A 53,360-nucleotide genomic window follows, 5' to 3' on the forward strand; every position below is an offset into this window, starting at 1 on the left:
CAGAAGAACGTCGGCGGCCCGCACCTTTCGCGAAAGGTGCGGGCCGCCGTCGTCCAACCCTGCGGGCGTGGGGCCCGCCGAAGTTCAGGTGCGGTTGAGCTCGCGGGAGATGGCCTCGGCTGCTTCCCGAAGGATGGGCACGGCCTTGTCCGCGAAGTTTCCGTCCACCCTCGACACCGGGCCGGACACGGAAATCGCGGTAGGCGTCGGAGCGTTGGGGACCGCCATGGCGAAGCAGCGGACGCCGAGTTCCTGTTCCTCCTCGTCGATGGAGTAGCCCCGCTCACGGATGAGCTTGAGGTCGGCCAGGAGTTCCTCCACGTCGCCGATGCTCTTGGGGGTGGGGGTGGGCATGCCGGCGCGGGCCACGATGCCCCGCACGGTGTCGTCGTCGAGCTGGGCCAGGATTGCCTTGCCCACGCCGGTGGCGTGGGTGTGGGCGCGGCGTCCCACCTCCGTGAACATACGCATCGAGTGCAGCGAGGGGACCTGGGCCACATAGATCACCATGTCCGAGTCCAGCACGGCCATGTTGGAGGTCTCGCCCAGCTGGTCCACCAGGGCCTTGAGCTGGGGACGGGCCAGGGCACCGAGCTGCTTGTTGGCCCCCTCGCCCAACCGGATGAGCCGGGGGCCCAGCGCGTAGCGCCGGTTGGGCAGCTGGCGGATGTAGCCCAGCGATACCAGGGTGCGCAGCAGGCGGTGGATGGTGGGCAGCGGCAGGTCCGTGGAGGACGAGAGCTCGCTGAGCGTCACGTCGCCGCCGGCATCGGTGATGAGCTCCAGCAGTTCGAAGACGCGCTCTACCGACTGCACGCCGCCCGAGGCTTTTTCTGCCATTCCGTTGTCTCCTGTGGCTCGGAATCCGACAACTCTTATCCGCATCGTGAAAAGAGTTGCTTAGAACACCCAACATACAGCACGGCAGTACCAGCCGCGACGCGGTTCGCCAGTCGCATTCCGGGGGCTTGTATTTCCATAAAGTAGATAATAATATCCATAATACGAAAACATTCGGATTAGAGCAGAAGCCGGAAAAGGCCTAAACAGGAGGACATTCAATGGCGAACCCCAGCCCCGGAAATTCGATCACCCTGCGCGTGGAAGCACCGTCAAGCTTCAGCGCCACCAGCGAGCTGGCCGCAGCCGTCGGAGCAGCCGGCGCAGCCATCACCGCCCTCGACGTCACCGAGTCCCACCACGAGACCCTCGTCGTCGATGTCACCTGCAACACCACCGACGACGCCCACGCAGCACGGGTCAAGGACGCCCTCAACGCGCTCGACGGCGTCACGGTCCAGCACGTCTCGGACCGCACCTTCCTGATGCACCTCGGTGGCAAGCTGGAGGTGGTCCCCAAGGTCCCGCTGCGCAACCGCGACGACCTCTCCCGCGCCTACACCCCCGGCGTCGCCCGCGTCTGCCTGGCAATCGCCGAGGATCCCGCCGCCGCCCGCAACCTGACCGTCAAGCGCAACACCGTTGCCGTCGTCACCGACGGGTCCGCCGTGCTGGGCCTGGGCAACATCGGACCCGCCGCCGCCCTACCGGTCATGGAGGGCAAGGCCGCCCTGTTCAAGCAGTTCGCCAACGTGGACGCCTGGCCCGTCTGCCTGGATACCCAGGACACCGAGGAAATCATCCGGACCGTCAAGCTGCTGGCACCCGTCTTCGGCGGCGTGAACCTGGAGGACATCGCGGCGCCCCGGTGCTTCGAGATCGAGGCCCGCCTGCGCGAGGAACTGGACATTCCGGTCTTCCACGATGACCAGCACGGCACCGCCATCGTGACCCTGGCCGCCCTGGTCAACGCCCTGCGCGTGGTGGACAAGAAGATCGCCGACGTGAAGATCGTGGTGTCCGGTGTGGGCGCTGCCGGCTCAGCCATCATCCAGTTGCTCAAGGCCCAGGGCGCCCGGCACATCGTCGCTGCCGGCCGGTCCGGTGCCATCCACAAGGGCGAGACCTACAACGATTCGCACCGCACCTGGATCGCAGACAACACCAACCAGGAAGGCTTCGCCGGCACCCTGCACCAGGCCCTGGTGGGCGCCGATGTCTTCATCGGCGTCTCCGCCCCGAACATCCTGGAAGAGGAGCACATTGCCTCCATGGCCAAGGACGCCATCGTCTTCGCCATGGCCAACCCCACCCCCGAGGTGGACCCGGCCGTAGCATCCCGGCACGCCGCCGTCGTTGCCACCGGCCGCAGCGACTTCCCCAACCAGATCAACAACGTCCTGGCCTTCCCCGGCCTCTTCCGCGGGCTCCTGGATGTCGGCGCGAGCGACATCACCCCGGAAATGCTCGTGGCTGCCGCCGAGGCAATCGCAAACCGCGTGAATGATAATGAGCTCAATGCGAGCTACATCATCCCGAGCATTTTCGACCCCCACGTGACCGCCGACGTCGCAGCCGCAGTCGCGGCCGCAGCCCAGGCCTCAAACGTTGCCATGGCGGCCGATCCTGCCCAGGACCCGGCACCCGCACTGGCTTCCGTCTGACCGCCCGACTTCCAGCTTTAGGAAAGGACCAGAAATGGCCATCACCGTCACAGATCCCCGGCCGATCGACCGCGCGGAGGAGATCCTCACGCCCAAGGCACTGGCCTTCGTGGAGGAGCTCCACAACCGCTTCGCCGGCACCCGCAACGAACTCCTGACAGCGCGTGCCGTCAAGCGGCAGCGCGTTGCCGAGACCGGCAAGCTGGACTTCCTGCCGGAGACCAAGGACGTGCGCGACGGCGACTGGAAGGTTGCGCCCGCACCGGCGGCCCTGCAGGACCGCCGGGTGGAGATGACCGGCCCCGCGTCGCCGGCCAAGATGGCCATCAACGCCCTGAACTCCGGCGCCAAGGTGTGGCTGGCGGACCTCGAGGACGCCAGCACGCCCACCTGGGCCAATGTCATCGACGCCATCCTGAATCTCCGCGACGCGGCCCAGGGCACGTTGAGCTTCACCTCCGAGGAAGGCAAGGAGTACCGCCTCCGCACCGACGCGCCGCTCGCCGTCGTGGTGGCCCGCCCCCGCGGCTGGCACATGCAGGAAAAGCACCTGCTGGTCAACGGCGAACCGGCCGTCGGCGCGCTGGTGGACTTCGGGCTGCACTTCTTCCACATCGCCAAGCAATTGGTGCTCAACGGCCAGGGCCCCTACTACTACCTGCCGAAGATGGAGAGCCACCTCGAGGCACGACTGTGGAACGACGTCTTTGTCTTCGCGCAGGACTTCCTGGGCCTGAACCAGGGCACCATCCGCGCCACCGTCCTGATCGAAACCATCCCGGCCGCCTTCGAAATGGACGAGATCCTCTACGAACTGCGCGACCACGCCTCCGGACTGAACGCCGGCCGCTGGGACTACCTGTTCAGCATCATCAAGTACTTCCGCGACGCCGGCGAGGAATTCGTCCTGCCGGACCGCGCCTCCGTGGTGATGACCGCCCCGTTCATGCGCGCATACACCGAACTCCTGGTCAAGACCTGCCACAAGCGCGGCGCCTTCGCCATGGGCGGCATGGCAGCAGTCATCCCCAACCGCCGCCACCCCGAGGTCACGGCCGCGGCGTTCGAGAAGGTCCGGGCGGACAAGACCCGCGAGGCCAACGATGGGTTCGACGGCTCCTGGGTTGCCCACCCGGACCTGGTCCCCACCTGCCGCGAAGTCTTCGACTCCGTGCTCGGCGACAAGCCCAACCAGGTGGACAAGCAGCGCCCGGAAGTTTCCGTCACGGCCGAACAGCTGCTGAATGTCTCCTCCGCCGAGGGCCAGGTCACCGAGGCCGGCCTGCGCCTGAACCTGTACGTGGCGGTCGCCTACACGGCCGTGTGGCTGTCCGGGAACGGCGCCGTGGCCATCCACAACCTGATGGAGGACGCCGCCACAGCGGAGATCTCCCGTTCCCAGGTGTGGCAGCAGATCCGCAATAAGTCGATCCTGGCAGACACCGGCAACACGGTCACCAAGGAACTGGTGGAAAAGGTCCTGGGGGAAGAGACCGAAAGGCTCCGCACCGAGTTCGGTGACGAGGCGTTCCGCCGTTACTACCAGCCGGCCAGCGAATTGATCGCTGACATCTGCCTCTCCGACGACTACACGGACTTCCTCACCACCCCCGCCTACGAGCTGGTGGACTGAGATGGCCGCACCCAACACATCACTCTCGGCCGGGGACCTCGCGCACATTGACGCGCAGCTGGCCCCCACCGACCAGCTCCTGGACCGCAACTACCCCGGCGACGACGGCTCCCGCCAGCCCGTGCACACGGTGTACGTCCCCGCGGACCGCTTCACGCCGTCGTTCGCAGCTGACTGGGGCACCCAGGCAGCGGCGACGGCCGAAGCCCACGGCGGATTCGAAAAGCTGGGCCGGCTCCTGGGCCAGGACGAAAGCCTCGCCCAGGCCGTGGCCGGCCGGGTTGAAACCAAACTGGGCACCGAGCCGATCGAGGACCTGCGCCTGGACTTCGAGGACGGCTTCGGGGACCGGGGCGACGACGCCGAGGATGCCGCTGCGGTGGCCGCGGCGTCCGCGGTGGCCCAGGCCGTCGCGGCCGGGTCCGCTCCCCCGTTCATCGGGATCCGCTTCAAATGCTTCGAGGCAGCCACCCGCGCCCGCGGCCTGCGCACCCTCGACCTCTTCGTCTCCGGCCTCGCCGCGGCGGGTGAACTGCCGGACGGCCTGGTCCTGACCCTGCCCAAGGTCACCACCGTGGCGCAGGTGCAGGCCATGGACTACGCGGTCTCACGGCTCGAGGAAGTCCACGGCCTGCCTGCCGGCCGGCTCCGCTTCGAGGTGCAGGTGGAGACGCCGCAGCTGATCCTCGGTCCGGAAGGAACCTCTCCGGTGGCGCAGTTGCCGCATGCCGTGCCCGGCCGGATCAGCGGACTGCACTACGGCACCTACGATTACTCGGCATCCCTGCAGATCTCCGCGGAGTACCAGTCCATGGAGCACCCCGTGGCCGACTTCGCCAAGGAAGTCATGCAGCTTGCCGTGGCAGGCACGGGCATCCGCCTCTCGGACGGCTCCACCAACATCATCCCGGTGGGTGACAACGTGGAGAACGCCTGGCAGCTGCACGGCCGGTTGGTCCGCCGGTCGCTGGAACGCGGCTACTACCAGGGCTGGGACCTGCACCCGGCCCAGCTGCCCAGCCGGTTCGCTGCCACCTACGCGTTCTACCGCGAGGGCCTGCCGGCCGCCGCCGCCCGCCTGCGCAACTACGTGGAACGGACCGAGGGCGGCGTCATGGACGAGCCCGCCACCGCCCGCGCACTGGCCGCCTTCGTCCTCCGCGGCGTCCAGTGCGGCGCCGTGGGTGCCGAGGAAGTCCAGGCGCTTGCCGGCGTCGGAATTCCGCAGCTCACCGCGCTGGCGCACCCGCGGCTGGCCACCACTTCCAACTCCTAAGCCAAAGGAATCCATTCATGGGCAAGTACTACTCCCCCAGCGGCGGACTGCCGCCGCAGACGCACCTGACCACCGAGCGCGCCATCGTTACCGAGGCCTACACGGTGATCCCGAAGGGCGTGATGACGGACATCGTCACGTCCAACCTCCCGGGCTTCTCCAACACACGCTCCTGGATCATCGCCCGCCCCATTTCGGGTTTCGCCACCACGTTCTCCCAGCTGATCGTCGAGATCGCTCCGGGCGGCGGCGCCCCGAAGGCCGAATTCGAGGCAGGCGTGGAAGGCGTCGTCTTCGTGACCCGCGGCAAGCTCAACCTGACCCTCGACGGTGAGCTGCACCAGATGGAGGAAGGCGGCTACGCCTACCTGGCCGCCGGTTCGGAGTGGGGCGTGGAGAACGTTTCGGACGACGTCGTTTCCTACCACTGGATCCGCAAGGCCTACGAACGGCTGGAGGGATACGAGGCCAAGTCCTTCGTCACCAACGAGAAGGACATCGAACCCACGTCCATGCCGGACACCAACGACGTCTGGAAGACCACCCGGTTCACGGACTCCAGCGACCTGGCCCACGACATGCAGGTCAACATCGTCACGTTCCAGCCCGGCGGCGTGATCCCGTTCCCGGAGACGCACGTCATGGAGCACGGCCTGTACGTCCTGGAGGGCAAGGCTATGTACCTGCTGAACAACGACTGGGTGGAGGTGGAGGCCGGCGACTTCATGTGGCTGCGCGCGTTCTGCCCACAGGCCTGCTACGCCGGCGGCCCGGGCGAATTCCGCTACCTGCTCTACAAGGACATGAACCGCCAGGTAAAGCTCACCTAGGAGGTTTCCGGCCTGTCCGGGCAGCAGCAGGGGCCGTTACGGATTTCCGTAGCGGCCCCTGCTTTCGCGTCCAGGACGCGGGACTCAGGCGGCGGGGTTCAGGACCACCTTGATGCAGCCGTCTTCCTTCTTCTGGAACTTCTCGTACAGCGCCGGGGCGCCGTCCAGGTTGGACCGGTGGGTGACCAGGTCCATCACACCCAGCGGATCGGCGTCGTCCTCCACGAGGGGAAGGATGTCATCGGTCCAGCGCCGCACGTTGCACTGGCCCATGCGCACCTGGAGCTGCTTGTCGAACATGGTGAGCAGTGGCATGGGGCTGGCCGTGCCGCCGTACACGCCGCTCAGGGACAAGGTGCCGCCGCGCCGCACCGCGTCAACCGAGGCGTGCAGGGCTGCCAGCCGGTCCACGCCGCCGGTCTCCATTGCTTTCTGGGCCAGCTTGTCCGGCAGGAGGCCCAGCGCCTGGTGGGCGAACCCTGCCACCGGGGAACCGTGGGCTTCCATGCCGACCGCGTCAACCACCGCGTCGGGGCCGCGGCCGCCCGTCATCTCCCGGAGTTCGTCCCCAATGGCCTTGCTGTAATCGAGCGTTTCCACGCCGTGGCGCGCCGCCATCTCCCGCCGTTCGGCGACGGGGTCGATGCCGATCACGCGGAAACCCCGGTGCACGCCGATGCGGCCCGCGAACTGGCCCACGGGCCCGAGGCCGAATACTGCCAGGGTGCCGCCCGCCGGGACGTCTGCATACTCCACGGCCTGCCAGGCGGTCGGGAGAATATCGGAAAGGAACAGGTAGCGCTCGTCGGGGAGTCCACTGCCCACTTTCACCGGCCCGTAATCGGCGTGCGGCACCCGCAGGTATTCGGCCTGGCCGCCGGGGACTGACCCGTACAGCTCGGAGTAGCCGAAGAGTGCGGCGCCGGATCCCTTTTCCTTGACCTGGGTGGTTTCACACTGGGACTGCAGGCCCTGCTTGCACATGTAGCAGGAGCCGCAGGAAATATTGAACGGCACCACCACGCGGTCTCCCTTGCGGAGGTTGGTAACGCCACTGCCCACTTCCTCCACGACGCCCATCGGCTCGTGGCCAATGACATCGCCCTTGTGCATGTAGGGGCCAAGGACCTCATAGAGGTGCAGGTCGGAGCCGCAGATTGCGGTGGAGGTGATCCGAATGATCGCGTCCGTAGGTTCCTGGATGGTGGGATCGGGCACTTCTTCCACGCTTACCGATCGCTTTCCTTGCCACGTCAGTGCTTTCACAGTCTCCCTTTCGCTCTGCTGTCCCCGTGGGGGTGTCCCTGGGGGCGGGGCAGGGCACCTGCCGGCACCCTTCCTTCGACGCTATCTGTTTTGGCCGAAAAAAGTAAGCATGCTGATTAAAAGCTTGTGGCCGCAGCCTGGTGCCCCTAGCGTAGGACCGTCGGGAAAAAAGAAAGAGGAACGCCATGTCGCTCTACCAGCCGGAACCGGTCGAGATCTCCACTCGCATGCGTCCGGGCGAATGGACGGAAGAAAGCCTGGCGGAACTGGTCAGCACCTACCGGATGCGCATCGAGGAGATGGGTGCGCCCGCGGCCGAAGTCGCCACCGATATCGAGCGGAACGACGACGGCTCGGTCAAGGTGATCGTATCCTGGACAAAGCCCGCCATCGCAGGCGAAGAGGATTCGGTGCCGGGCGGACAGCCACTGTAGCCCGAAAGATTCAGGAGCGCGGCTCCAGCGCGAGCAGCCGGCCAATGGCGCTCGCGCCCAGGTTCTGCAGGAGGTGGCGCGGCCCGTCATAGACCTCGACGGCGCCCGCCTCCCGGAGTTCGGCCGCATGGATGCCCCCGCAGGTGAGCCCAATGGCGGGAACACCCAGGGCACCCGCTGCCTTCATGTCCCACACGGCGTCGCCGACGTAGACGGCGTCCGCCGCGTCCACTCCTACAGCTTCCAGGGCTGCCTCCAGGATGTCCGGCGCAGGCTTGCTCTCCTCCGCATCGTTGGCGCTGGTGGCGGCGTCGATGAAGGCGTCGGCGTCCAGTATGGACCGCATCACCTGCAGGTCCCGCTGCCGCGCAGAGGAGGCCAGCGCAACAGCAGCGCCGCCGGCATGGCACCGGCCCAGCAGGTCCCTGGCCCCGTCCAGGGCGCGCAGCGACGGCCAGTGCGAGGCGTAGAGTGCGCCGTGGCTGGCCATGATGTCCTCATCCTCGTCCCGGTCGCGGCCGGAGGGCAGGAGGTGGTCCACCAAACGGGCGCCACCCATGCCGACGAGCCAATGGATGGCCGCCATGGGAACGTCATGGCCGTACTGGCGGAACGCACCCCACCAGGCGACGGTGTGGATGTACGACGAGTCGATCAACGTCCCGTCAACGTCAAACAGGACCCCCCGGCGGGAGCCGCCAGGGGGTGTGGGGGATTCAGCCATCAGCCCACCGCTGCCCGTCGGACACCGGGCGCCTTCTTCAGCCTGGCCGCCTCCTCCTTGGGTGAACTGACGGGCCGCACGCGTTCGCGGATGACGGAGCCGGCCCCATCCAGGCTCTTGTCCCGGATCAGGCCCGTACCGGCAATTTCCCGGGCCATGGCGACGCCTGCCACAGCGGCCCGCTTAGTGGGGAAGGTAACCGAGATAGCCATCAGGTTCCCGCTTCCGTCCATCATCCTGATCCGGTAACCACCGTCGGGGGCATCCACGAGTTCAAAAAATCCGGCCATAACTATCACTCCTCCGTCAATCACGGCATTGTGCTGGGGAGCACTCCATGAGTTGTTAGTAAGTATACTTATCTATCCTGCGAAGGAGAAGTTCCAGCCCGTTCCGCACCGCCTCAGTGCGAATCCGCCTTGTCCTGCGGAAAGGGAGTGTCACTGCGGCGAACCGTATCCTGATGGAGCTCCAGTGCGCTAGTCACAAGGGCAAAGTGGCTAAAGGCCTGGGGTGTATTTCCCAGTTGCCGCCCGGCTTTTACTGCCCACTCCTCGCTCAGCAGCCCCACATCGTTGCGCAGTTCCAGCAGCCGCTCGAATAGTTCCCGAGATTCCTCGCGGCGCCCTGCCCCCAGCAGCGCCTCCACCAGCCAGAACGAGCAGGCCAGGAAGACGCCCTCATCCCCCGGCAGGCCGTCGTCGCTCTCTTCCGGCTTGTAGCGCAGCACGAATCCGTCCTGGGTCAGCTCCCGCTGGATCGCTTCGATGGTGCCCACCACCCGGGGATCGTCGGGGGGAAGGAACCCCACGCGGGGAATCAGCAGCAGGCTGGCATCCAGCTCCGGGCGGCCATAGGACTGGACGAAGGTGTTGCGCTGGGCATCGAACCCGTTAGCCATGATGTCCGCGTGGATCTGGTCCCGAAGGGCCTCCCACCGCTCCACCGGGCCCGGCAGCCCGGATTCACGCACGCCCTTCACCATACGGTCGGCGGCAACCCACGCCATGACCTTGGAGTGGGTGAAATGCCGGCGTGGTCCACGCATCTCCCAGAGCCCGTTGTCCGGCTGGTCCCAGATGGTTTCCAGGTGCTCCATCAGCGCGATCTGCACATCCCACGCTTCGTCCGTATGCTTCAGCAGCGAGTTCCGGGTCAGGGACAGGCAGTCAAGGACCTCGCCCCACACATCCAGCTGGAACTGCTCCGCCGCCGCGTTTCCGATCCGAACCGGGGTGGAGTTCTCGTAGCCCTTCAGCCACGGCAGTTCCATCTCCGGCAACCGCCGCTCGCCGTGGATCCCGTACATGATCTGCAGGTCGGCGGGGTCTCCCGCCACGGCCCGCAGCAGCCAGTCCCGCCAGGCGGCAGCCTCCGCCGTGTAGCCGGCAGCCAGCAGGGCCTGCAGGGTCATGGCCGCATCCCGCAGCCAGCAGTACCGGTAGTCCCAGTTCCGCTGGCCGCCGGGCTGCTCGGGGAGGGACGTGGTGACGGCCGCGACGATGCCCCCTGTGGGCGCGTAGGTCAGTGCCTTGAGCGTCACCAGGGAGCGGACCACCGCGTCCTGGTATTTCCCCTTGACGGTGCACTGCGAGGACCAGCCACGCCAGAATTCGAAAGTGCTGTCCAGGACGTGCTCGGCATCAACGCTGACGGGCCGTCCCACGTGGCTTGGCGCCCAGGTCAGCACGAACGGTACCTTCTCGCCGGCACTGACCGTGAAGTCGCTGACTGTGTGCATATTCTCGCCGTGCAGCGGAGCCGGCGTCACCAGGTAAACGGCATCCGGGCCCGCGATGGCGTGCAGTCCCCGCTTGTCCTTCCGCACCCACGGCACGATATGGCCGTAGTCGAACCTCATGACCAGCTCTCCGTGCATCTTGACGGTGCCGCTGATGCCCTCCACGATGCGGACAATGTCGGCAACGGAGTCCCTGGGCGGCATGAAGTCGGTGACCCGCACTGTTCCGTCCGGGGTATCCCATTCGGTATCCAGCACCAGGCTCCCGTCCCGGTAGCTGCGGCGCGTGCACGTTCCCCCGCCCTCCGGCGCCAGCAGCCAGCGCCCCGCGTCAGGGGTGTCCAACAGGGCGTTGAAGCAGGCAGGGGAATCAAACCGCGGAAGGCAGAGCCAGTCGATCGAGCCTTCCTTGCTGACCAGGGCCCCGGTGTGAAGGTCGCCAACCACCGCATAATCTTCAATTCGCGCCATGACAACACCCTGCCACACGGAGCTCCGAACGGAAGGGGAATATCCGGGTGTAGCGTGAGGGAAATGGCGATCCATATCGGCACCTCCGGCTGGAGCTATGACCACTGGGAGAACGTCCTGTACCCGCCCGGACTGCCCGCCCGGGACAGGCTCCAAAGCTACGTCTCCAGGTTCAGCACGGTTGAGCTGAATGCCAGCTTCTACAGGTGGCCCCGGGACACCACCTTCGCGGGCTGGAACCGGCGGTTGCCGCCCGGTTTCACCATGTCCGTCAAGGCGCCCCGCGGCCTGACCCATGCGCGCAAGCTTTACTCACCGGAGGTCTGGATTGAGCGCATTGCCCGGTGCTGGCATGAACTGGGGGACAAACGGGCGGTGCTCCTGGTCCAGCTGCCGCCGCAGCTGGAGCGCGACGACGCACGGCTGGACTATTTCCTCGCCGCGCTTCCGTCCTGGATCAGGGTGGCCGTGGAGTTCCGGCACCCCAGCTGGGACTCTCCGGAGGTGTTCGCCTTGCTGGAGCGGCACCAGGCCGCCTACTGCATCATGAGCGGCGCCAACCTTCCGTGCATCCTCCGGACTACCGCGCCTTTCGCGTACGTTCGGCTGCACGGGCCGGACCACGAGCATCTGTACGGCGGCTCCTATTCGGATGCGGACATGCACTGGTGGGCGGACCGCATCCGCGAGTGGGACAGCGCCGGCATCGACGTTTTCGCGTACTTCAACAACGACGGCGGCGGGAACGCGGTGCGGAACGCCTGGACCCTGCGCGGGATCCTGGGCGCAGGCTGAAGGCTGCCGCCGCCCTGTGGCAGAGTTAGGGCATGGACACGGCTCCGCAGAACCCAGCCCAGGACAACGCCCCCGCGCCACGGCAGGACAAGATAGGCCAGTACGCGTTGTCGGGAAGCCGATTCTTCCGTTTCGCGCACTGGGTGTCCGACACGGTCAACGATGTCCGGATCACGCTGGCCAAGCGGTGGAAGTTCGTGCCGCAGACTATCGCCTACCAGGGCTATGGCTCCACCACGCGGGTACGGGTGCTGGGGCGAGTGCTGCTGACCCACAAACCACTGCCGGGCAGCAAAGCCGAGCACGAGGCAAAAAACGGTAACCAGAACATCCGGGGGTGGCGCGCCTTCACCGGGGTTCCGCTGCAGTTTACCGACGTCGAGATCACCATCGGGGAGGTGGTCACCCGCGTCACGGCGGACCGGGGCGGACTGATCGATACCGAGGTGGAGGTGCAGCTGTCGCCCGGCTGGCACACCGCAATCCTGCGCGCGGAGGGGACCGACCCGGCAGAGGCTTTGATCCAGGTAATTGCACCGGGTGTGGAATTCGGCATCGTGTCAGACATCGACGACACCGTCATGGTGACCGCACTGCCCCGGCCCTTCCTGGCCCTGTGGAACACCTTCGTGCTCAGCGAACGGGCACGCATGGCCACCCCCGGAATGGCCGTGCTGCTGGACCGGCTGACCATTGAACATCCCGAGGCCCCGGTCATCTACCTCTCCACCGGCCCCTGGAACGCAGCCCCCACGCTGGGACGCTTCCTGACCCGCAACATGTACCCCAAGGGCACGCTGCTGCTGACAGACTGGGGCCTGACCCAGGACCGCTGGTTCCGCAGCGGCCAGGACCACAAGCACCGCAACCTGGAGCGGCTCGCCCAGGAGTTCCCGGACATGCGGTGGCTCCTGATCGGTGACAACGGGCAGCATGATGAGGCTATCTACTCGGCTTTCGCCGCCGAAAACCCGGAAAAGGTCGCGGCAATCGCCATCAGGCAGCTATCCGTCAGCGAATCGGTATTCGCCGGCGGCCACTCCGAGGACGGGGACCACACTACTTCCCGCGTGCCTTGGATCTACTCCCCCGACGGCGCCGGCATCGCCAAGCAGCTCGCCATGCTGGACCTGCTCCGCGGCTGACTGCTCAGGGGTTGGCCAACAGGTCGTCGCTGCCGGGGAGGTCGTCGCTGGGCAGCAGGTCCGGAACCACCGCCTGGGCGATGGCGGCCCCGGCAGCGGCTGCCAGGTCGCGTTCCTCGATGAGTTCCTGGAACCAGAAGTAGGAGGCCTTCGGCGTGCGCTCCAGTGTTTCGAAGTCAACGTGGAGCAGGCCGAACGGCTGCTTGTACCCGGCGGACCATTCGAAGTTGTCCAGGAACGACCACACGTAGTAGCCGCGCAGGTCCACGGACTCGGCGGCCCCGCCGGGGGCCGTGGCCCGCAGCGCGGTTTCAAGGTGGTCGGAGATGTACTTCAGCCGGCGTTCATCCGGGATGAACCGGGTGTTGGTGGACTTGTCCCGGACAATGATGTCCTCGAAGCTGGCCCCGCCTTCGGTGATGATCACCGGCGGCAGGTTGGGGTAACGGTCCGCCATCTCCTTCAGGGCCACCGCCATGTACTCCGGTTTGACCGGCCAGCCGTATGCCGTGATGTCCGCTTCCGGCCAGGTCTCCACGTGGAACGGAGTTGCCCCGCTCCCCGTTGCACTGAGGTCGCTGCCCATGGCTTCCGCCATGCTTGACGGCACGGTGCCGCCGCCGGGTCCAGCCGCCACCTTGGTGGGCATGTAGTAGTTGAGCCCATAGAAGTCCAGGGGCTGGGAGATGATCTCCATGTCCTCGTCCGGGTGGTCGAAGGAACTGAAGAACTTGGCGGCACGGATCAGGTCCGGGTACTTGCCCGTCAGGACCGGGTCCGCGTAGAGCCGGTTCTGGCCAAGGTCCATGACCCCGGCGCTGATCTTGTCCAGCGGATTGATCGAGTTGGGCACCATAGGCGAGTACACGTTGGTCATCCCGATCTCGCCGGGCACTTTCGCGGCGCGCAGGGCCTGCACGGCGAGCCCGTGGCCCAGCAGCTGGTGGTGGACGGTGGGGAACGCGCCCAGGGCCAGTTCCTTGCCGGGCGAGTGCAGGCCGAAGGCGTACCCGTTCGCGCTGACCGTTGCCGGTTCGTTGATGGTGACCCAGCGGGCCACCCTGTCCCCGAACGCCTCCGCCACCAATGCGGCATAATCGCCCAGCCGGTAGGCCGTATCGCGGTTCATCCAGCCGCCCGTTTCGTCCAGTTCCAGGGGCGTGTCCCAGTGGTAGATGGTGGCCATGGGCGAGATCCCGTTGGCCAGGAGCTCATCCAGGAGCCGGTCATAGAAGGCCAGCCCGGCGCGGTTGGCGGGGCCGGTGCCGCCAGGCTGGATGCGGGGCCAGGAGAAGGAGAACCGGTAGGAGTCCACGCCGAGCTGCTTCAGCAGGGCCACGTCCTGCGGCATCCGGTGGTAGTGGTCAGTGGCCACCACCGGGCTGTGGTCCTCCACGATGGCGCCGGGCTTCGCGGCGAACCTGTCCCAGCCGGAAGGTCCGCGGCCGTCTTCGTCCAGCGCTCCCTCGATCTGGAATGCAGCGGTTGCGACGCCAAGCGTGAACCCCGGGGGGATGAGCGCTGCGAGGTCCTTGGCGGTGATGTGCATTGGGGGTCCAGCCTTTTGGTCACGGAAGTTTGGTACGTCCCAGAATGTCACAGCGCAGGACCGCTGACGAGCAGCAACTCCGTGCCGAACACGGGGGCCTACTGCGACCCGAAGAGGAACTCCTTGGCGTGCGCCACCGCCTTGCGGAAGGCGTCATTGCGCAGGGTCACCAGGTGCTCCGAGTCGCCGTCGGACGGTTCAAGGTACCCGGTATAGCCGGGACGCAGGACCCAGATGTCTCCCGCCGGCGGCAGGTAGAACACACCGAAGGAACGCTGCTGCCTTTCGTCCGCCGTCCAGACGGGGACTACCGCCAATGCTGCGCCCGTGGCCGGATTGATCCATTGTGCCCGCGGCAGCGGCTGTTCGTGCGCCTCGGGGTCGAGGAAGGGTGCGGTTCCCGGGCCCCAGCGCTGTTCGAAGCGCTCGTGGAATGCGGGAATGAGGTGTGAATCGTAGCGCCGCCAGTCGCTCATGCAGCTTTCCGCCTCCTTGGATGATGGGACTGCGTTTGGTTGGTTCCCCGGTTTCGGGCGGGGCCGTTGCCGGGCCCACGGCCCGGTTTCAGGCCCACGGCCGCTTTCAGGCCCACGGCCCGCTTTCCCACCGCACCGGGGTAATGCGGATGGCAGGCCCGGGCGTGCGGCCGGGCCTGCGGACTTTCCGGACCGGAACCGAGGTGGCTGCCCGCGCAGCGACCCGCCTGTCGTAGTCGGCACGCCGTCCGGGATCACTGAGCACGTGGAACGCCTGCATGATTCCCAGGAGTTCGTCGCGCTGCGGTTCGTCACGCTGAGCCGGGGCGCCGGTCGTCGCCGGGTCTATAAGTGGCTGTTCGTCCACGTCCCCGCACCCGCCGCCCATGTCGGGATGGTGGCTGCGCATGAGGACCCGGTACGCATGGGAGATCTCCTGCCGGGTGGCATCCCGGCCCACGCCCAGGACGGCGTAGTAGTCGGGGACATCCGTCATCCCAGCCTCCTGTTCCACCGGCGCCCCTGCCGGATCCGGCAGGGGCCCCGGGAAGAACCTATGTGCTGATCTCCTGCATCCCGCCCTGCTGGGTCTGGATCTCGATCCTGCGCGGCTTGGCCTGTTCGGCTACCGGAATCCGCAGGGTGAGGACGCCCTGGTCGTAGCTGGCCTTGATCTTCTCGGTATCCAGGGTGTCACCCAGGATCAACTGCCGGCTGAATACGCCGCGTGGACGTTCCGAGGCCACGAGCTCCACATTGGGCTGCGTGGGGTCCTGGCGCTCGGCCCGGACGGACAGGACGTTCCGTTCCACGTTGAGGTCCAGCGACTCCACCTTCACGCCGGGAAGGTCGAACGCCACCACGAATTCGCCGTCCTCCTGCCAGGCGTCCATGGGCATCGCGGCCGGACGCGCGGCGGTTCCGAAAACCTGCTGCGTGAGCCTGTCCAGCTCACGGAACGGGTCGGTGCGCATCAACATCATTTCCCACTCCTTCAGCTTCCAAGGTGATGGATCTGCGTCTTTCTCCAGTGCCGACTAATCTATGGCAGCGGATATAGATTTTTTATAGCACCCATGGAAAACTGAAGCAAGGCACCGGCCGGAACGAATTTTGGGAGCACTTATGGCAGATCCTGCGGCAGGCCGCCCCGCGCGTCCGCCCGGTTCGCGGGCCCTTTACGCCATTTCGGTGGCCGCGGAACTCACGGGCACCGGGCAGCAGAACATCAGGTTGTATGAAACACGGGGGCTGTTGACGCCCTCCAGGACCGCCGGCGGCACCCGGCAGTATAGTGACGACGATATCGCCGTCCTGCAGCGGATCGGGGAACTCCTTGAGGAGGGGCTCAACCTGGCAGGTATTGCCAAGGTCCTGGAACTGGAGGCAGCGAACGTGGAACTGCACCGGGCGCTGAAGCGCGCCAGGTCCCGGCCGCAATAATGTGACCCTGGGTCCAGGAGGGCCTTATTCCCGGCCGGATTCTTTTTTGGAGAGCTCTCCCGTCACCGGTTCGCCGGGAATCCTCGCGGTCCGCCAGGTATCCAGGGCGATGACTCCGCCCAGGATGAGCAACGACAGCGAGAAGGACGCAAGGGTGTCGGTGGGCCAGTGGTAGCCCAGGTAGAGCCGGCTGGCAATGGCAAGGACGATCCCGATGCCGGCCCCGATGAAGCCGAAGACCGCTGCCCGGGGGTTCCGGCGCCGGGAGAAGATCAAGTAGGCGCCCACCAGCAGGAAGTCGCAGGCCCCCAGGACGTGGCCTGACGGGTAGGAGAAAGTCTGGTCCGCGCCGAACAGCATTTGGTCCACGGGAGGCCGCGAGCGCTGGACGATGTGCAGGATGATCTGGGAGATGATCACCCCTGTCAGCATCGCGGACGCCAGCAGGATGGGGCGCCATGCATGTTTGGCTGCGAATCCCCAAATGAGGATCACCACCAGCACGATGATCGGCAGGGCGATGGGCCCGAAGAACACCGCCAGGAAGATCATGAAGGCGGTGAGTGCTGCCGAGCGGGTGGTCAGCAGCCAGTCGTGCACCGGGTGGTCCGCAACGGTGAGGCCGTCGGCCTGCAGCACGCTGGCCAGTGTGGCAATAAAGAGGGCAAGCCCCACCACGGCGAGGACCACCGACGTGCGGTAGAGACGGCGCCGGTCGGCGGGGTCGATATAGCGCTCTTCCACCACGAACTTTTCATGGAAGGTGTGCCACTTGCCGGATTTGGCCTCCGTGGCTGCGGAACCTGCTGATTTCTGTGCCAATGTGTTGCCCGTCCCTGCGCCCTGGTGTGTGCACGACCGAAGGGCGTGCTGTGTGAATGCCTAGGGTGAAGATTATCCCCATGTAGCGCCGTTCGCTCCATCACTGGGCCGGTAGGACGGCTGGCAGCAGCCACAGCGGTCAATAGGAGCCGGTGGTGAACTGCCAGCTTCGGGAGGCGAGGGGGTTTCCGGCCAGGTCACGGATGCCGGCGGATCCCCCGGACAACGTCACGGTGTATTTGGTCTTGGTCGCCAGCGGTTCCTGGGGATCGAGGATCCACTGGTTGGTAGTGCCGTTCCGGTAGACGGACGCTGGTACCGCGGTGCCGGTGGAGGCATTCCGCAAGGTGAAGGTGGAGGTGCCGGCGCCCTGGATGGCTTCGCTGAAGGTGGCAGTGACGTTGCTGTTCCGGCGGACCAGGAGTGCGTTGCTGCCTGGGCTGTAGCTGGTGACCGTGGGGGCGGGTCCCGTGGTGAACGTCCAGCTGGCGGTGGCCAGTGGCGTACCTGCCGTGTCCCGGATGGCAGAGGCGCCGCCCACCAGGGTTGCGGTGTAGGTGGCGTCGGCGCCCAGGTTAACAGCCGGGTCAAGGGTGGCGGTCCGGGTGGTGGCGTCGTACGTGACGGTGGCGGTGATGCCCGCTCCGGCGGCGTTCCTCAGCACGAAGGTGCGGGTGACACGCCCACGACGGGGGCGCTGAAGGTGGCCGTCACGTTCGTGCCTATGGCTACTGCCGCAGCCTTGGCTGCCGGCGAAACCGGGGTGGCAGTCGGGGCAGGCGCGGGAGCAGGGGCCGTTGCCCCCGTACCAGTGAAAAGCAGGCGGTTCGGAGTCCCGGCGGTGGCCCCCGTGACCACTCCGGGCGTGGAGTTGGATACCAGTGCGGCAGCTACCTCCGCCGGCGTCAGGGCCGGGTTCTGGGACAACAGCACCGCTGCGGCGCCGGCGGTGTGCGGGGACGCCATGGACGTCCCGGACATGGAGGCCGTGGCCGTGGTGGAGGTGTAGTAGTCGGAGGTTATGCCGACGCCGGGAGCGTACAGGTCGACGCAGGACCCGAAGTTGGAGAACGAGGCTTGCTTGTCGGTGGAGTCGCTGGCGGCCACGGTGACGGCTCCGGGGACGCGGGCCGGTGAGCCCGTGCACGCGTCAACTGCCGAGTTTCCTGCCGCCACCACGGTTGCCACGCCATCAGCAAGGACGGCTTGGACGGCGTTGTCCACCGCGCTGCTGGCCGCGCCGCCCAGGCTGAGGTTGGCTACGGCGGGTGTCCCGGCAACATGGTTGGCGGCGATCCAGTCCAGGCCGGCCACCACGTCCGAGTTGTAGCCGGAGCCGCTGCAGTCGAGCACCCTGACAGGAACCAGGGTGGCACCCTTGGCGACCCCGTACGTTGCCCCGGCCACAGTGCCGGCCACGTGGGTTCCGTGGCCGTTGCAGTCGGTGGTGCCGTTGCCGTCTGCCACGGCGGTCCAGCCCGCTGCCACCCGGCCGCCGAAGTCGGTATGCGAGGCAAGGATGCCGGTGTCCACCACGTAGGCCGTCACGCCGGCACCGGCCCCGGTCCACGAGTAGGTGCCGGACAGCGGCAAGGTCCGCTGGTCGGAACGGTCCAGGCCCCAGGGTGCGGGCTGCTCGGTCCCGGACAGCGTGACGGGAGCGTCGGGCTCCACGGACAACACGTTCCCGGACCGGGCAAGGGCCGCGGCCTGGGCGGGGGTGGCGCTGACAACGGCACCGCGCAGGGCGTGTTCAAAAGTGCGGCCGACGGCGAGGCCCTGGCCGCGCAGTCCCGACACCATGGCTGCTACGTCGGCAGAGGGGGCGTACTGCACCAGGTAACGGCCCGTTGTGTTGCCGGCGGGTGGTCCTGGCACAGGAACGGCGGCGGCGGGCAGGGACGAAGCGGAAAGGACGACGGCGGAGAGCAGCGCAATGAGCGTAGGCAGCACGAAGAATCGGGTACGCATGTGGGGGGGTCCTTGCGGTGGCAGTTGGCGGTACCAAAAGGATAGGAGCCGGAAGCGCACGGCTTCCGGCTCCTTGGACGATCCTGTGCCAACCCTTGGCGAGTGCTGCGGACCCTTGCTGGGGACCGCGGTCTAAGCCTGGCGCTCCCTCGCGCCGGCGCCCGCTGCTGCATGGTTCCGCCACGTGTGCTCGGGTTCGTAGCCGAGCAGGCGGCGTGCCTTGTCGATGGAAAGCATCGTTTCGTGCTCGCCCAGTTCCTTGGTCACCTTGACGTCCGGGAAAACCTCGGCGGCGAGGTCGGCGCTGGGCCGGCTCATGACGGTGTCCGCGTTGGCGATGATAAACGCCTCGAACCCCGGCTTGGCATTCTCCAGTGCCTTCGCCACCGCCTGGGCACCGTCCCGTCCGTCGATGTAGCCCCACAGGTTCCACTTGCGGAGCATCGCGTCGGAGTCGAAGGAGGGGAACTTTTCGTAGTCGGCCTCGTCCATGACGTTGGAGAACCGCAGGCCCGTAATGCTCAGGTCCGGGTCCCACCGGGTCATTTCCACAGCCATCCGCTCCTCCAGGGTCTTCACCAGGGAGTAGGTGCTTTCCGGACGCGGCGGGTATTCCTCATCCACGGGGATGTAAGGCGGGTCGATGTCGAACGGCAGCCCCAGCACGGTCTCGCTGGAGGCGTAGACCACCTTCTTGATCCCGGCCCGCCGCGCAGCCTGGAAGACGTTGTAGGTGGACAGCATGTTGTTCTCGAACGTTGCTGCGTCCGGGAGGATGCCCGGGGCGGGAATGGCACCCAGGTGCACCACGGCGTCGAACCCTTCATGCCGGTCATCCACCCCCAGCAGGGCGTCCACGACATGCCCGTAGTTGCGCAGGTCCACCACCAGGAGTTCCGGGCTGCGCTCACCCGCCCGGTCCAGGGTGAGGACCTGGTGGCCGTCGTCCGTAAGCCGGCGCACCACGTGCCGACCCAGTTTTCCGGTTCCGCCTGTAACGGCAATTCTCATCAGTGTTTCCTTCTGTTGGAGTGCGTTCACCGTGCGGTGTTTCGGTCAGGACGGAGGGCGCGGGGCTGCAAGGAACTGTTCGACGGCGGCGATTGCCGCTGCGGTGATCCCGCCCGGATCACCACTGCCGTTGACGGACACCAGGATGCCCCGGCCCGCGTACACCGACACTACTTCATGGGTCTGGCGGTGGTAGAGATCCAGCCTGCGCCGGAAAACGTCGATCGTGTCGTCGGAGCGGCCCTGCTCCGTGGCACGCCGCTGCATCCGTTCCTCCAGTTCCGCGTCCGGCGCCGTCAGTTCGATGACGGCGTCCAGCACGTGGCCGTGGTCCGCGAGCATGTTATCCAGTTCCAACGCCTGCGGCGCGGTGCGCGGATAGCCGTCCAGCAGGAATCCCTGCCTCGCATCGCTTTCCAGGAGCCGGTCCTTCACCAGCGCGTTGGTGAGGTGGTCCGGGACGAAATGGCCGTCGTCGAGGTACCGGGCCGCCTGATTCCCCAAGGCAGTCTTCCGCCTGACGTTGCTCCTGAAGATGTCCCCGGTGGACACAGCAGGGACCTGGAAATGCCGCGCCAGGTGCTCGGCTTGCGTTCCCTTGCCGGAGCCCGGTGGGCCGATGATGAGAAGCCTGCTCATATTCCTGTCCTTCCGCAGCGGGAGCACGGTCTATGGGCCCGTTGGAGGCAGCACCGGATCCCGCTTCATTGTGCCGGTTGGCCCCTGTCCGGCGCCAGTAAACGGCGTGACGGCCCGGGCGGGAATGGGATTCGCCCCACCGGGGAATGTATATACTCTGGTTATCGGTTTAGCAGCAGGCCGTTGGAAAGTTCGTCGATCCAGCGACCATCACCGGCTCCCCCACCCAACTGTGGGGCCCCGATGTGTTGCGGGCTCGTTTTGACCTGAACGAATGGCAACAAGAAACCGTGGCCGGCGAGTCAACAGCAAAAACCGATACATCCATCACCGAACACCTGCATGAACTGGTCCTCAACAGCTCCGACGTTGAGGACTTCCTTAACGAATTGGCACAGGTGTCCGCCCGCAGCCTTTCCGAGCCCGGCGACGAGATGCTGTGCGCCATTACCCTGCTCCGGAAGCGGAAGACAGCGACCATCGCCAGCAGCAGCCCGGAGGCAAAGTCCATCGGACGGCTCGAGCACCGGTTCACTGAGACCCCTAGCCTGACCGCATTCACGGCGCAGGAGACGGTCCACGCTCCGGACCTGGACGACGACGGACGCTGGCCGGACTACTCCCCTGCCGTCGTGGCAAAGGGGGTCCGTTCGGTTGCCGCCCTTCCCTTCAGGCTTGAAGGCGAAACCAAGGCGGCACTGCTGCTGTATTCCCGGCGCGCCCACCGCTTCGAGGGCCGGGTGCTGAAGTTCGCCGAGGATTTCGTCAGCCAAACGTCGCTGGCACTGCGCCTTGCAGTGCGCTTTGCGCATTACAGCGAGACGGCGGCCAACCTCCGCGCCACCCTGGAGTCCCGCACTGTCATCGACATGGCGGTGGGCATCATCATGGCCCAGAACCGGTGCAGCCAGGAGGACGCTTTCGCCATCCTGAAGACCGCGTCGAGCACCCGCAACACCAAGCTCCATGACGTGGCCGCGGCGGTAGTCAACGCCCTGGGCCAGGGGCCTGCGCGCACCCATTACGACGGCTAGGCCCTACGGCCTGCGGCATCCCTGCCCGCCCAGTAGAATGGTGCCAACTTTTCGCCGGGGGGCTCAATTTGGAACAGCAGCGTGTTTGCCTTGTCGTGGAGGATGACGACGATATCCGGGGCCTGATCTCCGTGGTCCTTGCCCGCGCGGGCTTCAAAGTCACCGCCGTGGCCACGGGCGCGGATGGCGTCGCCGCAGCGGCCGATCCCGCCATCGCCCTGGTCACCCTGGACCTTGGCCTTCCGGATATGGACGGGCACGTGGTGGCGCGCGCCATCCGTAACCTCACCACCGCACCCCTGCTGTTCCTCACCGCCCGCTCTGAGGAGGACGACGTCCTTGCCGGCATGGCCTCCGGGGCCGCCGGCTACCTCACAAAGCCCTTCCATCCGCTGGAATTGAAGAAGCTCGCGGGCCAACTGTGCCCGGTGGCGGCCCCCTCCCAGGAGCCGCACATGCCTGGCAAATCGCACTGCTGAGCCGGCCGCCTGGAACGGGGCATAGCCCCTCTGCGGCGTGAGCCCACAGCGGCCACCGCGGGTTTGCCGGTCTTTCCGGAACCGCAGCGGTCATTAGCAATGAAGCGGTCACCGTTGGAAAAGGCTGCATCGAGGCCCAAGCTATGGCACTATATGCGCATGAATGCAGATAAGAATGCTTGCTCCCTGGGTACTGACAGCCAGTACGTGGAGCTGGCCGTGGAGGTGTTCGCCATGCTCGCCGATGCCACCCGGGTGCGCATCATCCTCGCCCTCCGTGATGGGGAGATGGCGGTGGGCGCCCTTGCGGACGTGGTGGGCAAGTCCCCCGCCGCCGTATCCCAGCACCTGGCCAAAATGCGGCTGGCACGGATGGTGTCAACCCGCCAGGACGGAACCCGGGTGATGTACCGGCTGGAAAACGAACACGCCCGGCAGTTGGTGGCCGATGCCATCTTCCAGGCCGAGCATGCCCTCGGCGGGGAACCGGCCCACCACCGGATCGCCAACCACCACGCACGGAGCGCCTCATGAGCCGGCCGCACCAGGAGTCCACCCATACCCCCGGCCACGATCATGACCACCACGTCCATGGGGATCACGGGCACGATCATGACCACGACCATCACCACGGCCACGGGGATCACGACCACGACCACGACCATGACCACGACCACCATCACCACTCCGGCTTCAAGGGCTGGCTGTTCGAACTCTTCGTCCCGCACACGCATGACGCCGCCGATTCCATTGATGACGCCATGGAGGCCAGCAGTGAGGGTATCCGGGCGCTGAAGATCAGCATGTTCGTGCTGCTGGCCACCACCATGCTGCAGTTCCTGGTGGTCCTGTTCAGCAGCTCGGTGGCATTGCTGGCGGACACCATCCACAACTTTTCTGACGCCTTGACCGCGGTGCCCCTGTGGGTGGCCTTCGTCCTGGGGCGCAGGGCCGCCAACCGCCGGTACACCTACGGCTACGGGCGGGCTGAGGACCTGGCCGGCCTGTTCATCGTGGCGGTCGTGGCGCTCTCCGCCGTCGTGGCCGGTTGGCAGTCGGTTGACCGGCTGATCCATCCCGAGCCGCTGCAGAACCTGGGCTGGGTCATTGCCGCGGGCCTGATCGGTTTTGCAGGAAACGAGGCCGTGGCCATTTACCGCATCCGGGTGGGCCGCAGGATCGGTTCCGCCGCGCTGGTGGCAGACGGCGTGCACGCGCGGACCGACGGCTTCACCTCGTTGGCTGTGGTGATCGGCGCCGTGGGCGTCATGCTCGGTTTTCCGCTGGCGGACCCGATCGTCGGGCTTGTCATCTCCGCCGCCATCATGGTGCTGCTCTGGGGCACTGTCCGGAGCATCGGCCGGCGGCTGATGGACGGCATCGAACCGGACCTGGTATCGCGCGCACAGGTGGCACTGGAGGAGACGCCGGGCGTCCTCGCAGTCGGAAACCTGAAGCTGCGGTGGTCCGGCCACCGGCTGCAGGGATCGGCGCGGATCGAAGTCGCTGATACGGGGTTGGCGGAGGCGGAAGAGATCCTCGACCGCGCCGGGCACCGCCTCCGGCACGCACTGCCCAAGCTTGACCACATGCTCCTGGCTCCCGCCACGCGGCGGTAGCGGGCACCTAACGCAGAAGTGGCCCTGCCAGCCGGCGGGCCACTTCTGCGTTGATGGGATTTCCGGCCTAGGCCCGGGCAGCCTTTCCGGGCAGCGCCAGCTTGAAGACCTTGGCCCAGGACGAACCCACCTGCTTCAGGAGCGGGCCGGTGGTGTACTTCAGGCCGTAGCGCTGGCAGATTTCGCGGACCCTCGGCGCCACCTCCGCGTAACGGTTGGAGGGCAGGTCCGGGAAGAGGTGGTGCTCAATCTGGTGCGAGAGGTTGCCCGTCATGAGGTGCATGAACTTGGAGCCCGAGATGTTGGCGGACCCGATCATCTGGCGGACGTACCAGTCGCCGCGGGTTTCGCCGTCCACCATCTCTTCGGTGAAGGTGTCGGTGCCTTCCGGGAAGTGGCCGCAGAAAATGACGGCGTGCGCCCAGACGTTGCGGATCGCGTTGGCTGCGATGGTCCCGAAGAGGGCCTGCTTCGCGGAACCGGTCAGCATGGCAAGGGCAGGGGTGGCGGCGTAGTCCTTGGTGAACTGGGTGACCACCTTCTTGCCCAGGGCCTTGAGGTCCTTGAGCAGGGCCTCCTTGGACTTGGTGCCCTCCCGGTACTCGGTCAGCTCGAGATCATAGATGGCGATGCCCCATTCGAAGACCGGGGCGAGGATGGCGTTGAACAGCGGATTGGCCAGGTTGATGGGCTTCCACGGCTGCTGCTCGTCCATGCGCAGGAGGTTGTATCCGACGTCGTTGTCCTTGCCCACCACGTTGGTCCAGCGGTGGTGCAGGTCGTTGTGGGTGTGCTGCCAGGACCGGGACGGGGTGACGAAGTCCCATTCCCAGGTGGTGGAATGGATGTCCGGGTCCCGCATCCAGTCCCACTGGCCGTGCAGGATGTTGTGGCCCAATTCCATGTTTTCCAGGATCTTGGCCAGGCTCAGCAGCGTGGTGCCCGTGACCCAGGCGGCCTTGTTCTTCCCCACCAGCAGGGCGGCGCGGCCGGAGAGCTCCAGGCCGCGCTGGATCTTGATCATCCGCCGGATGTAGGCGGCGTCCTCCGCCCCGCGCTTGCCCAGGACCTCGTCCCGGATGGCGTCGAGCTCACGGCCCAGCTCAGCAACCTGTTCGTCGGTGAGGTGGGCGGCAGCGGGCGGCCGGACGGTGGGGCTTCCCGATTCGGCCAGTTTTCCGGGGCGGGTCCTGGAGGTGCCGGCGCTGGCACCTGCGGCGGCGGTGGTCTTCGTGGGTGAGATGACAGTCATACGGTACTGCTCCTCAGAGTTCGAGGTTGACGGGTCCGGCGGCTGCCGAAACACACGTTTGGATCAGTTGGCCGGGTTCGCCATGGATTTCCCCAGTGCGGAGGTCGCGGACCTGGCCTGCCAGCAGGGGAGTCAGGCAGCTGTGGCAGATCCCCATGCGGCAGCCGCTGGGCATCAGCACCCCGGCGTCCTCGCCGATGTCCAGGATGGGGGTGTCGCCGTCGGCCTCCACCTCGCGGTCTGAGGCCTCGAAGGTGACCAGGCCGCCATCGTGCCCCACGCCTGCGTTGAAGGTGGTGTTGAAGCGTTCGATCATCAGGTTGCCGGCATCGCCGGCCAGTGCGACGTCGGTCCCGGGGGCACGCGTGGTCAAGGCCGCGCGCTTCCACAGCGCCTCGGCGTCGTCCAGGAAGCTGTCCGGGCCGCAGGCGTAAGCTGCCCGCTCTTTCCAGTCGGGGCAGATCTCGTCCAGCTCGCGGGTGCTGGAGAAGTCCATCCGGCCCTGCTCTCCGGTGTACCAGTGCGCCAGGCGGAAATTGGGGAATTGGTCTGCGAGCTCTGCCAGTTCTTCACGGAACAGGCTGTCACCGGGCGTGCGCGCCGAGTGGACCAGGACGACGTCGGCATCCGGACGCCGCGGCACGAGGGTGCGGATCATGGACATCACCGGAGTTATGCCGCTGCCGGCGGTGACCATGAGGAGGGGCCGGGGGTGCTCCGGAAGGACGAAGTCCCCCTGCGGCGGGGCCAGGAACAGGACGTCACCGGGCTTGGTGGTGCGCACCAGGGTTCCGGAGACGGCACCGACGTCGGTGACGGTGATGGCCGGGTCCTTGCCCGCGGGGGCGCTGAGTGAGTAGGAGCGCCAGTGGCGGACCCCGTTAAGTTCGACGCCGATGCGGGCCCACTGCCCGGCAAGGTGTGCCTTCCAGCCACGGCCGGGACGGAAGAAGATGGTGGCCGACTGCGCGGTTTCCTGGACCACCCGGGTGACCACGCCGCGGAGCTGCCGGGCCGAGTACACGGGGTTGAAAAGCGAGAGAACGTCTTCCGGCGCCAGGGGCGTGGTCAGCACGCTTGCCGCCTGCGCCAGCTGTCGTAACCGGATCATGCGTCAAAGCCTAGGGCGGCGCGAGCCATATTTCTCTCTCTCCGTCATATGACCGTTCAGCAGTCACAGTGTAGTTGGGCGCGCGAAGCCCCCACACCGCACTTAAAGAGTAACGGTTCGGTCTCGCAAAAGGTTCCCTGGGTCTTATCGGCACCATCAAAGGCCGGGACTCCGCCGCATTCCCGGCTGGGATGATGGCTGCGTGGGTATTCCGGGCGAGACTGTCAATATTTTCAAGACCATCGTGCTGTTCGTACTGGCTGCTGCGGCTGAAATAGGCGGGGCCTGGCTGGTGTGGCAGGCAGTGCGCGAAGGCAAGGACTGGTGGTGGGCCGGGCTTGGCGTGATCGCGCTGGGCGCCTACGGTTTCGTGGCCACGCTCCAGCCCGATGCCCATTTCGGCCGGATTCTGGCGGCGTATGGCGGCGTATTCGTTGCCGGTTCCTTGGCCTGGGGCATGGCCTTTGACGGCTTCCGCCCGGACCGGTGGGACGTCGCCGGGTCCCTGGTCTGCCTCCTGGGGGTTGCCGTGATCATGTTTGCTCCCCGCAGCGGCGGATAGCCAGGGGTACGCGGGCAGCGGCAGTGGCTAAAATCTAGCCACGACGAAAGGCGGGACCTGTGGACCGGGTGGACTACTGCGTTATCGGCGGCGGAATCGTGGGACTGGCAACCGCCTACCAGCTGCTGCGGAAGCAACCGGGAGCTTCGCTGGTCCTGCTTGAAGCCGCGGAGTCCCTGGCCTCACACCAGACCGGACACAACAGCGGCGTCATCCACTCCGGCATCTACTATGCCCCGGACAGCCTCAAGGCACGGTTCAGCAAGGTGGGCTCGCAGCAAACCAAGGAATTCTGCCGGGAGCACGGCATCAGGTACGCCGAGCCGGGCAAGCTGCTGGTGGCAACGTCCGCCGTGGAGCTGGACAGGCTGGACCGCCTGGAGGAACGCGCGGCTGTCCATGGGCTGGAACGCGAGCGCCTTGGCCGGGGCGAACTCAACCGGCGCGAACCCAACGTTTCAGGCCTGGGCGCCCTGTTCATCCCCAGCACCGGGATCGTGGACTACCAGGAGGTGGCGCAGAAACTGGCAGAACTCATTTCCGCTGCCGGCGGCCGGGTGGTCACCGGGGCCAGGGTGGGCTCAATCGTGGAGCATTCGGACCGCGTGGACGTGGGCACAGCCCAGGACCTCTACTCCTGCCGCCGCCTGGTGGCCTGCGCTGGCCTGCAGTCGGACCGCCTCGCCGAACTGGCCGGAATGAAGATCGATGTGCAGATCATCCCCTTCCGCGGAGAATATTTTGAACTGCCGGACGCCAAGTCGGACTACGTTACGCACCTCATCTACCCGGTGCCGGACCCGGACCTGCCTTTCCTGGGGGTGCACCTGACTCCCACCATCCACGGCAGCATCACGGTGGGACCCAACGCTGTGCTGGGCCTGTCCCGGGAGGGCTATCCCAAGTTCTCGGTGGACCTCAGGGACGTGGGCCGCTATGTGCGCTTTCCGGGGTTGTGGCATGTGGCGCGGTCCAATGCCGCCACCGCTGTGCGCGAGGTCCGCAACTCGCTGTTTAAGGGAAGCTACCTTCAGGAGTGCCGCAAATACGCCCCGGGGCTGGCCAAAGCGGACCTGCTGCCGTTCGAGGCAGGCATCCGCGCGCAGGCTGTGCGCCGGGACGGAACGCTCCTCCACGACTTCCTGCTGGCGGAGACAGACCGGATGATCCACGTACTGAACGCTCCCTCCCCTGCCGCAACTGCTGCCCTGCCCATTGGGGATCACCTGGCCGGCAAAGCGGCGCTCCGCCACGCGTCCTGACCGGCGGGCGCTCCCCGGCCCGCGGCTAAACTGGCCCGGTGATCAACAGTGAGCAGCCCCCCAAGCCCGCCGTCCCGCCGTCGCGCGGAAGAATGGCCGAACGGCTGCTGCCCGGCGGCGAAGAACCGGACCCTCGCTTCACGCTGGCGAACGAACGCACTTTCCTGGCCTGGATCCGGACATCGCTGGCCCTGCTCGCAGGCGGAATCGCCATCGAGGCTTTCACCTCCGGCCTCTTCATCGAACCCGTCCGGAAAGGCCTGGCAATTTTGTTGCTGCTGCTGGGCATGATGCTCAGCGGTGGTGCCGCCCTGCGGTGGCTCCGGGTGGAACGGAGCATGCGCAACAAGGCGCCGCTGCCGCTGCCGCTTTTTGTGCCCCTGTTGGCCGGGGCAGGCGCGCTGGCCGCCGCCGTCGTGCTGGTCTTCATCCTCTGGCGCTGACCCTGTGGCATCACGCGCACCCAACCCGCACGGCGATCCCGGCCTCCAGCCCGAGCGGACCGCCCTCGCCTGGGGGCGGACCATGCTGGCGCTGGCCACGGCGAGCGCTTTCTTCCTTCGCTGGCTCCCCACCTACGGCGCGCCCATCCTGATGCTGCCGGTGATCTCCGGCAGCGCTGCCCTTGCCATCTACCTCACCCAGCGCCGCCGCTACCGGGCCAGGTCCCACGGCCTGGCAGGGGAAAGCATCGAAGCCGACCTGCCCGCCGTCCTTTGGACTGCCTTTGCTGGCGTTGCGCTGGGATGCATGGGAATTCTGGTGGTCCTGGTCAGCTAGAACATCGGCAGGACGAAACCGGCCAGCAGCGCCACGGCGCCGATTGCCGTCAGGCAGCGGCCCAGGACCGAGGCCGTCCTGCCTGCCTCCTCCGGCCTGGTGGTCTGCCACTGCGTCGGGCGCTTGGGGTGGTAATAGATGGGCAGGGTGTCGCCCGCGGCCAAGTCCCTGATGTCGTAGGGGGACATGGGGGCGTGGTGCACCTGGTGCTTGCGGTCGAACCAGCGGAAGCCCACTCCGGTGGAATCCGAGTACACCACGGCCTCGGCAACGTCCCAGGGATGCACGAAGCGGCGAAGGAATCCGGTGTAGAAGAGCAGCCCAAGCCCCGCGGGCAGGCACAACCAGGTCAGCACTTCCAGGATGGGACCTGCCATATCGAGCGCAGTGGGCATGAAGTTGATGGTACAGCTCAAGGGCTGGCTCCTTCAGCACCGGGTACGTACGCTGAAGGGGACCGGACCGGAGTAAGGGGAAACCATGAATGATCAGGACATTTTGACGCACATCCAGGCCCTGGTGGAGGAGGAACACTCGCTGCGCGAAGGCACGGGTGACGGGCAGGCGCCAGATCAGGCACGGCTGAAGTACGTGGAAGAAAGCCTGGACCAGTGCTGGGACCTGCTGCGCCAACGGCGGGCCAAGAAGGATTCGGGCGAGAACCCGAACGACGCCGAGGCACGCCCCATCAGCGAAGTGGAGGGTTACAGGCAGTAATGCGGATTGCAGTAGCGCAGATCATCAGCGGTGCCGACCCCGCCGCCAACCTGGAACTCGTCTGGGAGTACGCCGCCCAGGCCAAGAACGCCGGGGCACGGCTGGTGGTCTTTCCCGAGGCGACCATGCGCGCCTTTGGCCATTCCCTGAAGGACATCGCCGAGCCCGTGGACGGGCCTTGGGCCGGCGAGGTGCGCAGGATCGCCGCTGAGTTGGAGATCACCATCGTGGCCGGCATGTTCACGCCGGGTAAGGACGGCCGGGTCCGTAACACTCTCCTGGTCACCGGACCCGGGGTGGAGGCTTCCTATGACAAGGTCCACCTTTTTGACGCCTTTGGTTTCACGGAATCAAGAACGGTGGACGCCGGGGAGGCCCCGGTGACGTTCGAGTTGGATGGGACCGTGTTCGGCCTGGCCACCTGCTACGACGTCCGTTTCCCGGGACTGTTCACAGCGAACGCCAATGCAGGCGCCCAGGTGAACATCGTGTGCGCATCATGGGGTGCAGGTCCCGGCAAGGCCGACCAGTGGGACCTGCTGGTCCGGGCCCGGGCGCTGGACAGCACCACCTTCGTGGTGGCGTGCGGCCAGGGCGATCCGCAAACGGTGGGCGCCGGCCCGGCGGGCACCGCGCCCACCGGAATCGGGCACAGCGCGGTGGTCACGCCCTTGGGGAAGCCCGTGGTGGCCCTGGGCGGGAAGCCCGAACTCGCCGTCGTCGACATCGATCCGTCAACCGTGGAGGAAGTCCGGGCCACCCTGCCGGTCCTGGCCAACGCCCGCACCTTCTAGCGGGTGAGGTGCCGTTCACGGCGCCGAAACAGGCGGCACCACGGACGTGCGACGGCGGACCTCACCTGCTGCGGGCCCTTCCGGCCTGCGGCGGCGGGGAAGGGGCCGGGTCCAGGGACGCTGCAGACGGCAGCGGAGGAGAAGCCGTTTACATGCCTGAAACATAGCTGATACGTGAACTTCACGCATGGGCGATTTGTGTAACGTGGCCGCAACTTTAGGCGGCATTGGTTGAAACACACGCCGCGAAAAATGGATCCCGGGGGAAATACGGCGGGGCCAAACGGGTCCCGCACCACGTTCACATCGCGAAGGGACCCACCGGTGGAAATCACTGCCCAACACGTCTGGCTGATGATTTCGGCCGCAATGGTCCTCCTGATGACCCCCGGGCTCGGCCTTTTCTACGGCGGCATGACCCGCGCCAAGGCCGCCCTGAACATGATCATGATGAGCTTCATCTCGGCGGGGATTGTCGGCGTGGTCTGGGTCCTCTGGGGCTACTCGATGACCACCGGGAACGGCATCCTGGGACTGTTCGGCAACCCCTTCACCAGCTTTGGCCTGCAGGACCTGATGGGTTCACCGGACCTCCTCAAAGCCGGTTACAGCGCCACCTTCGCCATTGTCACTGTGGCCCTGATCAGTGGCGCCATCGCCGACCGGGCCAAGTTCAGCGCCTGGGTCCTGTTCGTGCCCGTATGGATCACCCTCATCTACTGCCCCCTCGCCTACATGATCTGGGGCGGCGGGCTGATGAGCGCAGGCGGGGCTGTCACGGACATCTTCGGCCAGGTCATTGATTTCGCCGGCGGCGCCGTGGTGGAAATCAGTTCGGGAACAGCAGCCCTGGTACTGGCGGTCATTGTTGGCCAGCGCCACGGATTCGCGAAGGACCCCAACCACCGCCCCCACAACCTGCCCTTCATCATGCTCGGCGCGGCAATCCTGTGGTTTGGCTGGTTCGGCTTCAACGGTGGAGCTGCCACCAGCGTGGAACAGGCCGGCCTGATCTGGATCAACACCCTGGTGGCTCCTGCCGCGGCCATGCTGAGCTGGCTGGTCACCGAAAAAATCCGCCACGGACACCCGACCTCCCTGGGTGCAGCCTCCGGCGTGGTGGCGGGGCTGGTGGCCATCACCCCTTCCTGCGCCAACATCAGCCCGGTGGCCGCTATCGGCCTGGGCCTGGTAGCCGGAGCCGCCTGCTGCGTGTTCGTGGACCTCAAGTACCGATTCGGCCTTGACGACTCCCTGGACGTGGTGGGTGTCCACCTTGGCGCCGGCCTCATCGGCACCCTCTCGCTGGGGTTCATCGCCCTCCCGGTGAACGGCCAGGGCGGCGGCCTCTTCTACGGCGGCGGTGTCCAGCAGCTCATCGCCCAGGTGGCCGCAGTGGTCATCACCCTCCTGCTGTCCGGGGTTGGAACCGCGGTCATCGCCCGGGTCATCCACAAGACTGTCGGCTTCCGTGTCAGCCACGAGGCCGAGACCGCCGGCGTGGACCTCGCCGAGCACGCAGAGACCGCCTACGCCTTCGGTGAGATCGGAGCCGGCTTCAACCCCCTGCGCCACGCCGCCGCCCACATTCCAACAGCTCCAGCTCCCGCTGAACGGCACGCCAAGGAAGACTCCTTCGCGTAAGTCCGGCCCTAATCCGCAAGGATCTTGTAGAGCGCGCGGCGCGTTTCGTCCAACTTCTCCATCGCGGCAGCCCGCTGCTCCTCGCTCACTCCGGTGCGGAACTGATGGATGGCGCCCATGAGCTTGGCAATGCTCTGGTGGAAGTCCCTGTCGGCACTGTCCGGTTCAGCGTTCCAGGCGTTCTCCATCTCCTCAGCGTGTTCGGCGACGTAGGCTTTGCCGGCGTCCGTCAGCGCAAACTCTGTTCCACGGCCCTCACCAACGGCCTCGATCAGCCCCTCGTCCACCAACTGCTGGAGCGTGGGATAGATGGATCCCGGGCTGGGACGCCACATTCCGCCGGTCTTCGCCGCGATGGTCTTGATCAGCCCGTAACCATTGGACGGGGCCTCTCCCAGGAGTGAGAGGATGGCCGCACGGACATCGCCCCGGCTGGCCCTCCGTCCGCCGCGTCCAAAACCCGGACCAAACCCGGGACCGAAGCCGGGGCCGAACCCAGGACCAAAATTGGGACCGAACCCCGGGCCAAAGCCGGGCCCGCGGTGGCCGTGCGGCCCCCGGCGGCCCCTCTCCCGCTCAAACCGGCCGTTGCCGAATTCCGGGCCCTCGTGTTTTTCTTCGAATATGCCTTTCATGGTGGCATCGTCCTTTCAGTATCGGTTTATCGCTGCTATTTCAGCGATAGTTAACGATATGTCGGTAGCTATCACTGGTCAATAGGGTGGCGTGACCAAATCCTGACCTTCAAGGACCTGTTCCACCCCTTGGCAGGAGCGTATTCTGGTCGCACCTTCGAGCACGGGGGCTGAGGAATGGCAAAGAGGCGGAAGCGCAGGCGCGGTTTTGGTGCAGCCCTGGGAAGGGTCCTGGGGTTCCTCGCAGCGAGTGTCATGTGCGGCGTGCTGGCAGCCAGCCTGGTGGTCCCGGCCGTGGCGGCGGCGGGCATGGGGGTCAGTTCGTCCATTGGCTTCTTTGAAAGCCTGCCCGCGGAACTGACAGTCCAGCCTCCGTCGCAGGCCACCAAAGTCCTGACCTCCGACGGGCAGGCAATCGCCACCTTCTACGCCGAAAACCGCGTCAAGGTTCCGCTGGACCAGATGTCGCCCTTCATCAAGGACGGCATCATCGCCATCGAAGACAGCAGGTTCTACATCCACGCCGGAGTGGATCCGCAGGGCATCCTGCGCGCGCTGGTGTCCAACCTGACCAAGGGCGGCGAGCAAGGCGCGTCCACCATCACACAGCAATACGTCACCAACGTACTGAACGAGGCGCAACTCTCGCAGGACAGGCCGGACGCGGTGGTGCTTAACGGGCAGAAGAACTTCGGCGACAAACTGCGTGAAATGAAGCTCGCCATCGCACTGGAGAAGAAGTACACCAAGGACCAGATCCTCGAGGGCTATCTCAACATCGTGTTTTTCAGCAGCAACGCCTACGGGATTGAAGCCGCGGCACGCTACTTCTTCAGCACCACCGCGAAGGACCTGACCTTGCCCCAGGCCGCGTTGCTGGCCGGGCTGGTCAACAGCCCCACCCTGTACAACCCGGCCACCAATCCAGACAAGTCGATCGTGCGCCGGAACCAAGTCCTTTCCGAGATGCTGCGCCTGCAGAAGATCACGCAGGCCCAGTATGACGCAGCAGTGGCCACCCCCATCGAGTTGAAGATCACCCCGCAGCAGCAGGGCTGCGCCAATGCCGCGATGGCGCCCTACTTCTGCGACTACATTTCCCATCTGATCCTGAACAACCCCGCCTACGGCGCCACCGAGGCTGAGCGCGAGCGGAGGCTGTACCGCGGCGGCCTCACCATCGTCACCACCCTGGACAGCAGGCTCCAGGCCGCCGCCCAGGCCCAGGTGGACGGGACAGCAGGCGCAAATCCGGACCGGTGGGCAGCCTCGCTCCTGACCCTGCAGCCGGGCAGCGGCAAGATCCTGGCCATGGCCCAGAACACGGTATTCCTGCCCCAACCGGGCAAGTTCGATACCAACCTGAACTTTAACGTGGACGCCAAGGACGCGCAGGGCAACGACCTCAACGGCGCCGGCGGGTTCCAGCCGGGCTCCACCATGAAGCCCTTTACCTTCGCGGAGTGGTTGAACGAGGGCAAGGCGCTTACCGCGGAAGTGGATGCCTCACGCAGGGTCTATCCCCTGGGTTTCCCGTGGAAGGACAGCTGCGGGAAGGTGCTGGGAGCCTACAGCACGGCGCAGGCCAACCCGGCCCTTGGCGCTGCCGATGACCTGCAGAACGCCGAGGACGGCTTCTACCGACCGATGCCCGTCAACTATGGCCTGTACAACTCCATCAACACCGCCACGTTCGCCTCCGCAGCCCAGCTCGATTTTTGCGGCATCCAAAAAATGGTGGACTCCGTGGGCCTGCACAGTGGGTTGGACAGCGCCCCCGTCAACATGCACCAGCTGGGCAACCTCCTGGGCGGCACGGGCGTGGCTCCGCTTACCCTGGCGAACGCCTTTGCCACCTTCGCCACAGAGGGCCGCTACTGTGCGCCGATCGCCCTGGCCGAGGTAACCGATGCGGCAGGGGTCAAACTGCCCGCCCAGGCCCCCGACTGCCGCGACGCCGTCAAGCCCGACGTGGCCCGCGGCGTCAACTCAGTGCTCCAGGACGTCCTGAAGAAGGGGTCCGGTGTCTGGATCAACCCGAAGGTACAGGACAAAGTGCCCACCGCCGCCAAGACCGGAACCTCCAACAACAACGGGTCCACGTGGGTGGTGGGCTACACCTCCGGCCTTGTCACGGCGTCCTTCTTCGGCGATGCACTGGAAGGCCAAAAACGGGCAGGGCAGAACGTGACCATCAACGGCACGTTCTATCCCCGCCTTGACGGGTACATGATTGCCGGGCCGCAGTGGGCCAACTACATGCTCAAGGTGGCACCGCTGTATCCCGCAGCCCCGTTCGCGCCACCGCCGGCTTCGATGATTGGGCCCAATCCCAACTACAGGCCGTAGGCACGTGGCACTTCCTGGTGGATCTGGATGCGACCTAGCCCGCTCCTTTCCACAGCCGCTTCCACCACGAGCGTTCCGGTTCCGGCACAACAGGATCCTCCACTGCCCGCGCGGCCCTGCGGCTGCGCCAAAGCTCCACTTCCCCGTCCACGTCACGGGTCTTGGTGACAACCGGCGGCCCGCCCTGCAGCTGCCGGCGGGCGTCGATCACGCGCCGGTTGAAATCCTGCAGGATGTCCCGGACCTGCTGCTCGGTGTACTGGGCGTCCAGCCTGGCGTCGAGTTCGGCGTCCTCAGCGCGGAGCAGGATGGCCGCGGGGCCCAGCCCGCTGATGTTCTCCCGCTGGATCAGCCCCTTCACCCACCAGTCGGGATCGTACGACTCGCCCAGGCCGGGAATTGGCTTGCCCGCATACTTCAGGTTGTCGAACTTGCCCTGCGCCATGGCATCGCGGACCAGGTATTCCGCGCGGGCGGCATCACTGACTTTCCTGCGCTTTTCCCGCTCCTGCGCGTCGAGGGCATCCAGCGCGGCTTCCTCCTCGGCGCTGATGGCGGCGCCACGGTATGACCGCACCTCGGCCGCCCGCTCCAGGCGCCTGCGGAAATCCCCTGCCCCGCCGCTCATCGCTGCCACCGCCTTCCCTCGCCGGGTCCCAACCTCCAGTATTCAGCGGCCGGCCTGCGCGTTCAACGCCCGGGGCGGGCGGACGACGACGGAACGTCCCGCCGTCGTCCGCCCACTTGCGCCGTGGCAAAGGTGGTGGGGGTTGAAATGTCAAGCGTTGGCGTGCTCGGCAAGTATGCCGTCGATCTGGCCGACCGCTTCCTTGAGGCCCTCCTCCATGCCCATTGCCATCATCTGCTCCAACTGCTCCTCGGACTCGAACTTCGAGTGGATGGTCATGCGGGTCCGCTCCCCCAGCGGTTCCAGGCTGACCGTGGCGTGGCTGATGCCGAACTCCCCGGTGGGGTTGCCGTCGCTGTCCGCAAAACCGTCGTCGAACTCAAGCTGGCGCGGCGAGTCGATGCTGGTGAACTCCCACCAGCCGTGGGCCTTGTCCCCTTCGGGGCCGGTCATGTAGTAGCTGGCGCGGCCGCCCGGAACAAAGTCGTGCTTGTAGAAGGTGGCCGGATAGGTGGGCGGACCCCACCAGCGCTCCAGCTGCCGCGGGTCCTCGAAGAGCTGCCAGACGCGTTCCACGCCGGCGTCGAACTCGGCAACGAGGGTGAGGCTCAGGGCCTCGGGGTTCTTATCCGTACTGATGACTGTCATGGCATTGCCTTCCTAACCTTCAGTGAGAATCCGGGCCATCCGGTCGGCGCGCTGCCGCCAGACTTGTTCATAGTCCTCGAGCAGCCGGCGGGCTTCCTGGAGTCCTTCATGGTTGCCCCGCACGATCTGTTCCCTTCCGCGCTTTTCCTTGGTGACGAGGCAGGCGCGCTCCAGCACCGCCACATGCTTTTGGACGGCGGCGAAGCTCATGGCGTAGAGGGCGGCGAGCCCGGAGACTGAGGACTCTTCGACGGTCACCCGGCGGACAATGTCTCGGCGGGTGGAATCGGCGAACGCCTGGAAGAGGCGGTCCAGTTCGGCCTCACGGAGCTGATCTACAACCATTTGGTTGTACGATATCCCCCGGGCGAGCCCAAGTCAAAGGCTTCTTCCATCTTCCCCGCAGGGCGGTTCGGAGCCAGGTATCTTGAAGCCCATGAGCATCTTCCTTGCGGGGGCAGGCCCTGATCCACTGGGCTTTCCGGCCGTCTTTGACCAGTTTGCGGATGCCATCAGCCGGCATGCTGCACCCGGCCGGGCTGCCCGGATTGCCGTGGCTGTGCATCACCGCGGCGGGAGCCTGGAGGAGCTCATGGAGCCCTGCTCGGCTCCACTCCAGGCCAGGCTGGGCTGCGGGATCGTGGCCATCCCGCTCGGCGGGGGCACGCCGGCGGATCCAGCCGCATTCGATGGCGTGGACGGCGTGGTGGTGGGGGGCGGGTTGACGCCGGCCTATTGGGAAGGCCTCCGCCCCGCGGCCGCCGCCCTTTCCCGCCTGGTGGCCGCCGGCAGCCCCTACCTGGGGTTTTCCGCCGGGGCCATGGTGGCGCCGCGCCGCGCACTGATCGGCGGCTACCAGATCAACGGTGTGGACGTGTGCGGGGAGGAATGCTCGGAAGGCCTGGAGGCTGTGGAGGTCCGGGCGGGCCTGGGAGTGGTGCCGTTCGCGGTGGATGTCCACGCCGCGCAGGCGGGAACGGTAAGCCGCGCAGTGGGCGCCGTGGCGGCGGGCCGGGTGGAGTGGGCGGTCGCCATTGATGAGGACACGGCAGTGGTGCTGGAACCAGGCGGCGCTGATGGGTACCGGGTCATCGGCAGCGGCAACGCCTGGGACATCCGCAAGGCAGCCAATGGCGCCGTCGTCTCCATCCGCGCCGGCACCTGACGGGGCCAGGACAGTTGGCAACCCAGTCGCAGGCTAGGAGTCGAAGTGGGTCTGGACACTGCCTCCGGAGAGCTGTTCGATCAATTCCCTGGCCACGTCCCTCAGCTTCCGGTTCCGGTTGCTGGAGACTTTGGTGAGGATTTCCATCGCTTCCTCCTGCGAACACCGGTTTTGCGCCATAATGACGCCGCAGGCCAGGTTGATGGCAGTCCTGCTTTCCAGGGCGGCCTCCAGGTCATCAGCCCTGTTCTGCGCCGTGCTGATGCGGACCGAAAGGTGCAAGGTGTTGTGGGCAGCAGCCGCGAAGCCCGCTGCCTTGTCGTAAACGTCCGCCGTGAACACTCCCGGCCGTGTGGCGAAAAAGTTCAGGGCGGCGCTGGCCTCGCCGCTGATCTCCAGTGGAACGCCCAAGGTGCTGTGCACGCCCCGCTTCACCAGTTCCTGGTTGTATATGGTCCACCGGCTGTCCCGCGCGACGTCGTCAATCAGCACGGGCGCCATCTCGCGCAGCGCCCTGATGCAGGGTCCGTCCCCCAGCGCCTGCTCGATGAGGTCCAGTTCCAGGGCCTTGGCGCTGCTGCCGGCCGCAGTCGTGGGGCGCCGCCGAAGCTTCAGGGTGACTGCGCACTCGACATCATCCCCGGCTGCCTCGGAGACGGCAGCTGCCGCCATCCCCGAGAGTCCGGAGAGGAATTCCACGGCATCCTCGGCACCTACCAGGACCTCCTGGAGGTGCTGGACCGTTACACTCTTGGCAGGATTCAGCATGGGGTTCATCTTACGGTTCCCCGCCCCTGCGCGGCAGCGGAATGGGCTTATGCTGGGGGCATGGCGCAGCAACTTCCGCTTGATGAACTCGGCACTGTCATTGCGCGCATCCAGGGCCTGCTGCTGACCGAGGAAAAGGTCACAGACGCTGTCCAGTACCTGGCCCTCGCCGCCAAGGAATCCGTGACGGGAACCATCGGTGCCGGGGTGTCGCTGCTGGATGCCCGGGGAAGGCGGACCAGCAGCGGCTACACCGATAAGACGGTGGAACTGGCCGACGCGGCCCAGTACCAGCACGGTGAGGGTCCCTGCCTGACAGCGTGGGCCACGGAGTCGCCAGTGCTGGTGCAGGACCTCCGGGGCGACGGGCGTTGGCCGGCGTGGCAGGCAGCAGTCCGGCACCTTCCGATCCGCTCAGTTGTCAGTGTCCCGCTCCTTGCGGGCAAGGAGTCCATTGGCGCACTGAAACTGTATGCGGCAACCGCTGGGGTGTACGGCCCCTCCAGTCCGGGACTGGTGGAACTCTTCGCTGCCCCCGCGGCCACCTTGATCTCACACATCCAGGCCACCGAAGCTCCCCACCGGATGACGGAGGCGCTGCAGGCATCCCTCTACAGCCGGGATTTGGTCAACCGCGCGTGCGGCGTGCTTATGGAACGGCATGGGCTCACCCACGGAGAGGCGCTGCAGCAACTTATGCGGAAAGCACGTGAAACCGGCAGTCCGCTGCAGGACATCAGCGCCTCGATATTGGCCGGGACGCCGGCCCTCCGGGACTAGGAACGGCCCTGTGGGCTTCGATCCGAATGAGCCGGAACAGCGGCGTCGGCTCCGGGCGGCAATGAAGGCAGCAGACATCTCCCCTTCCGCCCTGTGGTTGAAGTATTTCAGCCTGTCCGGCGATGCGGGCGAATATGAGGTGGAGGCCTATCTGCAGGGGTTGCTCTCGCTGCCGGCAATCCAGCGCGACCTGCTGGCGCTGGCCGCCAACGAACTCATCGACGACCTGCCACGCCCCCACGCCCCCTACTCCGACGACTTCGGCACGGACCAACCCGATGATGGATCCGCTGCGGACCAGCCAGACACTGAGAACGTGGAGGGCCGGGGAAACCGGGCGGAGGCAGAGCGGGACAACGACGGCGGCAGCGAACCGGGGACGACGACGGCGGGTCCGTAGGCGGGCAGGCTCCGGGCGGGGAGGCCAAAAAGGGAGCTATACCAGATCGATCCCCAAGGGCGTAGTGTCGAAGGTAGGAGATTTCGGGATGGCGACACGATCCGGAGGTTGAATAAACAGGCCCACCGCGCCAAGAGCGGCGGCCGCCAGCCAGGACAGGCAACTTCTGGCGCAACTATGGATCGAGGCCAGATGGCCGGAAACAATGCACTGACCGCCGCCGACGAGTACCAGGACCTGCTGCTGGAAAGCCCCGGCTTCCCCGAGTTCCTCCTCGGGCTGGCAACCATCTCCGCTTCGCGGCTTCGTACTGACGGCAGCACCCTGGAGTGCTCCATAACCGTTGAGCGCGATGGCGCACCTTCCACGGTTGCGTGCAGCAGCGAGGAGGGACACAGGCTGGACGAGACCCAGTACGCCCTGGACGCCGGCCCTTGCCTCACGGCGCTTCGGGGTCAGCGGACCGTACTGGTCAATGACTTCCCCGGCGACGAGCGCTGGGGCCAGTACCTGGAAGTCATCGCCAGGGACGATGTGCACTCGGTGCTGGCCGTCCCTATCGCCACGGCCGCCGCCTCCAAGGCAGCCTTGAATTGCTACGCGCACACCATGCACGCCTTCGACCCGGGCACGGTGGCCCGGATCGAGGATCACGCGGGCTCCATGTCCCGCATCCTTCGCCTGGCCCTGAGGCTGCACGCACCCGAGGTGTTCCCGGACGGCCTGCGTGCCGCGCTTCAATCCCGGGCCCTGGTGGACGCCGCAGTCTCCCTGGTCATGCTCCAGACCCGCGGCGGCCGGGACGACGCCCTTGACCTCCTGCATGTGGCTGCCACATCGAGCAACCGCAGGATCCAAGAGATCGCACGTGAAATCGTGGACGGCGGGCAATTGTCCGCCCCGCCGCTTGGACGGCAGGGATGAACGCCGACTGGACCGGGGGCCCCGACAAACTGCTGGAGGCCGATGAGCAGCGGAAGGATGTGGCCCGGCGGTTCCGCAACACCCAGGTCCCGCTGATGAAACTTTGGACGTACTACTACGGCCTCGGTGGCGACGCCGACGAGATGTCGTTTGACGCCTACCTCAACGAAGCGCTCCATCTTCCGGCGGCCCAGGTGGGCCTGATTGCCACGGCCATGAGGGAATTGTCCGAGGGTGGGGACCAATGACCGCCGGCGAAGGGCGGCCGTTCCAGGACCCCGATGGGCAACCCCTGGGAGATGCGGAACTGTCGCTGCAGCAACTGGTGCTGGAAAGCCCGGACATCAAGGGCTTCCTCACCGAACTGGCTCTCCTGGCCAGTGCACGGCTGTCCGCCCCGGGCAACTCCATCCACAGCGGCGTCACTGTGCTGCGGCACAAGAGGCCCGAGGCCGTGGCGGCCAGCGATGCTGCGGCAAAGGCGCTGGACGAGCTGCAGAACGGATTTGGCGATGGCCCCTGCCTTACGGCATTGCGCCAGGGAACCACCCTCCTGGTGCCGGACCTTGCCGCCGAAAACCGCTGGGGACCCTACATCCGGACCGCCGCCCGGCACGGCGTCTCCTCCATCCTCGCCGTCCCCCTGGATCTTGCAGGCGACGCGGAAGCGGTTTTGAATCTCTACTCGGGCCGGAGCAACGGGTTCTCCGGCGAGGACATCGCCACCGTTGAATCGTTCGCAGCCCAGGCCGCCAGTTCGCTGCGGCTGATCCTGCGGATATCCCAGCTGAGCGAGGCCAGGCATGACCTGGCCGCAGCCATGCAGTCACGCACCGTGATCGACATGGCCGTGGGGGCGATCATGGCCCAGAACCGGTGCGACCGGGATACGGCTTTCAGCATCCTGACCCGCGCGTCAAACACCCGGAACATCAAGCTCCGGGAAGTGGCAAGAACCGTCATCACCTCGATTTCGGGCGAGCAGAAGATCACTGCCTACTTCGACGAGTAGCTGTGCTGCGGATCACACGTGATGAGATTCACTCGCAATAAATGCACGATTTGGTTGAGCCGGCCGATCCGGCACAGGCACTATGGTTAGGCAGGGCCGGACCATCCGCCCTTGACATCCTGGTGACGCAACGAGGCCCACCGGTGAGCGCAGGCCACCGACCCTCCGAGCGCGGACAGGCCACCGCCGGCAGACAACCGGCTTGAGACAGGAAAGTACTGAACAATGACGTTTAACGCTGCCGAATCCGTGACCCTGAAGATCTGGGACCGCGCATCACTGCACGAAACCCTCGATTCCGCGGTTTCCGAGCTCTCTTCACGCCACAACACCACCACCTGCCGCATTGCTGTCCACTGCAGCGGCCCAAACACCTTCACACTGAGCGTGCGCGGGGACGAGCCGGCACTGGCCCTGTAAGCAGCCCCAGCGAAGGACGCGGACGACGACGGGATCCACCCGGCGTCGTCCGCGTCCTTTTTGCTGCCCGGAAACAAAAGTGACGACGATCACACAAGTTTCTGCGTGACGATTCCCTCCCTGCCTGCGTCCTTACCTGTGAGGGCGCACGAGGCGCCCCGGAACCCTGTTCCCGAACGAGAAGGAGCGACGCCATGACCACGCAGACGCAAACCCCCGCACCGGTCCAGCAGAAGAAGAGCCCTGCCGCCCCCGCCCATGAACTTTCCTCCTCCAACGGCCAGGACGGCCGTGGCCGTACCACCGTGGCGGACGGCGTGGTTGCCAAAATCGCCGGTATCGCCATCCAGGAAATTGAGGGCGTCCACGCCCTGGGCGGCGGCGCAGCCCGTGCCTTCGGAAACCTCCGCGAGAAAGTGGGCCAGAAGGACCTGACGCAGGGCGTCCAGGTAGAGGTCGGCCAGACCCAGGTCGCAGTGGACGTCACCCTCGTCGTGGAGTATCCGCATCCCCTCCAGCAGGTGGCCGACAATGCCCGCGACGCGGTCTACTCCGCCGTGGAGGACCTGGTGGGCATGGAGGTCACCGAAGTCAACATCACCATCACGGACATCCACGTTCCGTCCGATGGTGAGGACACGGACGACGCCGGCCGCGAACCGAGGGTTGCATGACCCCGGTGGTTACCGGCACGGCCGCCGGGGCCGTCCTGGCGCTGGCCGCCCTGGCCTTCGGCTTCTGGGGCTTCCTGCTCACGGCGCTCTTCATGGGAACAGGAGCCGTATTGGGCAGGGCCGCTGAAGGCCGGCTGGACCTTGCCGCGGTCCTGGACGCGCTGCGCGGCCGGCGCTCGTCGTCGTGACCATCCAGGCGAACCCACGCCCGGGCCACACCCGGATCGCACCGCCGGCCCTGCGCCACGCCCTGGAGGCAGTGGCGGCCGGCGCGTTCGGGATAGGGCGGGACGACGTGCACGCCACCCTGCAGGACGACGCCGGGAAGCTGGGAGTGGACCTCCTGGTCCGGCTCCCGCCGCCTCCGCTCCTGGTGCCGGGCGCCCGGGGGCAGCAGTCGGTGTTCGAACGGGCAAGCACCGCCCGGCTGAAGATTTCCTCGCTGGGCCAGAGGATCACCGGACTGCAGTGCGGCCGCATCAACATCCGCCTTGGAGCAGGAGGCCGGGCCGCCCGGGAAAACCGGGTGGACCCCGGACGGAACAGGAAACCGTGAACCGGGCGCGCAACATTAACAGGATCATCCGCAGGGAAACCCATTCGACGCGTACGGGCCTGTCCGTCCTCACCGCAGTCCTGCTGCTGGCGGCCTGCCTGTGGCTGGGCACCGAAAGCGTCCTCCCCCTGCTGGGCCAGCCCGCCCTGCTCGCATCCCCGGGACGGATCGCGGCGCTCGCGGCGGGGCTTCCGCAGGCAGTCCTGCCGGCGGCCCTGGCGGCGGCCGGAACTGTCCTTGCCCTGGCCGGTGCCGGACTGCTGCTCGCCGCAGCAACGGGCGGCCGCCGGGGCCGGAGGGCCATGTCCAGCAACCGTGCCGCCCTGGTCGTGGACGACGAAGCAATCGCAGCCGCCGTTTCGCGCCAGGTGCGGCTGGCCGCCAACCTCGCCCCGGAGCAGGTGGCCACCACCATCACCCGGCGCCGCGCGCTGGTCACGGTCCGGCAGACGTCGGGCATCACCCTGGACCCGGCCGCCCTCACCGCGGCCGCGGCTGAAGAAGTGGCGGCCCTGGGACTTCGCAAAACCCTCCCCGTGCAGGTGCGGGTCACCGCGGAAGGAGCAGTGGGACGATGAACAGCACCAACAGGGTCATGAACAGAGCCCTCCTGGCGGTCAGCGGGCTTGTGCTGCTGGCTGCCGGGGCGCTGGCAGCGGGTGCCGGGCTGATGCCCGGCATCCGGGACCGGTGGGGCGCCACCGGCGCCGGCCTGCTGGCCACCTGGCATGCACTGCTTCCCACCGCACCGGCACCGGAGCCCCTGGGCAGTTGGTGGGCGCTCGCCGTCCCCGCCCTGGCGCTCATCGGCGCCGCGGCCTGCGTCTTCTGGCTGACGCGGCAGGGCGGGGGCCGGACCGGGACCGCGGCCCTGGCACAGGACGCCGAACTCGGTGACACGTCAGTGGACATCTCGTACCTGGCCGCCGCAGTGGAAGACGCACTGGAGGGCAACCGGGCCGTCGTCGGAACCTCTCTCACCGCCTGGCGCGCCCGGACCAACCGGGACGGCGGCACTGCCCTCCGGCTCACGCTGCAGGCCCGCAAGGGTGCCTCGCCCCGCCCGGTGGCGGACATCGCAGAAGACCTGGTGGAAGCAATGGACGGACTGCTGGGTCATCAACCCACCGTCCTGGTCCGAATAGGAAGTGGAACCAGGACAAAGCTGGCCGGCGCACACCGCGCGGGCTGAGCAGGAAAAACACGGAAAGGAACCACCATGGGACTCGACGACAAGCTGAACAACGCGGCAACCAACCACCTGGGCGCCGCGAAGGAAGGCGTCGGAAAACTGACCGGCAACGAGGAACTGGAGCGCGAGGGCCAGCGGGACCAGGCCCAGGCGAAGCTGCAGGAAGCCGGCGGGAAGGTCAAGGATGCCGCCAAAGGCATCGGCACCAACTTTAGGGATGCCGCGACCAAGGTCAAAGAAGGTTTCAACAAGGACTAGCCAATCCCAGCGGCAGGCCCGCGGCACCGCCACAGCGGTCCACGGACGTGCCTGCCGCGCGTCCGGCGTTCGCGCCGCTAGTGAAAGCAGGATCCGGTGACAGGTTCACCCTTGATGCGGGACCAGTTGGACCTGGTCCCCGATGCCATCCTGGCAGGGAGGGCTGCCGACGGCGACACGGCAGCTTTCGAGTCGCTGGCCCGCCGCTACGGCCCCCACATGCGGGCGGCCGCCCGGCGGCTGACGGGTTCGTACGCGGACGCCGATGATGTGGTGCAGGAGGTGCTGGTCCAGGCATGGCAGCACCTGGACACGCTGCGCGAACCCGCTGCGGTGAAGGGCTGGCTGCTGCGGCTCACCGGCAGCCGAAGCATCGACCTGCTGCGCCGGCGCCGGAACCACGCCAGCCTGCCCGGGACCGACGGCGAGGCCCCGCCGGACACCGTCTCCCCCGGGGCCGGGCCGGAAACGTCCGCCGTTGCCGGCGCCGGTATCGCCTCCCTGAAGGCGGCCCTGTCCGCGTTGCCTGAAGAGCAGCGGCGCTGCTGGATCCTGAAGGAATTCAACGGCCAGAGCTACGACGAGATTGCCCGGACCCTGAACATCAGCCCTGCCAGTGTCCGGGGGCGGCTTGCCCGGGCCCGGATTACACTGGTCCGCGAAATGGAAGATTGGCGATGAGCATGCCCAACGACACGTTCGAGTGCGGCCACACGCTCGAGGAACTGAGCCTCTACCTGGACACGGGCGAATTCGCCGATCCGGCCCACCTGGAATCCTGCCCCGAGTGCCGGAACGGCCTCGACTCCCTCCGGCGGCTTTCCGCGGCCGGCGGCGAACTTTTCGCCAGCGACCTGGCGGCAGCCGGCAGCGGCACCGACGACTGGATGAAGGCCATCCTGGCCAACCTGGCACTGGAGCTCCGGCCGGGACGGAGTATCCCGCTGCGCTCCGAGGACCCTGCCGACACCCTGTCCGAGACCGAAGGGGCGGTCCTTGCCCTGGTGCGTTCCGTCGCGGACCGTCTGCCGGGTGCCGTGGCCGGCAAGGTCCGACTGGACGGCGACGTCACTGTCCCTGGCGCCCCCGTGGCGGTCCGGCTGGACCTGGCTGTCCTGTTCGGCCACCCGCTCATGCCGAGTGCGGCGTCCCTCCGCCAGGACCTGGCCGCGGCGCTGGCCCGCCATACCGAACTGAACATCTCGGCAATCGACATCACCATCACCGACGTCATCGAAACACCCCGGGAGGAAGCGTGAGCACGGCCCTGCAGGAAGCCATCATGGCGGTCGACGGCGTCGCGGAGGTCTTTCCCGCGCGGAACCTTTGGCAGCGGCTTCCGGGCCGGGCGGCCTCCCTGCTGCACCAGCACTCCGCAGATGCGGCACCGCTCGTCGAGGTCCGGGAGGAGGCGGGCCGCACCGAGGTCACGGTCCGGATCGGCGTCAGCTCCGACGCCCGGACGCCGGAGGTGGTGCGGGCCGTCGCTGCCGCGGTGCGCCGCCACCTGGCTCCCGGCGAGGTGGCCGTCAAGATTACGGTGGTGCGGATAACGCCCCCGTCCTAGCTGCCCCTGCAGACGGGCGTAGCATTCGTCAGGGAAAGCCAAACGACGGGAAGGGCCCATGGCAACGCAGCACAGGCACACCAGGTTCACGTTTGAATCGCTGGAGCTCCCGGTCCTCCAGGCGCCAATGGCCGGCGGACCGTCCACCCCGCAACTGGCAGCAGCGGTGAGCAATGGCGGTGGACTGGGCTTCGTCGCGGCAGGCTACAAGACTGCGGCGGCCATGCGGGCCGAGATCGCGGCAGTGAGGGAACAAACAGGCAAGCCCTTCGGCGTGAACCTGTTCGTGCCCCAGGCATCGGTCGTCAGCCGGGCGACCCTCCAGCAGTACGCCGATTCGCTGGCCCCGGACGCTGAACGCTTCGGGGTGGCCCTGGGCGAGCCGCGGCATGACGACGACGACTGGGACCAGAAGCTCGAGGCCTTGCTGGAGCTGGCGCCGGCCGTCGCATCGTTCACCTTCGACTTCCCGGAAGCCAGCGTGGTGGAAGCCCTCCACCGGCGCGGGGTCTACGTGATCGCCACGGTCACCGAACGCAGCGAAGCACTGCAGGCTCTCGCCGCCGGTGCCGACGCCTTGTGTGTCCAGGGCCCCGAAGCCGGCGGGCACCGGGGCACGTTCAGGGCGGATGCGCCCCCTCCCCTGGTGCCCCTCCACGGGATCCTTGGCGAACTCGCCGACCTTGAGGTTCCCCTGGTGGCAGCGGGCGGCATTGCCACGGCAAACCACACCCGCGCCGCGCTGACCGTCGGTGCCGTGGCAGTCCAGGCGGGAACTGCCTTCCTCCGCGCTGATGAAGCCGGAACCAAGCCCGCGCACCGGGCGGCCTTGTCGGCGTCGGACCGTTTCACCACCACGGCCGTCACCCGGGCCTTCTCCGGCCGCAACGCGCGGGGCCTCTACAACGAGTTCATGCGCCGCCACGACGGCGACGCCCCCTACGGCTACCCGGAAATCCACCACCTCACGACGCCGTTGCGGGCCGCCGCGGCGGCAGCAGGAGAGCCGGACTGGCTGAACCTGTGGGCGGGCATCAACTACCGGAACACGGTGGAAGGCTCCGCAGAATCAATCCTGCGGAGCCTTCAGCCTTAGGGGAACGCCCGTGCCTTAGAGGGTGGCGGTGTCGATCACGAAGCGGTACCGGACATCCGATGCCAGCACGCGCTCGTAGGCGTCGTTGATCTTCTCCGCCGGGATGACCTCGACCTCGGCGCCCAGCCCGTGCTCGGCGCAGAAGTTGAGCATCTCCTGGGTCTCGCGGATGCCGCCGATCATCGATCCGGCGAAGGAACGGCGTCCGCCGATCAGCGCGAAGGCGTTGACGGGAAGCGGTTCCGCGGGGGCGCCGACGTTGACCAGGGCGCCGTCGAGCTTCAGCAGGCCCAGGTAGGAGCTGATGTCGATCGAGGCGCTGACGGTGTTGATGATCAGGTCGAAGGAGCCGGCGAGCTCGGAGAAGGTGTTCTCGTCGCTGGTGGCGTAGTAGTGGTCGGCTCCGAGCTTCAGGCCGTCCTCCTGCTTCTTCAGCGACTGGGACAGCACGGTTACTTCGGCGCCCATGGCGTGGGCCAGCTTGACGGCCATGTGGCCCAGGCCGCCGAGTCCGACCACTGCGACGTTCTTGCCGGGCCCTGCACCCCAGTGCCGCAGCGGCGAGTAGGTGGTGATGCCGGCGCACAGCAGCGGTGCGGCGACGTCCAGGTCGATGCCCTCGGGGATGGTCACCACGAAGTCTTCGGTGACCACAACGTGGGTGGAGTAGCCACCCTGCGTGATGGTGCCATCGCGGTCAACGGCGCCGTAGGTGCCAACGTTGCCCTTGAGGCAGTACTGCTCCTCGCCCTTCTGGCAGTTGGCGCACTCCTTGCAGGAGTTGACCATGCAGCCCACGCCAACGCGGTCGCCCACTCCGTGCTTGGTGACGGCGGAGCCTACCTCGGTGACGATGCCGGCGATCTCGTGGCCGGGAACCAGCGGGTACTGCTGCGGGCCCCAGTCACCGCGGACAGTGTGGATGTCCGAGTGGCAGATGCCGGCGAACTTGATGTCGATCAGGACGTCGTGGGGACCCACTTCGCGGCGCTCGATGGTGGTTGCCACCAGGTCCTCCGTGGCGGACGGGGATGCATAAGCCTTGACGGTAGTCATGGTTCTCCTGTGATCTGTTGGGGGGATATTCACGATGCTACCGGGGTTGTTCGGAGCAAACCCCGGAAAAAGACGGGCCAGCGTGGCCCTGCTGTAACTGGTCTTGGGAGTCCTACCCTCGGCGATGTTCCTGAAAGGAACCTGGTCAGGGACGGAGGAGCACCTTGATGGCGCGGCGTTCGTCCATCGCCTTGTACGCGTCTGCGGCCTGCTCCAGCGGCAGTTCGAGGTCGAACACTTTTCCGGGGTTGATCTCGCCGCGGAGGATCAGGTCGATCAGTTCCGGCAGGTACTGCCGGACCGGGGCGGGGCCGCCGTGCAGGTGGACGTGCGAGGAGAACAGGTCGCGGCCGGGCAGGGACACGTCATGGGAGACGCCCACGAATCCCACATGGCCGCCGGCGCGTGTGGCGTGGATGGCCTGCAGCATCGATTCCTGCGTACCCACGGCTTCCAGGACGGAATGTGCGCCAAGGCCGCCGGTGAGTTCCTTGATCTTCTTCACCCCCGCGTCACCGCGCTCGGCCACGATGTCGGTGGCACCGAACTCGCGCGCCAGCGCCTGCCTGGTCTCGTGGCGCGACATGGCGATGATCCGTTCGGCACCCATCTGCTTGGCTGCGAGGACCCCCAGAAGGCCGACGGCGCCGTCGCCCACTACTGCCACTGTCTTGCCGGGGCCAACCTGGGCCGCCTTCGCGGCAAACCATCCTGTGCCGAGGACATCGGAGGCGGCCAGCAGCGAGGGAACCTTGTCGGCGTCGGGCATCCCCGGCGTCGCCACCAACGTGCCGTCCGCCAGCGGGACGCGGAGGTACTCCGTCTGGGAACCGCTGACGCCCTGGCGGTGGACGCACCCGCTCTGGTAGCCGGAGCGGCAGATCTCGCAGGTGTTGTCCGATGCGATGAAGGACCCCACGACGAACTGGCCGGGCGTCACGTTCTTCACGTCGGCCCCGACTTCCTCGACGATCCCCACGTACTCGTGGCCCATGGGAACGGGCCGGGAGATCCTGTCGGCGCCGCGGTAGGGCCACAGATCGGACCCGCATACACAGGCGGCAGCGAGCTTGATCACTGCATCCGTGGGCTTCTGGATGGTGGGCTTGTCACGGTCCTCGACGCGGACGTCTCCGGGCGCGTGCATGATGGTTGCGCGCATGCTGGGTCCTCCAAAAGGTGAAACGACTGAACGGGACATCTCCATCAAACCCGGCCCCGACATCCATGGCGAGGGTCCTGCCGTAACTGGTTCTGGCAGTACCTCCTTAGCGTCCCGCCATTCGTCGTAACGTGTTCCCTATGGATAACCGAGCCGAGGTCCGGCAGTTCCTCTCCTCACGCCGTGGACGGATCACCCCGGAGCAGGCAGGGATTGAACCCTACGGCGGCCGCCGGCGCGTGCCGGGGCTGCGCCGCGAGGAAGTGGCACGGCTGGCAGGCGTCAGCGTGGACTACTACACGCGGCTGGAACGGGGAAACCTGCACGGTGTTTCGGACAGCGTCCTGGATGCCATCGCCGGCGCCCTGGAACTGGACCGCGCCGAGCATGACCACCTCTACGACCTGGCCCGGGCGGCCAATACCTCGGGCCGCAAGCGTGCCGCGGGCGCCGCGGGTGCCGCGCCGTCGAAGGTCCGGCCGGAGCTGCAGTACCTGCTGGACGCGATCACGGAAGCGCCGGCTTTCATCGGTAACAACCGCCTGGACATCGTGGCCGCCAATACCCTGGGCTACGCGCTGTATTCGGACATGTACCGCAATCCGTCACGGCCGGCCAACCACTCGCGGTTCATCTTCCTCGACCCGCGGGCCCACAACTTCTACACGGACTGGGAGCGCGCCGCCCATACCAATGTAGCCATCCTCCGCCGGGAAGCCGGCCGCAATCCACACGACAAGGGCATTGCCGAACTCATCGGCGAACTCTCCATGCGCAGCGACGTTTTCCGCACGCTCTGGGCGGCCCACAACGTCCGCCGGCACTACGCGGGCACCAAGTTCTTCCAGCATCCCGTGGTGGGGCTGCTGGAGCTGAACTACCAGGTGCTGGGGCTCGAAGAAGACCCGGGACACACCCTCACGGTCTACCCCGCCACGCCCGGCAGCCCCTCGGCTGAAGCCCTCAAGCTGCTGGCCTCGTGGGCTGTCACCGAAAACATCGTAGAAACGGCGCGGAGCGAAATTTCCGCCTGAACAGGACCTTGCCGTCTGGTCTGCCGCCTCCGTCCAGCGCTGCGGGCCTGCCGCCTGAAAAATCTGTCTAGACTTGACTGAGAATTACCGGTGATAGCGGGAGGAAGCCCAGCGGTGACTGCCAGATACCTAGCCATCGCAGAGGATCTGTCATCCAAGATCATGGATGGGCACTGGAAGCTCGGAGCGTTCCTGCCATCGGAACCTGAGCTGGCTGCCGCCTACAGCGTGTCGAGGGAAACGCTGCGCGGGGCGCTGCGGCAACTCGAAGAGGTCGGCCTGATTTCCCGGCGCAAGGGCCAGGGCACCAGGGTTGTCCGGCTCAAGCCCGCGCACGAATTCCACACCAGGCTCTCTTCCATTGAGGAACTGGCCCAGTACGGCCGCTCGGCAGTCCGCAGGATCATCTCCATCGATCGGATTGCGGTGGGTGACGGACTTGCCGATGATCTCGGGGTGCCTGCCGGCACCACCCGGACATGCATCACCTCCACCCGGCAGGACCCGGATGACGGGGGACAACCCCTGTCCTGGGCACAGGTGTATCTCACCCCTGAGGACGCAGACCTCGTCCAGGACGAGGTTCGGGACAGTGACCGGTTGGTGGCGGACCTGGTGGCGGAGCGCACGGGCCGGCAGGTGAACCGGGTGCTGCAGCGCATCAAGGCAACCGCATTGAGTGACGAGGCGGCGCAGGCGTTGGGTGAGCTTCCGGGCTCCATTGCCCTGCAGCTTACGCGCCGCTACCTGGACTCGAAGGGCCACGTGCTGGCCGTCGCCGTCAGCACCCATCCGGGGGCCCGTTTCGCCTACGAATCCGTCCTCGAACGCAGCTGACGCCCCGCCCACGCGGCGCCGGACACGATTTCGACGGTGGACCTTGACAGACCCCCATGACATGGCCCACATTTGTCTAGACAGAAAATGTGTCTAGACAAGTGAGGCGTCAATGAAGTCGCAAGAACAGCTACTGGAAGCGGCCGCTCCACGGCCGGGCAAACCTTGGTACCGAGGCCTTGGGGCGCAGGTCATGATCGCCATGGTCCTGGGAATCGTGGTGGGCTTTGCCTTCCCCACTTTCTCGGCCCAGCTGAAAATTGTCGGGGACCTGTTCCTGGCCCTGATCAAGACAGGCATCGCTCCCCTGGTCTTCCTGACCGTCGTGCTGGGCATTCTCTCGGCCGGAAACCTCAAGCAGGCAAGCCGGATCGGATTTTCGGCCCTCATCTACTTCGAAGTCGTGTCCACCATCGCCTTGGGCCTTGGCCTCCTGGCAGCGAACCTCCTGCAGGTGGGCGAGGGCGCTGGAGCCCTCACCGCAAACGCCGGCAGGCCCCCGGCAACCGACGGCGACCACTCCTTCGCAGGGTTCCTCAAGGGCATCTTTCCGGATAATTTCTTTGGGGCCTTCACGTCCGGCCAGCTGCTCCAGGTGGTGATCCTCGCCGTCATCTTCGGCGCCGGCCTCCTCACCCTCAAGCCCGCCGTGCTCGGCAAGATCCAAGGCGGACTGGACACTGTCTCGGAAGCGTTCTTCGGCTTCATCAACGTCATCATGAAGCTCGCTCCAATCGGTGCCTTCGGTGCCATTGCCTACTCCGTCGGCACCAACGGCAGCGCCATGCTGCTGGCGCTTGCCCAGCTGGTGCTCGAATACTGGGCCGTCGTCGCGGTGTTCATCACCGTTGTCCTCGGCCTGGTGTGCCTGGCCGCCGGATTCAACGTCTTCCGGATCCTTCGCTTCGTGAAGGTGGAGATGTCCCTGGTGCTCGGCACCGCCTCTTCCGAGTCGGCGCTGCCCGGCCTGCTGAAGAAACTCACGGCAATGGGCTGCTCCAAGCAAAGCGTCGGGCTGGTAGTCCCCACCGGTTACGCATTCAACCTGGACGGCACCTCGCTTTACATGTCGATCTGCACCATCTTCCTGGCCAACGCCTTCGGTGTGCAAATGGGACTGGGTGAGCAGCTTGGCCTGATGGCGATCATGCTGCTCACTTCCAAGGGCGCAGCAACCGTCTCCGGCGGCACGTACGTCGTCTTCGCCTCCACGGTCGCGGCAACCGGCTACCTGCCAATGGAGGGCGTCGCCATCCTTTTCGGAGTCTACCGGTTCATGTCCATCGCCACTGCCTTCTGCAACACGTTCGGCAACGTGGTGGCCACCATCGTCGTCTCCAAGCTGACTAAGGAAATGGACGTCCCCCGGGTCCGCCGTGCGTTGGCGGACCCTGCCGGCTTCCTTGCAGAAATGGAGCGGCAGGATGCCAAGGAAGCAGTCTCCCCCACTACGGCCGGCACCAGCGCTGACACCCCAGCGCCGGCCGGCGTCGATGATGCCGCCAGCCTATCTACCACTTCCACAAAGTAAGGATCTACCCGCATGAGCACCACCGTTTACGACTCCCTGCTTTTCCGCGACATGTTCGGCACCCCCGGCATGCGCGCAGTCTTCAGCGACGAAGCGTACGTCAGCCGCATCATCGACACCGAAACCGCCCTTGCCAGGGCCGAAGCCAAAGTGGGGCTCATCCCGACGGAGGCTGCCGCCCGCATCACGAAAGCCGCGAATTTTGCGGGCCTGGACCAGGAACGGCTGCGCCGGGAGACTGAGATCGTGGGCTACCCGATCCTGCCCATCGTGGAACAGATCTCCGAACAGTGCGGCGACGACGGCCGGTACATCCACTGGGGCGCAACCACCCAGGACATCATGGACACCGCCACCATGCTTCAGTGCAAGGAAGGCGTCGCCATCCTCAGCGGGCAGCTCGACGGTGTCCGCGCCGCATTGGCCCGCCTGGCCGAGACCCACCTGAACACCCTTGCCGCCGGCCGCACCCACCTGCAGCACGCCCTGCCCGTCACTTTCGGATACCGCTGCGCCGTCTGGCTTTCCTCGCTCGACCGGCAGGCCGACCGGTTGGCCCAGGCTGCCGAGCGGGACCTGATGGTCCAATTTGGCGGCGCGGCCGGTACCCTCGCCTCGCTCGGCGAAGGACCGGAAGGCCTGGAAACACGGGCCGCCCTGGCCGCTGAGCTCGAACTCACCGAC

Annotated in this window: 65 protein-coding genes (1 of these 65 running past the window's edge); 41 read left to right on the forward strand and 24 right to left on the reverse strand. The window is 66.6% G+C overall.

All coding sequences use genetic code 11. The features are described 5' to 3' along the window. Positions 1-84: 84 nt before the first annotated feature. Positions 85-840, reverse strand: coding sequence for an IclR family transcriptional regulator (locus ACFVTD_RS07865; protein ID WP_387560549.1), 756 nt, complete (start codon positions 838-840; stop codon positions 85-87). 221 nt (positions 841-1,061) lie between these two features. On the opposite strand from ACFVTD_RS07865, the gene ACFVTD_RS07870 reads away from it, so the two are divergent. From ACFVTD_RS07870 to ACFVTD_RS07885, 4 genes are read left to right on the forward strand one after another with little or no spacing between them, the layout of a single operon-like run. Beyond that, positions 1,062-2,504, forward strand: a complete 1,443-nt coding sequence (locus ACFVTD_RS07870; protein WP_387560551.1) for an NAD-dependent malic enzyme — start codon at positions 1,062-1,064, stop codon at positions 2,502-2,504. 34 nt (positions 2,505-2,538) lie between these two features. Continuing rightward, positions 2,539-4,137 carry a malate synthase A gene (gene aceB, locus ACFVTD_RS07875; protein WP_387560554.1) on the forward strand — a complete coding sequence of 533 codons (1,599 nt, stop codon included), beginning with the start codon at positions 2,539-2,541 and terminating at the stop codon, positions 4,135-4,137. Between the two features lies 1 nt (position 4,138). Further along, the gene (locus tag ACFVTD_RS07880; protein ID WP_387560557.1) at positions 4,139-5,413 is read left to right on the forward strand and encodes a DUF6986 family protein; all 1,275 of its coding nucleotides are present in this window, start codon (positions 4,139-4,141) and stop codon (positions 5,411-5,413) included. A 17-nt stretch (positions 5,414-5,430) separates the two neighbouring features. Then, positions 5,431-6,243, forward strand: a complete 813-nt coding sequence (locus tag ACFVTD_RS07885) for a bifunctional allantoicase/(S)-ureidoglycine aminohydrolase (protein WP_387560560.1) — start codon at positions 5,431-5,433, stop codon at positions 6,241-6,243. Between the two features lie 84 nt (positions 6,244-6,327). Here the strand turns inward: ACFVTD_RS07885 and ACFVTD_RS07890 are convergent, their stop codons facing one another. After that, a complete protein-coding gene (locus ACFVTD_RS07890) occupies positions 6,328-7,509 on the reverse strand; it encodes a zinc-dependent alcohol dehydrogenase (RefSeq protein WP_387560563.1) in 1,182 nt (393 codons plus the stop codon). A 185-nt stretch (positions 7,510-7,694) separates the two neighbouring features. On the opposite strand from ACFVTD_RS07890, the gene ACFVTD_RS07895 reads away from it, so the two are divergent. Next, positions 7,695-7,943: a hypothetical protein gene (locus ACFVTD_RS07895; protein ID WP_387560566.1), complete on the forward strand. Its 249-nt coding sequence runs from the start codon at positions 7,695-7,697 to the stop codon at positions 7,941-7,943. Positions 7,944-7,953: 10 nt separating this feature from the next. Here ACFVTD_RS07895 and ACFVTD_RS07900 read toward each other — a convergent pair whose 3' ends face one another. From ACFVTD_RS07900 to ACFVTD_RS07910, 3 genes are all read right to left on the reverse strand, one after another. Then, the gene (locus ACFVTD_RS07900; protein ID WP_387560569.1) at positions 7,954-8,667 is read right to left on the reverse strand and encodes an HAD family hydrolase; all 714 of its coding nucleotides are present in this window, start codon (positions 8,665-8,667) and stop codon (positions 7,954-7,956) included. Beyond that, positions 8,667-8,957, reverse strand: coding sequence for a hypothetical protein (locus ACFVTD_RS07905; protein WP_214945366.1), 291 nt, complete (start codon positions 8,955-8,957; stop codon positions 8,667-8,669). Before ACFVTD_RS07905 ends, ACFVTD_RS07900 begins: the two co-directional genes overlap by 1 nt. Positions 8,958-9,070: 113 nt before the next feature. Continuing rightward, the gene (locus ACFVTD_RS07910; protein ID WP_387560572.1) at positions 9,071-10,879 is read right to left on the reverse strand and encodes a glycoside hydrolase family 15 protein; all 1,809 of its coding nucleotides are present in this window, start codon (positions 10,877-10,879) and stop codon (positions 9,071-9,073) included. A 63-nt stretch (positions 10,880-10,942) separates the two neighbouring features. Between ACFVTD_RS07910 and ACFVTD_RS07915 the strand changes: the two genes are divergently transcribed. Beyond that, positions 10,943-11,674, forward strand: coding sequence for a DUF72 domain-containing protein (locus ACFVTD_RS07915; RefSeq protein WP_387560575.1), 732 nt, complete (start codon positions 10,943-10,945; stop codon positions 11,672-11,674). A 32-nt stretch (positions 11,675-11,706) separates the two neighbouring features. Next, positions 11,707-12,819, forward strand: a complete 1,113-nt coding sequence (locus tag ACFVTD_RS07920) for an App1 family protein (RefSeq protein WP_387560578.1) — start codon at positions 11,707-11,709, stop codon at positions 12,817-12,819. 4 nt (positions 12,820-12,823) lie between these two features. Here ACFVTD_RS07920 and ACFVTD_RS07925 read toward each other — a convergent pair whose 3' ends face one another. The 4 genes from ACFVTD_RS07925 to ACFVTD_RS07940 form a co-directional block, all read right to left on the reverse strand. After that, entirely contained in the window at positions 12,824-14,368 is a 1,545-nt protein-coding gene (locus ACFVTD_RS07925) for a glycoside hydrolase family 1 protein (protein ID WP_387560581.1), read from the reverse strand. A gap of 98 nt (positions 14,369-14,466) precedes the next feature. Next, the gene (locus ACFVTD_RS07930; protein ID WP_224027071.1) at positions 14,467-14,844 is read right to left on the reverse strand and encodes a hypothetical protein; all 378 of its coding nucleotides are present in this window, start codon (positions 14,842-14,844) and stop codon (positions 14,467-14,469) included. 106 nt (positions 14,845-14,950) lie between these two features. After that, a complete protein-coding gene (locus ACFVTD_RS07935; protein ID WP_387560584.1) occupies positions 14,951-15,340 on the reverse strand; it encodes a J domain-containing protein in 390 nt (129 codons plus the stop codon). A gap of 58 nt (positions 15,341-15,398) precedes the next feature. Further along, positions 15,399-15,824, reverse strand: coding sequence for an Hsp20/alpha crystallin family protein (locus tag ACFVTD_RS07940; RefSeq protein WP_387561692.1), 426 nt, complete (start codon positions 15,822-15,824; stop codon positions 15,399-15,401). Between the two features lie 145 nt (positions 15,825-15,969). Here ACFVTD_RS07940 and ACFVTD_RS07945 point away from each other — a divergent pair, with 145 nt between their 5' ends. Beyond that, positions 15,970-16,287, forward strand: coding sequence for a MerR family transcriptional regulator (locus tag ACFVTD_RS07945; protein ID WP_387560587.1), 318 nt, complete (start codon positions 15,970-15,972; stop codon positions 16,285-16,287). A 24-nt stretch (positions 16,288-16,311) separates the two neighbouring features. Here the strand turns inward: ACFVTD_RS07945 and ACFVTD_RS07950 are convergent, their stop codons facing one another. The 5 genes from ACFVTD_RS07950 to ACFVTD_RS07970 form a co-directional block, all read right to left on the reverse strand. Continuing rightward, positions 16,312-17,109, reverse strand: coding sequence for a phosphatase PAP2 family protein (locus tag ACFVTD_RS07950; RefSeq protein WP_387560590.1), 798 nt, complete (start codon positions 17,107-17,109; stop codon positions 16,312-16,314). Between the two features lie 139 nt (positions 17,110-17,248). Beyond that, entirely contained in the window at positions 17,249-17,773 is a 525-nt protein-coding gene (locus tag ACFVTD_RS07955; RefSeq protein ID WP_387560593.1) for an Ig-like domain-containing protein, read from the reverse strand. Beyond that, positions 17,767-19,080, reverse strand: coding sequence for a S8 family peptidase (locus ACFVTD_RS07960; protein WP_387560596.1), 1,314 nt, complete (start codon positions 19,078-19,080; stop codon positions 17,767-17,769). Before ACFVTD_RS07960 ends, ACFVTD_RS07955 begins: the two co-directional genes overlap by 7 nt. A 132-nt stretch (positions 19,081-19,212) precedes the next feature. Next, positions 19,213-20,091 (reverse strand): NAD-dependent epimerase/dehydratase family protein, encoded by an 879-nt coding sequence (locus tag ACFVTD_RS07965; RefSeq protein ID WP_387560599.1) that lies wholly within the window; start codon positions 20,089-20,091, stop codon positions 19,213-19,215. A gap of 45 nt (positions 20,092-20,136) precedes the next feature. After that, on the reverse strand, positions 20,137-20,730 hold the full coding sequence (locus tag ACFVTD_RS07970; RefSeq protein ID WP_387560602.1) for an adenylate kinase: 594 nt from the start codon (positions 20,728-20,730) through the stop codon (positions 20,137-20,139). Positions 20,731-21,020: 290 nt separating this feature from the next. Here ACFVTD_RS07970 and ACFVTD_RS07975 point away from each other — a divergent pair, with 290 nt between their 5' ends. From ACFVTD_RS07975 to ACFVTD_RS07990, 4 genes are all read left to right on the forward strand, one after another. After that, positions 21,021-21,764 carry a GAF and ANTAR domain-containing protein gene (locus tag ACFVTD_RS07975; RefSeq protein WP_387560605.1) on the forward strand — a complete coding sequence of 248 codons (744 nt, stop codon included), beginning with the start codon at positions 21,021-21,023 and terminating at the stop codon, positions 21,762-21,764. 95 nt (positions 21,765-21,859) lie between these two features. Beyond that, a complete protein-coding gene (locus ACFVTD_RS07980) occupies positions 21,860-22,243 on the forward strand; it encodes a response regulator transcription factor (protein WP_387560608.1) in 384 nt (127 codons plus the stop codon). A gap of 159 nt (positions 22,244-22,402) precedes the next feature. After that, positions 22,403-22,777 (forward strand): ArsR/SmtB family transcription factor, encoded by a 375-nt coding sequence (locus ACFVTD_RS07985; RefSeq protein WP_387560611.1) that lies wholly within the window; start codon positions 22,403-22,405, stop codon positions 22,775-22,777. After that, complete coding sequence (locus tag ACFVTD_RS07990; RefSeq protein ID WP_387560614.1) at positions 22,774-23,862, forward strand: cation diffusion facilitator family transporter; 1,089 nt, start codon at positions 22,774-22,776, stop codon at positions 23,860-23,862. The genes ACFVTD_RS07985 and ACFVTD_RS07990 overlap by 4 nt, the downstream gene beginning before the upstream one ends. A 67-nt stretch (positions 23,863-23,929) precedes the next feature. Here ACFVTD_RS07990 and ACFVTD_RS07995 read toward each other — a convergent pair whose 3' ends face one another. Together ACFVTD_RS07995 and ACFVTD_RS08000 are read right to left on the reverse strand one after the other, a co-directional pair. Beyond that, positions 23,930-25,114, reverse strand: coding sequence for a fatty acid desaturase family protein (locus tag ACFVTD_RS07995; RefSeq protein WP_387560617.1), 1,185 nt, complete (start codon positions 25,112-25,114; stop codon positions 23,930-23,932). Positions 25,115-25,127: 13 nt separating this feature from the next. Beyond that, positions 25,128-26,225, reverse strand: a complete 1,098-nt coding sequence (locus tag ACFVTD_RS08000; RefSeq protein WP_387560620.1) for a ferredoxin reductase — start codon at positions 26,223-26,225, stop codon at positions 25,128-25,130. 202 nt (positions 26,226-26,427) lie between these two features. Between ACFVTD_RS08000 and ACFVTD_RS08005 the strand changes: the two genes are divergently transcribed. The 4 genes from ACFVTD_RS08005 (at position 26,428) to ACFVTD_RS08020 (ending at position 28,829) form a co-directional block, all read left to right on the forward strand. Beyond that, positions 26,428-26,787 (forward strand): YnfA family protein, encoded by a 360-nt coding sequence (locus ACFVTD_RS08005; RefSeq protein ID WP_387560623.1) that lies wholly within the window; start codon positions 26,428-26,430, stop codon positions 26,785-26,787. A gap of 59 nt (positions 26,788-26,846) precedes the next feature. Further along, positions 26,847-28,049 carry an L-2-hydroxyglutarate oxidase gene (gene lhgO / locus ACFVTD_RS08010; RefSeq protein WP_387560626.1) on the forward strand — a complete coding sequence of 401 codons (1,203 nt, stop codon included), beginning with the start codon at positions 26,847-26,849 and terminating at the stop codon, positions 28,047-28,049. A 92-nt stretch (positions 28,050-28,141) separates the two neighbouring features. Then, positions 28,142-28,492, forward strand: a complete 351-nt coding sequence (locus ACFVTD_RS08015; protein WP_141161464.1) for a YidH family protein — start codon at positions 28,142-28,144, stop codon at positions 28,490-28,492. A gap of 4 nt (positions 28,493-28,496) precedes the next feature. After that, entirely contained in the window at positions 28,497-28,829 is a 333-nt protein-coding gene (locus tag ACFVTD_RS08020) for a DUF202 domain-containing protein (RefSeq protein ID WP_387560629.1), read from the forward strand. Here ACFVTD_RS08020 and ACFVTD_RS08025 read toward each other — a convergent pair. Further along, positions 28,826-29,224, reverse strand: coding sequence for a hypothetical protein (locus ACFVTD_RS08025; RefSeq protein WP_387561695.1), 399 nt, complete (start codon positions 29,222-29,224; stop codon positions 28,826-28,828). The two genes, ACFVTD_RS08020 and ACFVTD_RS08025, sit on opposite strands and share 4 nt — an antisense overlap. Before the next feature lie 85 nt (positions 29,225-29,309). Here ACFVTD_RS08025 and ACFVTD_RS08030 point away from each other — a divergent pair, with 85 nt between their 5' ends. The 3 genes from ACFVTD_RS08030 (at position 29,310) to ACFVTD_RS08040 (ending at position 31,984) form a co-directional block, all read left to right on the forward strand. Continuing rightward, the gene (locus tag ACFVTD_RS08030; RefSeq protein ID WP_387560631.1) at positions 29,310-29,546 is read left to right on the forward strand and encodes a DUF2630 family protein; all 237 of its coding nucleotides are present in this window, start codon (positions 29,310-29,312) and stop codon (positions 29,544-29,546) included. Next, entirely contained in the window at positions 29,546-30,340 is a 795-nt protein-coding gene (locus ACFVTD_RS08035) for a carbon-nitrogen hydrolase family protein (protein WP_387560634.1), read from the forward strand. The genes ACFVTD_RS08030 and ACFVTD_RS08035 overlap by 1 nt, the downstream gene beginning before the upstream one ends. Positions 30,341-30,664: 324 nt before the next feature. Continuing rightward, positions 30,665-31,984: an ammonium transporter gene (locus ACFVTD_RS08040; protein ID WP_387560637.1), complete on the forward strand. Its 1,320-nt coding sequence runs from the start codon at positions 30,665-30,667 to the stop codon at positions 31,982-31,984. An 8-nt stretch (positions 31,985-31,992) separates the two neighbouring features. On the opposite strand, the gene ACFVTD_RS08045 is transcribed toward ACFVTD_RS08040, so the two are convergent. Then, complete coding sequence (locus ACFVTD_RS08045; protein WP_387560640.1) at positions 31,993-32,619, reverse strand: PadR family transcriptional regulator; 627 nt, start codon at positions 32,617-32,619, stop codon at positions 31,993-31,995. A gap of 177 nt (positions 32,620-32,796) precedes the next feature. Between ACFVTD_RS08045 and ACFVTD_RS08050 the strand changes: the two genes are divergently transcribed. Then, positions 32,797-34,968 carry a transglycosylase domain-containing protein gene (locus ACFVTD_RS08050; RefSeq protein ID WP_387560643.1) on the forward strand — a complete coding sequence of 724 codons (2,172 nt, stop codon included), beginning with the start codon at positions 32,797-32,799 and terminating at the stop codon, positions 34,966-34,968. 34 nt (positions 34,969-35,002) lie between these two features. Here ACFVTD_RS08050 and ACFVTD_RS08055 read toward each other — a convergent pair whose 3' ends face one another. The 3 genes from ACFVTD_RS08055 to ACFVTD_RS08065 form a co-directional block, all read right to left on the reverse strand. Further along, a complete protein-coding gene (locus ACFVTD_RS08055; protein WP_387561698.1) occupies positions 35,003-35,596 on the reverse strand; it encodes a DUF1992 domain-containing protein in 594 nt (197 codons plus the stop codon). A 150-nt stretch (positions 35,597-35,746) separates the two neighbouring features. Beyond that, positions 35,747-36,244, reverse strand: coding sequence for an SRPBCC domain-containing protein (locus ACFVTD_RS08060; protein WP_387560646.1), 498 nt, complete (start codon positions 36,242-36,244; stop codon positions 35,747-35,749). A 12-nt stretch (positions 36,245-36,256) separates the two neighbouring features. Then, positions 36,257-36,589 carry an ArsR/SmtB family transcription factor gene (locus ACFVTD_RS08065; protein WP_387560649.1) on the reverse strand — a complete coding sequence of 111 codons (333 nt, stop codon included), beginning with the start codon at positions 36,587-36,589 and terminating at the stop codon, positions 36,257-36,259. A 91-nt stretch (positions 36,590-36,680) separates the two neighbouring features. On the opposite strand from ACFVTD_RS08065, the gene ACFVTD_RS08070 reads away from it, so the two are divergent. Beyond that, complete coding sequence (locus ACFVTD_RS08070) at positions 36,681-37,409, forward strand: Type 1 glutamine amidotransferase-like domain-containing protein (RefSeq protein ID WP_387560652.1); 729 nt, start codon at positions 36,681-36,683, stop codon at positions 37,407-37,409. 33 nt (positions 37,410-37,442) lie between these two features. On the opposite strand, the gene ACFVTD_RS08075 is transcribed toward ACFVTD_RS08070, so the two are convergent. Further along, entirely contained in the window at positions 37,443-38,177 is a 735-nt protein-coding gene (locus tag ACFVTD_RS08075) for a GAF and ANTAR domain-containing protein (protein WP_387560655.1), read from the reverse strand. 60 nt (positions 38,178-38,237) lie between these two features. Here ACFVTD_RS08075 and ACFVTD_RS08080 point away from each other — a divergent pair, with 60 nt between their 5' ends. The 16 genes from ACFVTD_RS08080 (at position 38,238) to ACFVTD_RS08155 (ending at position 47,056) form a co-directional block, all read left to right on the forward strand. Continuing rightward, on the forward strand, positions 38,238-38,957 hold the full coding sequence (locus ACFVTD_RS08080) for a GAF and ANTAR domain-containing protein (protein ID WP_387560658.1): 720 nt from the start codon (positions 38,238-38,240) through the stop codon (positions 38,955-38,957). 10 nt (positions 38,958-38,967) lie between these two features. Further along, the gene (locus tag ACFVTD_RS08085) at positions 38,968-39,357 is read left to right on the forward strand and encodes a hypothetical protein (protein ID WP_387560661.1); all 390 of its coding nucleotides are present in this window, start codon (positions 38,968-38,970) and stop codon (positions 39,355-39,357) included. A 192-nt stretch (positions 39,358-39,549) separates the two neighbouring features. Beyond that, the gene (locus ACFVTD_RS08090) at positions 39,550-40,281 is read left to right on the forward strand and encodes a GAF and ANTAR domain-containing protein (RefSeq protein WP_387560664.1); all 732 of its coding nucleotides are present in this window, start codon (positions 39,550-39,552) and stop codon (positions 40,279-40,281) included. Continuing rightward, positions 40,278-40,529, forward strand: a complete 252-nt coding sequence (locus ACFVTD_RS08095) for a hypothetical protein (RefSeq protein WP_387560667.1) — start codon at positions 40,278-40,280, stop codon at positions 40,527-40,529. Before ACFVTD_RS08090 ends, ACFVTD_RS08095 begins: the two co-directional genes overlap by 4 nt. Then, the gene (locus ACFVTD_RS08100; RefSeq protein ID WP_387560670.1) at positions 40,526-41,293 is read left to right on the forward strand and encodes an ANTAR domain-containing protein; all 768 of its coding nucleotides are present in this window, start codon (positions 40,526-40,528) and stop codon (positions 41,291-41,293) included. The genes ACFVTD_RS08095 and ACFVTD_RS08100 overlap by 4 nt, the downstream gene beginning before the upstream one ends. 225 nt (positions 41,294-41,518) lie before the next feature. Then, positions 41,519-41,713, forward strand: coding sequence for a hypothetical protein (locus ACFVTD_RS08105; RefSeq protein WP_387560673.1), 195 nt, complete (start codon positions 41,519-41,521; stop codon positions 41,711-41,713). A gap of 194 nt (positions 41,714-41,907) precedes the next feature. Next, on the forward strand, positions 41,908-42,387 hold the full coding sequence (locus tag ACFVTD_RS08110) for an Asp23/Gls24 family envelope stress response protein (RefSeq protein ID WP_387560676.1): 480 nt from the start codon (positions 41,908-41,910) through the stop codon (positions 42,385-42,387). Then, on the forward strand, positions 42,384-42,575 hold the full coding sequence (locus tag ACFVTD_RS08115; RefSeq protein ID WP_387560679.1) for a DUF2273 domain-containing protein: 192 nt from the start codon (positions 42,384-42,386) through the stop codon (positions 42,573-42,575). Before ACFVTD_RS08110 ends, ACFVTD_RS08115 begins: the two co-directional genes overlap by 4 nt. Further along, entirely contained in the window at positions 42,572-42,943 is a 372-nt protein-coding gene (locus ACFVTD_RS08120) for a hypothetical protein (RefSeq protein ID WP_387560682.1), read from the forward strand. Before ACFVTD_RS08115 ends, ACFVTD_RS08120 begins: the two co-directional genes overlap by 4 nt. After that, complete coding sequence (locus tag ACFVTD_RS08125) at positions 42,940-43,521, forward strand: hypothetical protein (protein ID WP_387560685.1); 582 nt, start codon at positions 42,940-42,942, stop codon at positions 43,519-43,521. Before ACFVTD_RS08120 ends, ACFVTD_RS08125 begins: the two co-directional genes overlap by 4 nt. Continuing rightward, a complete protein-coding gene (locus tag ACFVTD_RS08130) occupies positions 43,518-44,135 on the forward strand; it encodes a hypothetical protein (protein WP_387560688.1) in 618 nt (205 codons plus the stop codon). Before ACFVTD_RS08125 ends, ACFVTD_RS08130 begins: the two co-directional genes overlap by 4 nt. Before the next feature lie 27 nt (positions 44,136-44,162). Then, positions 44,163-44,393, forward strand: a complete 231-nt coding sequence (locus ACFVTD_RS08135) for a CsbD family protein (protein ID WP_387560691.1) — start codon at positions 44,163-44,165, stop codon at positions 44,391-44,393. Positions 44,394-44,507: 114 nt separating this feature from the next. Further along, complete coding sequence (locus ACFVTD_RS08140) at positions 44,508-45,074, forward strand: RNA polymerase sigma factor (RefSeq protein WP_387561701.1); 567 nt, start codon at positions 44,508-44,510, stop codon at positions 45,072-45,074. Next, positions 45,071-45,652 (forward strand): Asp23/Gls24 family envelope stress response protein, encoded by a 582-nt coding sequence (locus ACFVTD_RS08145; RefSeq protein ID WP_387560694.1) that lies wholly within the window; start codon positions 45,071-45,073, stop codon positions 45,650-45,652. The genes ACFVTD_RS08140 and ACFVTD_RS08145 overlap by 4 nt, the downstream gene beginning before the upstream one ends. Further along, positions 45,649-45,960, forward strand: a complete 312-nt coding sequence (locus tag ACFVTD_RS08150) for a hypothetical protein (protein WP_387560696.1) — start codon at positions 45,649-45,651, stop codon at positions 45,958-45,960. The genes ACFVTD_RS08145 and ACFVTD_RS08150 overlap by 4 nt, the downstream gene beginning before the upstream one ends. A gap of 58 nt (positions 45,961-46,018) precedes the next feature. Further along, the gene (locus ACFVTD_RS08155; protein ID WP_387560699.1) at positions 46,019-47,056 is read left to right on the forward strand and encodes a nitronate monooxygenase; all 1,038 of its coding nucleotides are present in this window, start codon (positions 46,019-46,021) and stop codon (positions 47,054-47,056) included. 15 nt (positions 47,057-47,071) lie between these two features. Here the strand turns inward: ACFVTD_RS08155 and ACFVTD_RS08160 are convergent, their stop codons facing one another. After that, positions 47,072-48,112, reverse strand: a complete 1,041-nt coding sequence (locus ACFVTD_RS08160) for an NAD(P)-dependent alcohol dehydrogenase (protein ID WP_387560702.1) — start codon at positions 48,110-48,112, stop codon at positions 47,072-47,074. Positions 48,113-48,257: 145 nt separating this feature from the next. After that, positions 48,258-49,274 (reverse strand): zinc-dependent alcohol dehydrogenase family protein, encoded by a 1,017-nt coding sequence (locus ACFVTD_RS08165; RefSeq protein WP_387560705.1) that lies wholly within the window; start codon positions 49,272-49,274, stop codon positions 48,258-48,260. Positions 49,275-49,414: 140 nt separating this feature from the next. On the opposite strand from ACFVTD_RS08165, the gene ACFVTD_RS08170 reads away from it, so the two are divergent. The 4 genes from ACFVTD_RS08170 to ACFVTD_RS08185 all read left to right on the forward strand — a co-directional run. Then, complete coding sequence (locus tag ACFVTD_RS08170) at positions 49,415-50,308, forward strand: helix-turn-helix transcriptional regulator (protein WP_387560708.1); 894 nt, start codon at positions 49,415-49,417, stop codon at positions 50,306-50,308. A gap of 114 nt (positions 50,309-50,422) precedes the next feature. Next, positions 50,423-51,145: a GntR family transcriptional regulator gene (locus tag ACFVTD_RS08175; protein WP_387560711.1), complete on the forward strand. Its 723-nt coding sequence runs from the start codon at positions 50,423-50,425 to the stop codon at positions 51,143-51,145. Between the two features lie 112 nt (positions 51,146-51,257). Next, on the forward strand, positions 51,258-52,676 hold the full coding sequence (locus ACFVTD_RS08180; protein WP_387560713.1) for a cation:dicarboxylate symporter family transporter: 1,419 nt from the start codon (positions 51,258-51,260) through the stop codon (positions 52,674-52,676). Positions 52,677-52,688: 12 nt separating this feature from the next. After that, on the forward strand, positions 52,689-53,360 hold the beginning of the coding sequence (locus ACFVTD_RS08185) for an adenylosuccinate lyase family protein (protein ID WP_387560716.1). 681 nt of this gene lie beyond the right edge of the window; only the first 672 of its 1,353 coding nucleotides appear in the window; its start codon is at positions 52,689-52,691; the stop codon falls past the right edge of the window.

It is taken from the genome of Pseudarthrobacter sp. NPDC058119 (genome assembly GCF_042884655.1).
GTDB lineage: Bacteria > Actinomycetota > Actinomycetes > Actinomycetales > Micrococcaceae > Arthrobacter.

Coding starts and splice junctions, on each gene's coding strand:
- ACFVTD_RS07865 (WP_387560549.1), bottom strand. CDS start 840: ATGGCAGAAAAAGCCTCGGGCGGCGTGCAGTCGGTAGAGCGCGTCTTC.
- ACFVTD_RS07870 (WP_387560551.1), top strand. CDS start 1,062: ATGGCGAACCCCAGCCCCGGAAATTCGATCACCCTGCGCGTGGAAGCA.
- aceB (WP_387560554.1), top strand. CDS start 2,539: ATGGCCATCACCGTCACAGATCCCCGGCCGATCGACCGCGCGGAGGAG.
- ACFVTD_RS07880 (WP_387560557.1), top strand. CDS start 4,139: ATGGCCGCACCCAACACATCACTCTCGGCCGGGGACCTCGCGCACATT.
- ACFVTD_RS07885 (WP_387560560.1), top strand. CDS start 5,431: ATGGGCAAGTACTACTCCCCCAGCGGCGGACTGCCGCCGCAGACGCAC.
- ACFVTD_RS07895 (WP_387560566.1), top strand. CDS start 7,695: ATGTCGCTCTACCAGCCGGAACCGGTCGAGATCTCCACTCGCATGCGT.
- ACFVTD_RS07900 (WP_387560569.1), bottom strand. CDS start 8,667: ATGGCTGAATCCCCCACACCCCCTGGCGGCTCCCGCCGGGGGGTCCTG.
- ACFVTD_RS07905 (WP_214945366.1), bottom strand. CDS start 8,957: ATGGCCGGATTTTTTGAACTCGTGGATGCCCCCGACGGTGGTTACCGG.
- ACFVTD_RS07910 (WP_387560572.1), bottom strand. CDS start 10,879: ATGGCGCGAATTGAAGATTATGCGGTGGTTGGCGACCTTCACACCGGG.
- ACFVTD_RS07915 (WP_387560575.1), top strand. CDS start 10,943: ATGGCGATCCATATCGGCACCTCCGGCTGGAGCTATGACCACTGGGAG.
- ACFVTD_RS07920 (WP_387560578.1), top strand. CDS start 11,707: ATGGACACGGCTCCGCAGAACCCAGCCCAGGACAACGCCCCCGCGCCA.
- ACFVTD_RS07925 (WP_387560581.1), bottom strand. CDS start 14,368: ATGCACATCACCGCCAAGGACCTCGCAGCGCTCATCCCCCCGGGGTTC.
- ACFVTD_RS07930 (WP_224027071.1), bottom strand. CDS start 14,844: ATGAGCGACTGGCGGCGCTACGATTCACACCTCATTCCCGCATTCCAC.
- ACFVTD_RS07935 (WP_387560584.1), bottom strand. CDS start 15,340: ATGACGGATGTCCCCGACTACTACGCCGTCCTGGGCGTGGGCCGGGAT.
- ACFVTD_RS07940 (WP_387561692.1), bottom strand. CDS start 15,824: ATGTTGATGCGCACCGACCCGTTCCGTGAGCTGGACAGGCTCACGCAG.
- ACFVTD_RS07945 (WP_387560587.1), top strand. CDS start 15,970: ATGGCAGATCCTGCGGCAGGCCGCCCCGCGCGTCCGCCCGGTTCGCGG.
- ACFVTD_RS07960 (WP_387560596.1), bottom strand. CDS start 19,080: ATGCGTACCCGATTCTTCGTGCTGCCTACGCTCATTGCGCTGCTCTCC.
- ACFVTD_RS07965 (WP_387560599.1), bottom strand. CDS start 20,091: ATGAGAATTGCCGTTACAGGCGGAACCGGAAAACTGGGTCGGCACGTG.
- ACFVTD_RS07970 (WP_387560602.1), bottom strand. CDS start 20,730: ATGAGCAGGCTTCTCATCATCGGCCCACCGGGCTCCGGCAAGGGAACG.
- ACFVTD_RS07985 (WP_387560611.1), top strand. CDS start 22,403: ATGAATGCAGATAAGAATGCTTGCTCCCTGGGTACTGACAGCCAGTAC.
- ACFVTD_RS07990 (WP_387560614.1), top strand. CDS start 22,774: ATGAGCCGGCCGCACCAGGAGTCCACCCATACCCCCGGCCACGATCAT.
- ACFVTD_RS07995 (WP_387560617.1), bottom strand. CDS start 25,114: ATGACTGTCATCTCACCCACGAAGACCACCGCCGCCGCAGGTGCCAGC.
- ACFVTD_RS08000 (WP_387560620.1), bottom strand. CDS start 26,225: ATGATCCGGTTACGACAGCTGGCGCAGGCGGCAAGCGTGCTGACCACG.
- ACFVTD_RS08015 (WP_141161464.1), top strand. CDS start 28,142: ATGGCCGAACGGCTGCTGCCCGGCGGCGAAGAACCGGACCCTCGCTTC.
- ACFVTD_RS08025 (WP_387561695.1), bottom strand. CDS start 29,224: ATGCCCACTGCGCTCGATATGGCAGGTCCCATCCTGGAAGTGCTGACC.
- ACFVTD_RS08030 (WP_387560631.1), top strand. CDS start 29,310: ATGAATGATCAGGACATTTTGACGCACATCCAGGCCCTGGTGGAGGAG.
- ACFVTD_RS08035 (WP_387560634.1), top strand. CDS start 29,546: ATGCGGATTGCAGTAGCGCAGATCATCAGCGGTGCCGACCCCGCCGCC.
- ACFVTD_RS08045 (WP_387560640.1), bottom strand. CDS start 32,619: ATGAAAGGCATATTCGAAGAAAAACACGAGGGCCCGGAATTCGGCAAC.
- ACFVTD_RS08050 (WP_387560643.1), top strand. CDS start 32,797: ATGGCAAAGAGGCGGAAGCGCAGGCGCGGTTTTGGTGCAGCCCTGGGA.
- ACFVTD_RS08055 (WP_387561698.1), bottom strand. CDS start 35,596: ATGAGCGGCGGGGCAGGGGATTTCCGCAGGCGCCTGGAGCGGGCGGCC.
- ACFVTD_RS08060 (WP_387560646.1), bottom strand. CDS start 36,244: ATGACAGTCATCAGTACGGATAAGAACCCCGAGGCCCTGAGCCTCACC.
- ACFVTD_RS08065 (WP_387560649.1), bottom strand. CDS start 36,589: ATGGTTGTAGATCAGCTCCGTGAGGCCGAACTGGACCGCCTCTTCCAG.
- ACFVTD_RS08070 (WP_387560652.1), top strand. CDS start 36,681: ATGAGCATCTTCCTTGCGGGGGCAGGCCCTGATCCACTGGGCTTTCCG.
- ACFVTD_RS08075 (WP_387560655.1), bottom strand. CDS start 38,177: ATGCTGAATCCTGCCAAGAGTGTAACGGTCCAGCACCTCCAGGAGGTC.
- ACFVTD_RS08080 (WP_387560658.1), top strand. CDS start 38,238: ATGGCGCAGCAACTTCCGCTTGATGAACTCGGCACTGTCATTGCGCGC.
- ACFVTD_RS08090 (WP_387560664.1), top strand. CDS start 39,550: ATGGCCGGAAACAATGCACTGACCGCCGCCGACGAGTACCAGGACCTG.
- ACFVTD_RS08095 (WP_387560667.1), top strand. CDS start 40,278: ATGAACGCCGACTGGACCGGGGGCCCCGACAAACTGCTGGAGGCCGAT.
- ACFVTD_RS08100 (WP_387560670.1), top strand. CDS start 40,526: ATGACCGCCGGCGAAGGGCGGCCGTTCCAGGACCCCGATGGGCAACCC.
- ACFVTD_RS08105 (WP_387560673.1), top strand. CDS start 41,519: ATGACGTTTAACGCTGCCGAATCCGTGACCCTGAAGATCTGGGACCGC.
- ACFVTD_RS08110 (WP_387560676.1), top strand. CDS start 41,908: ATGACCACGCAGACGCAAACCCCCGCACCGGTCCAGCAGAAGAAGAGC.
- ACFVTD_RS08115 (WP_387560679.1), top strand. CDS start 42,384: ATGACCCCGGTGGTTACCGGCACGGCCGCCGGGGCCGTCCTGGCGCTG.
- ACFVTD_RS08130 (WP_387560688.1), top strand. CDS start 43,518: ATGAACAGCACCAACAGGGTCATGAACAGAGCCCTCCTGGCGGTCAGC.
- ACFVTD_RS08135 (WP_387560691.1), top strand. CDS start 44,163: ATGGGACTCGACGACAAGCTGAACAACGCGGCAACCAACCACCTGGGC.
- ACFVTD_RS08140 (WP_387561701.1), top strand. CDS start 44,508: ATGCGGGACCAGTTGGACCTGGTCCCCGATGCCATCCTGGCAGGGAGG.
- ACFVTD_RS08145 (WP_387560694.1), top strand. CDS start 45,071: ATGAGCATGCCCAACGACACGTTCGAGTGCGGCCACACGCTCGAGGAA.
- ACFVTD_RS08155 (WP_387560699.1), top strand. CDS start 46,019: ATGGCAACGCAGCACAGGCACACCAGGTTCACGTTTGAATCGCTGGAG.
- ACFVTD_RS08160 (WP_387560702.1), bottom strand. CDS start 48,112: ATGACTACCGTCAAGGCTTATGCATCCCCGTCCGCCACGGAGGACCTG.
- ACFVTD_RS08165 (WP_387560705.1), bottom strand. CDS start 49,274: ATGCGCGCAACCATCATGCACGCGCCCGGAGACGTCCGCGTCGAGGAC.
- ACFVTD_RS08170 (WP_387560708.1), top strand. CDS start 49,415: ATGGATAACCGAGCCGAGGTCCGGCAGTTCCTCTCCTCACGCCGTGGA.
- ACFVTD_RS08180 (WP_387560713.1), top strand. CDS start 51,258: ATGAAGTCGCAAGAACAGCTACTGGAAGCGGCCGCTCCACGGCCGGGC.